Below are 56,513 nucleotides of genomic sequence, written 5' to 3'. Positions count from 1 at the left end.
GCTGGCACTGCTGTGAAAACCTGGGCCGCGGTGCGTTTCCGCTGCCGAAGCGCACCGTGGCCCGCGTGACGACGAGAGGAGTTCGATCTCGTGGAGGACGTACTACGGCCGCTGATCGTCCTGTTCGGCACGGTCGCCATCACCGTGTCGGCGGGGCTGCTGGTCGACGGGATGTTGCGCTACAGCGCGCGACATCGTCCCGATACGCACCTGCCGATGCTGTTGCGCCGGGTGCAGTCGCCTGTGCAGGCCCTGCTCGGCGCGATCGCGCTGCATGCCGCCTATCCCTTGGCGGAGTTGAACTTACGACAAGACGCGGTGATACGGAACATCCTGGCCGCGGCGGCGATCATGGCGGCGGTGTGGCTGGTCATCCGGGCCGCCGACGCGGTCGCCGAGAACATGCTGCGGCGCTATGCCGGACGCACGAACGAGATTTCGCGCGTGCGCCAGCTGCGCACGCAGCTCGGACTGGTGCGCCGCATCGTCACCTCGGTGCTGGTGGTCACGACCGCCGCGGTGGCGATCCTGCTGCTGTTCCCGAGTCTGCGCACGCTGGGCACCTCGCTGCTGGCTTCGGCCGGCGTGATCGGCATCATCGCGGGCGTCGCGGCGCAGTCGACGTTGAGCAATCTCATGGCCGGGTTGCAGATCGCCTTCGGCGATTCGGTGAAGATCGGCGACACGGTGGTGGTGGAAGGCGAATGGGGGACCGTGGAGGAAATCACCCTGGCCTTTCTCACCGTGCGGATCTGGGACGACCGCAGGCTGACCATGCCGGTCTCCTACTTCAACAGCAAGCCGTACGAGAACTGGTCGCGGGGCGGTTCGCAGCTCACCGGCACGGTGTTCCTGCACCTCGACCACAGCACGCCGGTGCCGTTGCTGCGCGAACACCTGCACGACTACCTTCGTGACCACCCGGAGTGGGATCGCCGCAACTGGAATCTGGTCGTCACCGACAGCACACCGACGAACATCGTGGTGCGCGCGACGATGTCGGCGGCGGACGCCGACGACGCGTGGAACCTGCGCTGCGCGGTCCGCGAGGAACTGCTGGACTGGCTCGGCCGTCACCATCCGCACGCCCTGCCGAAGATTCCCACCGCGATCACCGACGCCGACGGCGAGCGCCGCGCAATGGCCATGGCGGCCAACGGGTCCGGCGATTCGGGCAGTCGCGACGGCGAATGAGAACGAATCGCCGATGTCCGTTCGGTAGCAGCTAGCCGACGAGAACCGAAGTTGTTGGTGGGACTGGTCGTTCTATCAATCTGTCTCTCCGCACAAAGCGCGTCGGGACGTTGCTCAGCTGCCACAAACCCGCCCGAGAGCGGCGGTCGCCGAAGATTGTGCGGGTTACGGTGGCGGGACGTGAACTACCCCGCGGGAGGCTTTCATGTCCGCACAGCAGGCCGATCCGGATCTTACGGTGTCAGGTCGACCGGCATCGACACATCTCGAGGACGTTCGCGCGATCTCACAGCGAATGGTCGGGCACTTTCTGCAAACCGTCGCACCGTGTAACACCCTGCCGGGTGACGCCTTGGGCGGTGACGTGGCCGCGGTGACGCGCGTGTGCATCGAGCTGGCGATGCGCATGCTCGACGGTGGGGAGGGCATCGGTTCGGATATCGAGCGGATCGGCGCGACCGCCGCGCAATGGGCGCGCGAGGGCATCCCGATCGACACCATCCAGCACGCCATACACGAGGGTTTCAAGCTGGGCTTCGATATCGTCCTGGCGAAGGCGACGACCAGCGACCAGCAGAGGCTGGTCAATGTCGCGCGCCGGCTGATGGACATTCTGGACACCATCAGCTCGACCGTGTCGGTCGCCTACGTGCGGGAGCTGAAAGCGGTTGTCAGCGAGCACCATACCGCCGTGCATACGCTCACCTCGGCGCTGCTCGGCGGCAACAGCACCTCCACCATGGCGCGCGAGTGCGGCGTCCCGATCGCCGACGCCTATCACGTGCTGGCGGTGCACATTCCGCCCCACCGTGACGAATCGAACCCCAAGCTCGATCCGAAAGTGGTGGCGCGGCGCAAACTACGTCGCGTGCAGGCGGAGCTGGCCACCCGGTGCGGGGAGAGCGCGCTGTCGCTGTTGAGCGTCGACGGCGGAACGATTCTGCTGCCCGCCGCCGAGTTCGACGACGCCGCACTGGAATTCCTGGTGAAGTGGTTGACGGACGCCGCGCAGACTCCGGTCAGGGCGACCGTGGTGGAGGCGGGACTGCGGCGGATTCCCGAGGCCGCTGACGAGGCGCACGAGCAACTGGACATGGTGCAGCGGTTGCAGTTCGACTCCGGGTTGTACCGGTTCAACGACATGGCGTTGGAGTATCAGCTGACCCGGCCCGGCCCGGCCCGCGACTTCCTGGGCTCGCTGCTGGATCCATTGGAGGAGTATCCGGAGTTCCTCGAGACGCTGAAGACCTATATCGCCACCAATCTGAACCGGCAGCGTACGGCGCGGCTGCTGTATGTGCACACCAACACCGTCGACTACCGCCTCAAACGGATCGGTCAGCTCATCGATTTCGACCCGACCCAGGCGTCCGGGCTGTGGTATCTGCGCTCGGCGATGGTGGCCCGCAGTCACCGTGACGCCGACGTCATTCCGCGGCGGGCCGCGCGGTAGCGGATCATGCGTCGATGCTCAGACGATGCAGCGTTCCATTCCAGGCGAACGGCGGCTGGTATCGATCGCCGACGTGGAGTCCGCAGTCGTAGCCCACGGACAGAATCGTGGGCTCGCGCGGGTTCGTCAGCGGGAGCCGGTGGTTGCCGTGGGCGCCTCCGGCCACCGTGCCGTCCACCATCGCGCCGACGTGCAGGTTCTCGCCCATGGGGCGCAGTACGCAGCCGACGCGGTGCAGACCCGGGGGCAGTATCCGGTCGGCTCGCACGTGCAGTGTTCCGGCTGCGGTCGTGACGGCGACTCGGGGTGTCGAGTCGATGACATAGACGGCCACGCCGCCGCCCCGGTTGCCCAGGGCGAACAGGAGTCCGCGGGATGCGGCTTCCGGCACGTCGATGTCGGCGATGATGCTGCCGCCACCGAACAGTGTGGGCAGTGTTCTCTCGACGACATGTGCTCCGCCGGAGGAGAACACGGTGAATTCGGCGATTGCGAAGGATTGTCGCGCGAAGGCGTCGCCCGGTGACTCGTGGCCGAAATCGGCACTTCGCCAGCGGCACTCGAATCCCTGCGGCAATCTTTGCGTCCGCCACAGTCCGTGGACGGGTGTGTCGTCCACTCTTGTCGCCGAAGGATTGGCAGCCGCCGTCTCGGAGTGCCTTTGCGAACCAGGAAGATCGAATCCATGGAGCGCCTTTTTCGCCTGCACGTCTCGACGATAAGGTGCGTCCGCCGGTATCGATCGCCGAAATCGGCCATTCGTGGAAAACACATGGACGCGCCGGATGCGTTGTCTCCGAGCATATGTCGCTGACGACAAGAATTCGCCAACGGCATTGGCGCAGCCCGGCGTCGATTCGCCGGTGGTTCGCTTCGTCCGGCGAAAACCGTTGTCGGCCGTGAGCCGGGGCGGTCTGGGGCTATTCGGGGCGGACGGCCAGTAGAGCCGGTGTGCCTTGTGGTGCGGTGGAATCCATTTCGTCGATCTGGGCCGCCAGTTCGTCTGTCGGCGCCACCGAGCTCGTTCTGACGAACACCGGCAGCCGGGTGGCCGTCCACAGCAGTGCGGCGATCACGACGATGGGCAGGCGGCCGAGAATGCCGATCGGGCTGGGGGTGAGGGTGTTTCCCAGTTGGCGCACGAGGCTCAATCCCTCGCGCAGGGCGCGGGCCAGTGCGGTCGCTTCGCGTCGGCCGAGACCGTGGCCGGTGCGATGCGCACTTTGCCCCGCCAGCAGCACCGGCACGACGAATGCCGCGTGGGTCCGCAGCCAACCCTGCATATCAGGGTGCACGGTCGAGGGGATCCCGGCGTCGGAAAAGACTGTCGCCCAACGCTCGTCCGAAACGGTCGACGGCGTGCCACGGCGCAGAACGGTGAACTCCAGTTCGCCGTCTCGAATGACTGCCACCACCGCCGGAAAGCCGAATACCGTGCGCTCCGGTCCCACCGCGTCGCGGAAGCGGTCGAGGGATTCGAAGATGTTGAACATGAACATGACAGTGCGCGCGGCGCAGTCGGCCAGGCGCTGTAGCAGTACGTCGACCTCCGACCCGAGGACCGTGACCAGCACGAGATCCCATGGCGTCGTCGTGTCCAACTCGGCGGCGACGCGCACGGCGGCCTGTTCGCCGGTGGCGGTGACGATCGCCTGATCGCGGCGCAGGCGCTCCAGCCGAGATCCGCGTGCGACGACGGTGACATCGTGACCCGCGCGGGAGAGCTGAAAGGCGAAAGTGCTGCCGTGTGCGCAGCGGGTCACCGTTTCGGGAGGGATTCGTTAGTCCGAACCGGACGCCATAGGCGAGAAAAACTCTCTGCCACTTTCAACATATAGCGCACTGGGGGTCTTGCGGCAAGACCCCGGTCGTGCCGCAGAATGTCCGGCCGAAGCCAGTACCTGCTGAAAATCAGGGATCTGTGACGTGCGTGTGCGTCGCGGAGCTGCGCGAAGCAGCTGGCCGAAAACGCAGACCTCGAGGGAATGGGCGGTTCATGTTCGATGTGATCGTTGCCGGGGGCGGACCGACCGGCTTGATGCTGGCCAGTGAGTTGCGGCTGCACGGGGTCCGAGTTCTCGTGCTGGAGAAGGAGGCGGAGCAGACTCCGTTCGTTCGCGCGCTCGGTCTGCACGCGCGCAGTGTCGAGGTGTTGGACCAGCGTGGTCTGCTGGAGCGGTTCCTCGCGCACGGCCAGCAGTTCGCGGTGGGTGGTTTCTTCGCCGGTATCGAGAAGCCGTGGCCCACGCGGCTGGACACCGCGCATCCCTACGTGCTCGGCATCCGGCAGCCCATCACCGATCGCCTGCTGGCCGAACGCGCCGCCGAGCTGGACGCCGAGATCCGGCGCGGCTGCGAGCTGGTCGGCCTGACCCAGAACGAGCACGGGGTGACCGTCGAGCTGGCCGACGGCACGGAGTTGCGCTCGCGCTACCTCGTCGGCTGTGACGGCGGACGCAGCACGGTGCGCAAGCTGATCGGCGTCGGCTTCCCCGGCGAGCCGAGCCGGGTCGAGACGCTGCTGGGCGAGATGGTGGTGGACGCGCCGCCGGAGACGCTGGCCGCCGTGATGGCCGAAGTCCGCAAGACCGAGAAGCGGTTCGGCGCCATGCCGCTCGGGGACGGGGTGCATCGCGTGATCGTGCCCGCCGCGGGGGTGGCCGAGGACCGTACCGTCTCGCCGACACTCGAGGAGTTCAAGCAGCAGCTGCGGGCGGTCGCGGGCACCGACTTCGGCGTGCACTCACCGCGCTGGCTGTCCCGTTTCGGCGACGCGACCCGGCAGGCCGAGCGCTACCGGGTCGGCCGGGTGCTGCTGGCGGGCGACGCGGCGCACATCCACCCGCCGACCGGCGGGCAGGGGCTCAACCTCGGTATCCAGGACGCGTTCAACCTCGGGTGGAAGCTGGCCGCCGAGGTCGACGGATGGGCCCCGGAGGGGCTGCTGGACAGCTACCACGCCGAACGGCATCCGGTGGCCGCCGACGTGCTGGACAACACCCGCGCGATGATGCAGCTGATGTCCCTCGAGCCGGGACCGCAGGCTGTGCGAAAACTGGTGGCGGAACTGATGGATTTCGAGGAGGTCAACCGGTACTTGATCGAGAAGATCACCGCGATCGGGGTCCGCTACGACTTCGGCGAGGGGCATGAGCTGCTCGGACGGCGGATGCGGGACGTGGGGTTGAAGCGGGGGCGCCTCTACGGGCTGATGCACAGCGGCCGCGGACTGCTGCTCGACCAGACCGGCTTGCTGTCGGTTGCCGGGTGGGCGGATCGGGTCGACCACGTCGTCGACGTCAGCGAGGAACTGGACGTGCCCGCCGTGCTGCTGCGGCCGGACGGCCACGTGGCATGGGTCGGTGACGATCAGCGGGATCTGCTCGACAAGTTGCCTCGCTGGTTCGGCGCCGCGAGCTGAATTCGCCAGGGCTGGAAGGGATGTGACGCGGCCGGTGCGGATATCGCACCGGCCCGCTCCACGGACCCGGTCATCCTCCTTCAGTGTGCGGCGTTGGCATCCATCGAGGGCCGGTCGGCGGCAGCGCTCGGTGGCCGATCGTCTGCGCCGGCCCCGATGAATCCGGTGACGACCGCGATCACCAAGACGAATGCGACCAGCGCGCACCCGGTCCGGGTGATATGGAACAGCTCCCAGCGCCGCAGGATGTCGGCATAATCGTCGGGTGGCGTCCCCACCGCCCAGCGCTTGATCTGCTGGTTGATCGGCACGTTCCCGAGGCGGGTCACCAGGAACGACAGGAGCGTCAGCGCGGACGCGCTCCCCGCGACCCATCGCGGCCATGACCTCGATCGCGCTGCCAGCAGCAGCGTGCTCAGGATGGCCAAGCCCATCAGCGACTGCATCACCACGCCGTTGACTCGCATCAGCGCGGTATGAAACGTGAACCGAACCTCGAGGGGCACCTCACGAAACGCGTACAGCACGTTCACCGCGCCGTATCCGAACGCCCCTGCGAGCAGCCCGGGAAACAACAGCGCCGCCGCACGGACGGATTTCGACAGCATCGCAACTCCCATCGCACGATCGCAACACCGAGTTGCGATATCGTCAGCATGCCCGGTTGCCGTCGATATCGCAACAAGGAGTTGCAATGAGTTCTGCCGCGCCCCTCGGACGCGGGCCGAAGGTCCGTGCCGCCGTGCTCGCCGCGACCGTCGACGAGCTGAGCGAACACGGCTACACCGCGTTCACCGTCGACAACGTCGCCCAGCGCGCCGGTGTGCACAAGACGACCGTCTACCGGCGGTGGCCCGACCGTGACGCCCTGATCGCCGATGCGCTGGCCGAGAGCGTCGCCGCGGAGATAGCGATCCCCGACACGGGTTCGATCGAGGGCGATCTTCGCGCGCTCGCGCGGAGTCTGGTCGCGTGGATCAACAGCCCGTCCGGCCAGGCTGTCCTCACGGTCATGGTGTCCAACGCCGCCGGGCTGCCGTCGCCGCCCGACAGCATTCGGCACGTCTTCCGTGATCGAATCCGCCGGGCGCTGCCGGTCGTGCCGCGCGCGATCGCGCGCGGCGAGCTTCCCTCCGGCGCCGATCCCGCGGAACTGATCAAAAGCCTTGCGGCGCCGATCTATTTCCGAGTCCTGATCACCGGCGAGCGGGTGACCGACAGCACGGCGGACGCCGCCGCGGCACTGACGTTGACGGCCGCACGCGCCGGCCTCTTCGGCTGACCGAACATCAGTTCCGTGCGCTGACGCCGCCATCTCCGGCGGAATCACAACAACTCGAAGATGGCAAGCACGCCACGCTATCGAGATCGACTCGGTTGCCTACCGGTCGCGTCCGATTTGTCCCGCGGGGGTCCAGAGCCGCTTCACAATGATCGAAAACACTTCTAGGTCAGCTCGGACTCTCGTGTCGCCCATGCGTATTCCCTCGCCCCGCGGTCGGCACGTCCCCACGACGGGGTGAGGGGAAGGCAGGTCTGATCCATGAAGTGCCAGAGTCGACTGCGCCCAGTGGCGCGACTCGCGTTGTTGATCGGCACGGCGGTGGCCGGACTCGCCGTCGCGCTCCCGGCGCAGGCCGAACCGCTGTGGCCCGGCGGACCGGACATCCCCGGCGTGCCTCCGCTGATCGCGCCCCCACTGATTCCGCCCGCGCCGGTGGTGGCGCCGTGCTCCGCCCAGGCGCGCGGGTGTATGCGCCTGTCGACCAACGAGGCGTGGCTGATGGACAACGGCCGGGTCACCTACGGCCCGACCCCGATCTCGCACGGCAGGCCCGGCTACCTGACCCGGGCGGGCGTCTTCGACGTCGACTTCAAGCGCGAGGACCACTGGAGCACGATGCACCACGTCTGGATGAAGTACGCGGTGTTCTTCGACGGTGACATCGCCACCCACATCGGCCCGATCGAAGAGCAGTCACACGGGTGCATCCGCATGACCCCCGACGGTGCGCGCGAGTTCTTCTACTACCTGGAGCCCGGCGACATCATCGAAGTCGTGCCGTAACGACGTTCCGCTGGATCTTGCGGTCCGATCGGTCACCCATAGGCGCCCGATCGTTTTTAGGTCGGTTGACCTATATTGGGTACGTGAGCGATGAACTCGAATTCGATGCGAATGGCCCGGTCCTGCTCGTGGGCGGATACGGAACCGTCGGCGCCGAGCTGGCGCGGTTGGCGGCCCCGTCGTTGCCGCTGCTGCTCACCGGGCGATCGGTGGAACGAGGGCGCGACCTCGCCGCGGCGACCGGAGCGGCGTTGCGGGTCTGGGATCTGTCCGATCCCGCGCCGTTCCGTGCTCGGGTGCGGGCGGTGGTGAGTGCGGTCAACGACCCCGACGATCGGGTGTTGCGGGCGGCGATCGTCGGCGGGGCGCCGCTGGTCGACATCACCCGCTGGACCGCGCGTCTACAGCGCGCCGCGACGGTGGCGGCGATGCTGAATCCGGTTGCGCCGGTGCTGCTGTCGTCCGCGTGGATGGGCGGGGTCACCAGTCTCGTGGCCGCACATCTGGCCGAGGAGCTCGGCGGCGCCGACACCGTGGAGGTGGCGATCCGCTGGGACCTGCGCGACCGTGCGGGCGCCGACTCGGTGGAGTTCATGGACCGTCTCGGACTGGACTACGAGGTGGTCCAGGACGGGCAGCGGCACACCATCATGCCGCTCACCGACTCCCGCCGCGTCCGCATCGGCGACACCCTGACCCGGGTCGCCCGTATCGATACCCCCGAACAGTTCACCCTGCCGCTGACGCTGGGCGCCGTCACCGCGGCTACCAGGATCGGATTCAGTTCCGCCGCTTCGACTTCGGCGTTGCTGGCGGTCAAACGGCTCGGATTCTTCCGATGGGGACGCGGGGACTGCTTCACCGGCGCCCGCCGGGCCCTGCTGTACGCGCCCGGTGCGGGCGGCACCGCTCAGGTGCGCGTCGACGTCACCCGCGACGGCCTGACCCGCCGCGCGGTGGTGACCGATCCCGCCGGGCAGGCGCATCTCACCGCGGTCGGTGCGTTCCTCGGAGTGCGACGAGTACTCGGCCTCGACGGTGCGCCCGCAGCGAACGGCGTGCGCTTCCCCGAGCAGACTCCGGTGCCGTCGCACGTCCCGGACGCACTCGCCGCCTACGGTGTCGAGACGCGAATCGACACCGTCATCGCGACCGGTAGGGCCGCATGACCCACCCCGGCGGCGAGGCCCGGCGCGCGGGAGCCACCACCAAAGGCGAGCAGCGCCGGGCCGATCTGCTCGACATCGCCGAACGGATCCTCGTCGACTCCGGCTACGGTGAGCTGACCATGCGCGCCGTCGCCGCGAAAGCCGAAGTGCGCCTCGGCCATCTCCAGTACTACTTCCCCACCCGTACCGACCTGGTCGGCGCGGTCCTGCGCCGGACCTTGGAATCGTCGCTCCGGCGCCTCGAACCGCTGCTGGCGCGGCCGGTCGCCGAACAATCCGCCGAAGACCTCGTCCGCACCCTGCTCGCCGAACACGACGATCCCCGGCTGACGCGGATCTACACCGAGCTGTGGGCGCTGGCCGGACGCGACGAGACTGTCGCCTCCGAGATCCAGAAGTTCTACAGCAGCTACCAATCCCATGTCATCGAGGTCATCGTCGCGCGCAATCCCGACCTCGCCCCCGAGATCTGCCGAGCTCGCGCCCGAGTGTTCGCCATCATCGTCGAAGGAGCCGCACTGTTCCGCTCGGGCATAGCCGCTCACCGCGACGAAACCGCAGACCGAGTGCTGATTGCCACCGCAGCAGCACTTCTCGATGGGCGTTAGGTGCCGGACCCGGCCGGATCAGCCTGGCGTGTGCTGGGTGCGGGATGACCGGGCAGAGAGCTCTGGACCCGAGCCTGCCGAAGGTTGCCGCAGCTGCTGTGCGGGAAGACGCGCAGAATCGTTGCGGTGGTGCGAGATTCGGCGACGTCATTGCGGCTCAAGCTGCGAGTAGTGCACCGGCCAGCGCCAGCGCGGTGATCCAGATGGTGGCCGCGGTGGCGAGCACAAGGGGGCGGATGCCGATCCGGCTCAGGGTGCTGCGGTGGACGCCGGTGCCGAGTGCGAACATCGCGGCGGTGAGCAGCGTGATCTGAAGTGTGCGTGCGGCTTCCACGGCGACGGTGGGCACCGCGCCGGTGGTGCGGAGCGCCGCGAAGGCAAGGAAGGCGAGGACGAACAGCGGAACCAACGGTGTGGTGCGGTGTTTCGCGGAGTCTGGGGTGTGGCGGCGGACTTGCCAGCCGATGACTGCGAGGACGGGGGCGAGCAGGACGACGCGGGCGAGTTTCACTACGACGGCGATGGTGAGCGCGCCGCCGCCGAGCGCGCCGCCCGCGGCGACGACTTGCGCGACCTCGTGGATCGCGGCTCCGGCCCAGATACCGCTGGCCGAGTCGCCGAGTTCCATGGCGTGGGCGGTCGCCGGGATGATCGCGATGAGCGCCGTTCCGAACACGACCACCAGCGCGATGGTGGTCAGCAGTTCTTCTTCTTTCGCGTCGACCACGCTGTCCACCGCGGCGACGGCGGCGGCTCCGCAGATGGAGAAGCCGCAGGCGATCAACAGTCGCTGGGTCCAGTTCAGGCCGAGCATCTTGCCGAGCATCATGGTCCCGCCGATACCGAAGACGACGACCGTGACGACCACCGCCAGCGCCGCGGGTCCGAGCCCGAGGATGTCGGTGAACGTCACTTGCAGGCCCAACAGTGCGACGCCGATACGGAGCAGGCGTTTCGAGCAGAACTGCAATCCGGGCTGGACTCGCTGCGGGAGGGAGACCGTGTTCGCGGCGACCGCGCCGACGACGATCGCCGCCAGCAGCGGGCTCAGACCGGGCAGCAACCGCCCCAACATCGAGACGGCAGTGACGGCGACGGCGGCGAGCGCGAGCCCGGGCCAGTACTCCTGTACCCAACTCGTGGTACGGCCGGTGACTCCGTGCGGTCGCGCCGATGCGCCGGCGTCTTCAAGAATGATTGGCGGAGAGAATGTTTCGGAGTGAACCATGATCCTCGGCTGATGTTGTCGCGGGTCGGTGGCGGTCGGCGATGGCGCTCGGGCCGCGCGCCCGGATGCGGGTACCCCCGAGGCGTCGGCCGCCGAAGTGAAGACCTTGCTCACCCGGCGACCTCTGCTCCGGTCGCGGCCCGTGCGGACGTGTCGAGCAGCTCCCGCAGGAGCTCCTCCGCGCGCGGCCAGTAGCCGTAACCGGAGGCGGGATCGAGGTGGCCGACATCACCGAGGCCGACCAGCCGGCTGCCCCATGCCTCGGCCATCGCCGCCGCGCGGCGGAAGGCGGCGAGCGGGTCGGTGGTGCTTGCGGCCACGATGCTCGGGAACGGCAGCCGCCGCCACGGGATCGGCGTCCAGCCGTGCGAGTCGAGCTCCTCGATCGACGGATATCTCTGCGGCAGAGGCGTTTCGAAGTCAGGCGGGGCGGCGAGCAACGCTCCTCGCACCCGCCGGGTGGCCTGCTGGGCCCAGTGCACGGTGGTCATGACGCCCGCGCTGTGTGCGACGAGCACCACGGGGCCGTCGATGTCGCCGAGCACGGCATCGAGTGCGGCGACCTGTGCGGTCCGGCTGAGCCGGTGGTGTTCGAGCGGCGGTACCGTGCGCACCCGATCGAGCCGGTCGGCGAGCAGGGTCTGCCAGTGTTCGGCCACGTGGTCGCGCATTCCGGGGACGATGACGACGGTCGGTTCGACGATGCTGCTCATGGCGTGTGGCGCATCCTTTCGATGATCACAGCGAGGCGGTGGAATTCAGTACGGCGAGCCTGCGCAACCCGGCCGGGTAGGCGCGTTTGCCGAGAATCAGCGCGGCGATGGCGACCAGGTACGTCAGCGGCGCCAGCCGCAGCGCACCGGCGAGCCCGAGGTGGTCGGCGAGCACGCCGACGACGAACGGGCCGAGGGCCAGGCCGAGCAGGCTGTTGGCCAGGGTGAGGGCGCCGAAGGCCGAGGCACGCACGGAGTGGTGGGTGAGAGTGGCGACCATGGCCGCGGCAGGCCCGGACGATCCGCCGGAGAAGAACGCGCCGATGCCGATCAGAAGCAGTTGCGGCGCACCGGTGTCCAGGCTGAAGCCGAGGGTGAGGCACACGAGCGAGATCAGGCAGAACACGATCGCGGCGGTCCATTTGCGGGATATGTCGGCGCGGCCGACGCGGTCGGTGATCATCCCGCAGCCCACCATGCCCGCGCCGACGAGCAGCACGAATATCGAGGCGGTCGCGCCCGCTCTGTCCGGCGCCAGACCGTAGTAGCGGTGGAAGAAACTCGGCATCCACGACAGCAGCACCGCGGCGGTGAAGATTTGCAGGGCGCTGCCGAGGTAGGCGCACAGCACTGCGGGATCGGTGAACAGTGTCGAGACCGGCGCGCGGAACCCTCTGGCGTTCGCGCGCGGCGTCGGCACGGCGGCGTGGCCGGCCAGCTTCGCATCGCTGATCAGGGTCCGGAACAGCGCGGCAAGAATCAGGCCGAAGACGGCCATCGCGGCGAAGGCCCACCGCCAGCCGAACTGGACGGCAATGACGCCGCCCGCGGCCACGCCGAGGACCGATCCGAACGAGCCGCCTGCCATGAACGCCCCGCTCAGCGCGGCGTGCACGTGGGGCGCGAACACGCTGAGCACCACCGCGATGCCGACGCTGCCTTAGGCGGCCTCACCGACCCCGACCAGGAAGCGAGCGCCGAGCATCTGTTCGTAATCGGTGGCGGTCGCGCACACCAAGGTGGCCGCGCTCCACAGGACAGCCATCAGAACCAGGCTGCGCACCCGGCCCCACCGGTCGGCCAGGAGCGAGAGCGGCAACGTCAGCAGGCCGACCATGAGCGCGACAATGCTGCTCAGCGAGGCCAGCTTCGAATCGGACAGTGCCCATTCGGTTTTCAGGAAGGGGAAGACCGCGCTGAGAACCTGTCGCGACATGTAGTCGGCCAGCAGCAGGCCGAAGGCCAGGGCGAAGACGACCCACGGATAGACCCGGCGGATTGCTGGGGCGCGGGTGGCCGCCATGGCCGGGACGGCGGCAGGGGAGCCTGCCGTCCCGGTGGCGGTAGTGTGCAACTCCATTGGTGCTCCTACGAATCCGGTGCGCGGAGACGGTGCGCGCGCACCGGAGCTGTGAAAGGAATCGAGAGCCCGGGGCTCACCTGGGCCGTTGGCCCCGAGGCGGGCGACGCCCGGCGTGGCATCGCCCGGAATGCTCAGGCGTGGTGGGTGAATCCGACCTGGCCGGGCTTGCGATTGGGAGCGAATCCGATCTTGGCCAACGTCTCGTCCGCGTTGGCGTAGCGCTCGTCGAGCTTGTAGATCTCGCGCGCTTCCTTGCCGGTCGCGACTTCGCGGCCGAGTTCACCCGCGAGGCGGACCAGCTGCTCGATCTGCTGCACCGAGGTCATCTTCTGGCCCTTGCGGCCCCACAGGGTGTCCTCGTTACCGCAGCGCGCGTGCAGGCCCATGGCGATGGCCATGGTGTTGACGGGCAGCACGCTGCGCATGAGCGTCTCCAGCGTCAGCACCGCGCCGTCGGGAACACGGCGGATGAACTCCATCATGTTGTAGGGGTTGGGTCCGTCGAAGCCGCCGCCGATGCCGACCCAGGTCACCAAGAGCGGACCGGTGTACGCGCCGCGCCGGATCAACCGCTCCACCGTCTCGAGCTGCGGGATGTTGGCCAGCTGGAAGTGCGGCTGAATCCCGTTGGCCTGCAACCGCTTCAGGTGCTCTTCGACCCAAGCGGGGCCGGCGGGGACGTACATCTCCCGGTAGGCCTCGTATACCTCCGGTCGCGTGAACGACGTGCCCGCGATGTCGTCGCCGGTCATCAGCTCGACGATGTTCATCTGGTTGGTGTTGATGGCGATGGTGACCTGATCCGGTCGCGGGTCGAGTTCGGCGAGCAGGTGCCGGGTGTCGTCGGAAAGCCACTTGGCTTCCGCGCCTTCGCCTTCCGGTGCGAAGGAGATGGAGCCGCCGACCTGGAGGATCATGTCCGGCACCGCCTCGCGCAGGCGGCCGAGCAGCTCGTTGAACTTCGACAGCCGCTTGGAACCCTTGCCGTCGAGTTCACGCACGTGGATGTGCAGTACGGTGGCGCCCGCGTTGTAGCAGTCCACCGCGGCTTGGACGTGCTCGTCCACGGTCAGCGGCAGGTCCTCGCGGAAGTCGTCGATTTCCCACTCCGGGCCGTACGGGGCGGCGGTGATGACCAGCTTCTCTTGGTTCTCCGGGAACAGCGAGTCGTCGTGGAAATACATGAGAGTGCTCCGATCGGGATCGAATCGTGGGATCGCGTGCGAGATGTCGGCAGAAGACCGTGCCGGGTGCGCTCACCGAACACGGCGTCTTCCGTTTCGCTGATCAACTCGCTGTGATGTAACCCACGGTAATCCAGATCACTCACCGATGCTTATCCTCGCGGGACGCGAATTTATTCATTTCGGGACATGCGCATGGCTGCCGCATCCAGGTGCAATGGCCGGCCGGATGCTCTTCGCGCACGAGGCCAGGGATGCGACCGCGCGCCGTTGCGGACACAGGAGCGCTGCAAGTCGGCCGGCGTTCATTCGGTCGGGTGCAAAGGCACTTGCGACAGCCCACCCCAGCACAATCTGATCACGGCATCGATGGCGTCGGATTTCGGGATCGCCCGGCCGGTGTCGAGCCAGTACTGCGCCGCGACCTGGCTCGCGCCCACCAGCCCAGCGGCCAGCAGGCGGGCCTGTTGTGGGTTCAGCCCGGAGTCGTGTGTCACCGCCTCGCAGACCGTGTCCACGCAAGCGTCGGTGGCGCGGCCGATACGCAACTGCACCGAGGGTTCGCTGGCCGCGCTGAATTCGAACACCAACCGGAAACCGTGCGTCTCGTGGTCGACGAAGTCGAAGTATGTCTGCACCGCGGCGCGCACACGCTGCTTGTTGATCGATGTCGAGGCCAGTGCTTGTCGCAGGCTTTCGGTCAGGGTGTCGATATGGTCCTGCAGGACGGCGAGATACAGGTCCAGTTTTCCCGAGAACTGTTTGTACAGTATGGGTTTGGTGTAGCCGGCGCGCTGCGCGATTTCGTCCATGGTGGTCGCGTGATAGCCGCGCGAGACGAAGACCTCGGTGGCGGCGGCGAGGGCGTATCGACGTCGGAAGTCCCGCTGGGCGGCACGGTCCGGCCTCTGCGGTGATGTGGACAGTGGGTATTCGTGGGGTATGGGGTCTGCGGTCATCGCTATGGCCTCCCGGGCGATTGCTCTAGGTCGGCCAGTGCCTTGTGCAGGTGATCGGCGAGGTCCCAGACATCGGGGAAATCGTCGGGGCAGGCGACGATGCCGAAGTCGAGGTGCCCGTCGTAGGACATGACGGTGATGTTGAGGCTGCCTGCCAGTTCGGTGAGCAGGGAGACCGGGTAGCTGTGCTGGACGCGGATTCCGCGGAGGTACAACGGAATTTGCGGGCCGGGGACATTCGAGATGACGAGGTCGACCAGGGGAAGGCTCGGTGCCGCTGCTCGGAGGAGGGCGCGGGTGGGTCGGCCGTGGAGCAGCGGTGTGAGCAGGGAGGTGGCTTTGTGCAGCAGGGTGGGCGGTTGGGTCTGGAATCGCTTCTTGGCTTCGAGCAGGTTGCTGTGCAGCTGTTCGAGCCGATGTTCGGGGTCGGGTTCGGCGATCGGTAGCGCAGTGAGCATGAGGGAGAACTGGTTTCCGGCGGTGCCGAATTGCTCGGGGGTGCGTACGGATACTGGAATCGCGGCCACCAGGGGATGGTCGGCGGGCTGGTCGTGGTCGAGCAGCCAGCGTCGTAGCGCCGAGGTGCACAGCTCCATCACCACGTCGTTGACGGTGCCGTCGACGCGGTCCTTGATGTTTTTGACCGCGTCGAGGGGGAGCGAGGTGTAGGCGAGACTGCGTGTGGGGGTGGTGGGTGCCTTGATCGGAACGTCGGGGTGTTTCGCGCGGAGGTCGTCGCGGGCTTGGAGCAGGGCGGGACCCGCGTGCAGAAGGGACTGAACGCGGATTGCCTGGCGGCCGATCATGTTCGGCAGACTGCGGGCGAGCAGTTCGGCGGTGGACGGGTTGCGGTCGCGGGAGATGCCGTCCGCGGGTGGCGGTGTGGGCAGACTCTCGGGGTGGAGGTCGAGGATGACCGCCATGATCTCGGCGCCGGAGATGCCGTCGATCACCGAGTGGTGGATCTTGGTGTAGACGGCCTGCCGTCCGTCGGCGAGCCCGGAGATCAGATCGCATTCCCACAGTGGTCTGGTGCGGTCCAGCGGTGCGGCGTGCCGTCGTGCCACGTAGTCGGCGAGGTGTTCGTCGCCGGCGTCGTCGGGTAGTCGTATGTGCCGTATGTGGTAGCCGAGATCGATGTAGTCGCAGTCCTCCCAGTACGGCAGATCGAGCCCGAACGGGACCGTGCGCAGGCGACGGCGCAATGGCGCGATCAGGTGGAGGCGGTCGGCGAACAGCTGCCGCAGGGAGGTGACATCCAGCGGCGTTTCGGGGGCCGCGGCGGAGTCCAGCACGGTGACCGTGCCGACATGCATTGGCGCCGAGTCGGTTTCGAGGTCGAGCAGTTGCAGATCCAGCGAACTCAACTGGCGTGGCCTGCCCGGCTCGGGTGCGGCGGGAATGGTGACCGTAGACGTCCGCGCGGGTGTCGGGGTATCTCGGGCGGCGTACAACGACTCGCCGGGTGTGGTGATTCGGAGGCCGACGTCGCGCGGAGCACGTGTATCGGGCGCTGAGGAATGCATGCTTCCCTCTCAGGAGTCACGGTGAGTTTTCGTGCATCGCGGCACGGCGGCGGAAAGCCGTTCGAATGGAGCTGTCGGCGGGCGTAATTCGACCTTGCTCCGAGAACGTGAGCGCAAGTCTAGTTTCGATCGGCAGCACTCGCTGCCCGATCCCACGCCGCGAATTGTGTATTTCGCGTTAACAGTTGGTGCGTGTAACGCTCTGTTAATAGCTAGTGCTGAAGCGTGGTTTCGGGTCGGTAGCAGCGAGAACGTGCTGTATCACACTGGCGGGGCACGGTGCCAGGGTTTGATAGTTGACATATCTCACAGCTGCATTCTGTTCATCTGTCCAAATGTGCTGAGACCAGCGATATCGCCGAATGGGCGCGGGAAAATCAAGGTGGTCGCCTGCGGAGTGGGTGGCCGGATGGGCCTCCGGCTGATATCAAAAGAATTGGCACCGCTGCCTCGTCGGCCGAATTCTGTTGCGTCGTAGACGTATTTCCTGTGTCGAAGTCGACGCTGCTTCCGGACGATGCGACGCCCGGTCGAGTCGCACTCGAGGCGCTGGAATCGGAGTTCGCCGAGCGTCCGGGGCGGATGGTGACCAGCGTCTGCGCATGATCATTCCGGTGGTGCGTAACGACTACCGTGCGGTCGAGGCGTATCCGGCGAAGCGGGAGACCGCGGCACCCACGGTCTCCGCACCCACAATCCTCGCGGTGTGTTCACACGCAGCCGGTCGCACCGCTGTTCCCGCCGGGCATCACCGCGTCGGCTCTGTTGTCCGCGCCGGGTGACAGGGTGCCCCGGCTGTTGTCCGTGATGGAGGCGAGCAGCTGCCAGCGTTCGCCCGTCCAGTTGTACACCCCCACGGTCTGGCCGGTGCGGTTCCAGTAGGAGGTCAAGCGGTCGCCGACGCCGCCGTTGCCGATATCGTGCAGAAAACAATTGGCATCGACCTGAATGATCATGCTGCCCTTGCCATCGGCTCCGTCCCAGCCGCAGAACATCCCGCCCGGGCAGCTGTAGCCCGGCGCCGCGGATGCCGGGGCGGGCGAGATCGTCGTGACGCCTGCGCCCGCGAGCGCGCCGAGCGTCAGAGCGACCGCGGCGAGTGGGACCGTACGCGTGGCGTTTCTGTAGAACATGGGTTCCTCCCTCTGGCAAATCACCCCCTGCGGGTGATGTTGCGAGCGTACGAACCGCCGATGCCCGCGACGTCCGCCGAAATACTCACCGCCCGTACTCATTCGGAGCGGTGGTGGCCGGCCGGCGGCCAGCCCGCTACCGGACTTGTTCAACCGGTTTGAATGCGGCGAGGGCTCGAGGAATGGCCCCATGCTCGTGCTGCCGAGGTCGACAGCCGCCTGTGGATCATGAGGGTTGGCTAGAGCTCGAGTATGTCTCCCTGCGTTGTCCGACACGCATTCGACAAGGCAGGGGGTTTCGTCCGGTTCGGGCGAAGTTTCGGCTACCGGAACCGGTTGCGGAAAGCCCCCTTACGCACCGGCATTCGGCCGATTCTGTGACCCGGAACACGTCCTAGCTGCATGGTTGCCGCTGCGTGGAAGCCAGGTGGAAGCAAGTCGCCGCAGAGGGAACGCAATATTGCGTTTTCTGTTGTGTTCTTGCATCTGTAAGAGCATGATCCAGCTAGCCTAGGTGTGAACAACCGATCCGATGACCGGGATTACCGAATCGAGAGCCAATGATGTTGGTACATAAAGGGTTGGTGTCGGGTGAATCAGGGGTGTGGCGATGAGCGAACACAGTGAGCGAATCCTGTGCCAGCGCGCATCGCACATGCCGGAGCCGAGCGTCAGTGAGGCGAAGGCATGAGCGCGCCGACGGTGGGGGTGCTGCCGACGGCTCCGCAAATTCTGTGTGCGTTTCAGGGACGGCGTTTCCAGGATCGCGAGCTGTTACGGTCCGCGCACGCGCTCGCCGAGCTGCACGCTCGGCGCGCGGAAGTGCGTGACGCCTACCTGGTCGCCGAAATCGATTGTCGACGTAGCGAACTCGTCGACGACATCAACGACTGGATCGCGCAGGAGGTGCCGCAGCACCGCAACGGCGCCTCGCTGCACACCGAGAGCCTCGGCGCCGTGGTCGACCGCATGGCGCGCAGCTGGGTGAACGCGAACCAGGCGATCGACGCCGACGGGCCGCGCAGTGACAACACCCATAAACACTGGTACCACTTGGCAGAACTCGTCGACGGCTACACTGATCTGGTAACCGACGTGGCCGGAGGCCGCCGTCGACTGCCAGGGCAGTAGCTGCTCCCGGCGGCCCGGCGGGGTACCGCGCCACCGCCACGACGGCGACGTCCCCGGGCGGAATGTCATCCGACCAGTGCGTCCGCCCGGACGCGAACGTCGCCGCCCGTAGTGACGGCGGGCGCAACGGGGCGCCCCGCCCGGCGTGCCGCGTGGTCGACTGGCGCGGCACGCCCGATGGTTGCTCGGCCGAGCCGGGCCTGGCACGAATTCGCAAAGCCAGTGCGGCTCATCCGGATTGCCCGATCGAGTGGGGCCGGGCGGGAATTCGCGAAGCTCGCGCGGCTCAGCCAGTTACCGACCGAGTAGAACTCGGTACGAGTTCGCACAGCTTGCTCGGCTCAGCCAGGTTGCGCGGCCGGCAGGCGGGCTCGGCGCCGTTCCCGCCGACGACGTCGAAAGCGGCGAATCCGGCCGGCCAGCACAACGATCAGGGTCAGGCCGATCAGCAGGAACGTTCCCGCGATCATGGCCGCGGCCATCGGATGGAAGATCGCGAGCGTGATGACGCCCGCAACACCGAGATCCTCCAGCGTGCTGGTCACGATATTGCTGGCAGGTTCCGGCGAGGTGTTGATCGCCATCCGGAGGCCGGCCTTGACGAGGTGACTGACCAGCGCGGCGGTGCCGCCCACCGCCGCCGCGGCCAGCTGCGGCAGCGAATCATCGGAACCCGCGAGGAGCGCCGCCACCACGGCGCCCGCGGCCGGACGCACCACGGTGTGCAGCGTGTCCCAGAACGTGTCGAGGTAGGGGATTTTGTCGGCCACCGCCTCGACGAGGAACAGCACCGCCGCGGCGACGAGCACGTCGGTGCGTTGCAGACCCTCCGGCACGTCGTCGGAAAGTCCGGTGATGCCGAACAACCCGAGCAGCAGCACCACGGCGTAGGCGTTGATACCGCTGGCCCAGCCCGCGGTGAAGATCAAGGGGAGCAGCGACACCCTGTGATCCTATGCGGCAGTGCGCTCGTCGCACCGTCCCGAGCGCCCTCACCACAGCGGTCGAGACCTCGCCCAGCTGCTTCCAATACAGCGCAGCTGCTTTCAGTACGGCACCGAGCCTCGAGCACGGACCGCCGCGCCTAGAGCACGCACCGCCGCGCCTAGAGCAGGCTAAGCGCAGGGCCCCGTGCACAGTCAGCACAGCGCCCAGGCGCGCTCGACACAGCGCTCCGAACGCATCAACGCAGCGCCGCACGGCCTTTCAGCCTGCCGAGCAGCACCAGCGCCACCAAGGTGACCAGCACCAGCAGCGTGGTACCGGCCGCCGCGTCGAACACGTCCCCGCGATCGGTCTGCCCGAAGATGGTGACCGGCAGCGTGCGCCAGGTGGCCGGATAGACCATGATGGTCGCGCCGACTTCACCCATCGACAGCGCGATCGCCAACCCCGCCGCCGCGCCGAGCGCGGGCAGCAGCAACGGCAGCGTCACCCGGCAGAGCACCCGGACAGGTCCCGCGCCAAGAGATTCGGCGGCCTGCCGGTAGGCAGGATCGAGCCGGTCGAGGGCGGCCGATACCGCGCTGAAGGCATAGGCGAGCACCAGTACCGCGTGCGCCAGGATGACGATCCACCGGGAACCGCCGAGCAGCAGCGGGCGTTCGTTGAAGGCGACGAGCACGCCGAGGCCGATGGCGACCGAGGGCACCGCGACGGGCAGGTGGAACACGGCGTCGGTCAGCCTGCGGCACCAGGTCGGCGTCTCCCTGGCGGCCAGCGCGGCCCAGGTGCCGACGACGAGCGCGCCCGCGCCCGCCAGCAGCGCCGTCTGCAAGCTCACCGACAGGCTGGCCGCCTCGTCGCCCGACAGCGCCTCCCGGAAGTTGGCCAGGCCGAGATCCGAAGGGAGCGGACCGGTCCAGCTACCGGCCAGCGATGCCGCGACGACGGTGGCGATCGGGGCGACGAAAACGATCGTGACGACCAGACCGAACACCGCCAGTACCGCGGCGCGGCCGGTTCGGGTCCACACCAGCATGGTCACTGTCCTTTCCGCGCGGTCACGCGCGCGAAGACGAAGCGGTAGGCGGCGTAGAGCGTGAGCGACAGCGCGACCTGCACCGAGGCGAGCACCGCGGCGCCGGGCAGGTCGAAGGTCACGATGCCGCGGGTGTAGATCAGCGCGGGCAGCGTGAGGACGCCCTTGGCGCCGGTGAACAGCACGATGCCGAATTCGTTGAGCGTCAGCAACAGAACGAGACTGCCGCCGGCGACCATGGCGGGCCACGCCTCCGGGAGCACGATCTGGCGCAGTACCCGCCACGGCGAGGCGCCGAGACTGGCCGCCACGTCGAGCTGTTCGCGGGGTAGCTGGGCGAAGGCGGCGAGCAGTGGCCGCACCACGAACGGCGTGAAGAAGGTGATCTCCGCGGCGATCACGCCGAGCGGGGTGTGCAGGAAGTTCAGCGCGGGAGTGTCACGGCCGGTGAGGTCGGCGAGCAGCGCGTTGACCGCGCCCGCCGTGCCGTACAGGAACGTGAACGCGAGCGTCACGAGGAACGACGGCAGGGTCAGCACGGTGTCGATCAGCCTGCCGACCAGCGCCGAGCCCGGGAACGGGACGAACGCCAGCACGACGGCGAGGAACGCGCCGAGCACGAGACACCCGGCTGTCGAGGTGAATGCGATGGAAACGGTGCGCCACAACGCGTTTCGGAACGAGTCCGAACCCAGGACCGAGGACCACACCTCGGTCCCGCGCCCGTCCGGGGTGACCGTCGACTCGGTGAGCACCCGCAGGATCGGGTATCCGGCGACGAGGAGCACCACGAGCACCGGCGGCAGCGTCCAGAGTACCGCGCGCCGGGTCCGCCGCCGGGCGTCCGGTGCGGCGGGTTCGGCACTGGCCGCGGGGCGATCCAGCAGCATCGCGCTCATCGCGTTCCTCCTCGTGCGACCGTTCGGCGGGGCGCGACCACGAGACCTCTCATGTGCGCGCTCCGTTTCCATCGGAAGGCGCTGCGGCGGTAGGTGACTCGATACCGACCCGGCGCGGGACGAGCACGCCCGCCGGATCGGGGAATCGCACGCCGACCACCGATCCGGGTGTCGCGGTCGCATGTCCGGGTACGTCCACGGCGAGCGGATCGGGCAATCCGTCCACGTCGACCTCCAGCCGCGTCGACGCGCCGCGCCATATGCTCGTGATCACCGTGCCGCGCAATGCGTTTCGCTCCGCCGCCGTCGTGAGTGTGACCGTGTGCGGCCGGATGCACAGCAGCGCGGCCGAATCCGGGTCCCAAGGGAGGCTGCCGATGCCCGGCTCCGGCGCATGGGCGCGCAGCGTGTGCGTGCCCGCGGTGACCAGCGCGGTGCCCCCGGATACCCGATTCACGATGCACGCCAACAGATTCGCTCCGCCGAGGAAAGCGGCGGTGAAATCGCTGGGAGGCCGCTGCCAGAGGTTCTCGACAGTGTCCACGTCGACCAGCCGGGCGTCGCGCATGACGGCGATCCGATCGGCGAGGGCCAACGCCTCGGTCTGATCGTGCGTGACGTACAGCATGGCGGTGTCCGGCAACGCCTCTCGCAGCTGCCGCAACTCGCCGAGCATGGACTGGCGCAGCTGGGCGTCGAGCGCGGCCAGCGGTTCGTCGAGCAACAGCACCGGGGGCCGGATGGCGAGCGCCCTGGCGATCGCCACGCGCTGCTGCTGGCCGCCGGACAGTTCGCGCGGCAGCCGCTTGGCGTAGTCGGCCATGCCCACCATGGTCAGTGCCTCGCTCACCCGGTCCGCGAGGGCGTTGCGTGGCACGCGATGCGCCTTCAGCCCGAAGGCCACATTGCCGTACACGGTCATGTGCGGGAACAGCGCGTAGGACTGCACCACGACGCCGATGCCGCGTTTGGCCGGGGACAGCTGCGTGACGTCGCGCCCGGCCAGCCGGACCGCGCCCGAGGTCGGCCGGACGAATCCGGCCAACACCTCGAGCGCGGTCGACTTGCCCGACCCGCTCGGGCCGAGCAGCGCGACGGTCTCGCCCGCGGCGACGCGCAAGCTGAAATCGGCCAGTGCGACGGTGGTCTTGCGGCCGGAGCCGTACCGCACGCCGACTCGGTCGAACACGATGGCGGGTTCGCCGTCGGTGGCGGTCCGTGCCGTCCCGGTGGCGGTGGACGATTCGGTGAGCGTGTCGCCGGGGGTCATGTCAGCCTCCGATGGCCTTCTCGTAGGCGGCCACGTCGTCGTTCAGGCCGACGAGGACCTGGGTCCAGTCGGGACGCACGACCTGGACGCCGTGCAGCAGTGCGGCCGGGGTCGTGCCGGAGCCGGTGGCGGGCGCGCCGGTCAGATCGGTGCGGGCCGAGACCGCGAACGCGTCCGGGCCGAGCGTCTGCTGCACCTCCTTGCTCAGCAGGTAGTCCATCAGCTTCCTGGCGGCGTCGGCGTGCGGGGCGCCCTTGGCCAATCCCATGAAATAGGGCAGCGCGACGGTGTGCCTGGCACCGTCGGCCGAAGCGGGGAAGAAGATGCCGAACTTGGAGCCCTTCGAGGTGATCGACTCCGTGTTCATCTGGACGTCGCCGTTGGCGATCAGCAGCTCGCCCTTGTCGACCTTGGGCTGCAGCTTGCCGGTGGAGGCCGAAGGGCCGACGTTGTTGACCTGCAACCGCTTCAGGTAGTCGAGCGCGCCGTCCTTGCCGCGCAGCTGTTGCAGCAGGATCAGCACGGCGGTGCCGTCACCTGCCTGGCCCGGCGTCGAATACTGGAGCTTGCCTCGGTATTCCGGCTTCAGCAGGTCTTCCCAGGTGAGCTTCGAGGCGTCGACGGAGTTGTTCGCGATGAAGTTCAGATAGTTGCCCGCGAGGCTGACGAACCTGCCGTTCGGGTCTTTCTCGGTGGCGGGAAAGGCCGAGGTGTCCACGCCCAGTGGCTGCAAAAGCCCTGCGGCGTCGGCCTTCTGGATGAACGGAGGCAGGGTGACCACGATGTCGGCCTGCGGATTGGACTGCTCCTTCTCGAGGCGGTTGACCACCTCGCCGGAGCCCGCCGCGACGACGTCGACCGCGATGCCGGTCTCGGCGCGGAACTTGTCGAATCGAGTCCTGTACCAGGCGTCGAGGCCGTCGGCGGAGTAGACGGTGACCGTCTGCCCGCCGGAGCCGCCGGAGCCCGTGCCGCCGCAGGCCGCGGTGGCGGCGACCGCGGTGGCGGCGACGACGAGCACGGCGGTCCTGGTCAGGATGCGGGACAGGCGCGTGGGGGAAGTACGCACGATGGGAGCAACTTTCGCTTGGGGTGTCGAATTGTCGGAGGGACGGGACTCAGGCGCGCTCGGCGCGGATCAGCTCGGCGAATTCGGCCACCGAGGGCAGCACGTGGGTGGCGCCCGCGGCGCGCAGCCGCGGTTCGTCGTGCGTGCCGGTCAACGCGCCCGCGACGATGCGCGAGCCCGCGGCTAGGCCCGCGGCGATATCGCTGGTGGTGTCGCCGAGTACAGCGACGCGATCGACGGCGTCGATGCGCAGGCGCAGCAGCGCGGTGAGGACCAGGTCGGGGTAAGGGCGGCCGCGACCGGCGTCGGAGGGCGCCAGCGTGAGGTCGGCGATGTCACGCCAGCCGAGCGCGTCGAGCAGCCGGTCCTGGGTCTCCCGGCTGAAGCCCGTGGTGAGCGCCACCCGTACGCCCGTCGCCCGCAACGCCGAGATGGCCTCGGCCGCACCGGGAATCGGCGCGATGTCGACCTCGTCGATCAGGTCGTCGTAGGCGGCCTCGAAGGCGTGGTTGGCGGTCTGCGCGCGGTCCTCGTCGCCGAGCAGCGCGCGGAACACGGCGATCTTGGACTGGCCCATGGTGTCCAGCACGTACTGCCGGGCCCGTTCTCGCTGCGGCCCTTCGGTTTCCAGTCCCGCGGCGGTCGCGGCCACGTCGAAGGCGCGCAGCACCAGACCGCCGTCGGCCACGGTGGTGCCTGCCATGTCCAGGACGGCGAGGTCGATCGGGTTGTGCGGCATGATGGCTCCTCTCAGAGTCCGAGCAGGTCGGCGGTGTCCTCGCCGAGTACGGGGCCGAGCGTCATGCCGCGGCCGCCGGGGCCGGTGATCACCCAGACGTGCTCGTCGGCCTTGGCGCGGGTGACGATCGCGGCCGGGTCGACGCTTTGGCTGTACACCCCGGCCCAGCGGCGCACGATCGGCGGCAGTTTGCGGCCGAGCAGTTCCTCGGTGACGGAGGTGAGGTGTTCGTAGGGCGCCTCGTCCACGTCGAAGGCGAACGGTTCGGTGTATTCGTGGGTGTCGCCGATGGTGAGGCCGCCGTGCAGGCGCTGCACGCACAGCAGCTGCATCTTGTGCTCGGCCGCGGTGGCGGTCTGGGACTGCTCGCGTTCGAGCGCGTCCACCTCGGGTCCCGCGAAGCCGGGGTAGTAGCGGAAGCTGTCGCCGTCGGCGATCGCCGTGGTCAGCGGCTCGCCCAGCGGCGCGGTCTGCATCATCTGGAGCCGAACCCGGCGCACGGGGATCGTGCCGACCAGCTCCCTGGTCAGCCCGGTGTGCGCGGCGCCGGGGCAGACCAGCGCCAGGTCGGCGGTGAAGGCGCGGCCTCGGTCGTCGAGAACCGTTGTGCCGGAGCCGGTGTCGGTGACCGACCGGGCTTCGGTGGCGTCGTGGAAGGTGTAGCGGCCGGTCGCCGTGAGGTAGGCGCGCAGCGCGGGCAGCGCCTGGCGCGACTCGACCGCGGCGTCGGTCGCGCAGTGCAGACCGGCGAGGTACTTGCCACGCAGCGCCGGGTTGATCGCGCGCACCCGCTCGGGCTCCAGCAGGTCGAAGCCGCGCGCCTCGGCGCTGTCGCTCGCCGCCGCGGCGGCCGCCACCGCCAGTTCCTCGGGGGTGCGCACCAGCGTGATGGATCCGGCCGGGCGGAAGCCGACGCCGGGGACCTTGCCGCCGATCTCCTCCCAGAGCTCGCGCGAACGCAAGGTCAGGTCGAGCTCCGCCGCCGACCGCCCGGACACCCACACCAGGCCGAAATTGCGCACCGTCGCGCCGCGTGCCTCGGGCTCGCGCTCCAGCTGTACGACCTCGTGCCCGCGACGGATCGCGGCCCAGGCGTGGGCGGTGCCGAGAATTCCACCTCCGATGATGACCACTCGCATGGGACCCATGGTGAGCAATGGTCTAGACCGATGGGTGTTCCCCGCGCGAACGTCGGGTTAACAATTGGTATAGACCAATTGCGGGTAGGCTGTCGGGCATGGAAGCAACGGAGGTGACGCGCGGCAGGCGCGGCGAGACGTTCGGCAGGAGCGCCGAATTGGCCATCCCGGAGCGCTTGCCGAAGTCGTATCGGGTGCGCACCGAGCTGGAGGGGATGATCGGCGAGCTGGACGAGGGCGATCCCGTGCCCTCGGAGCGCGAACTGGCCGTGCGGTTCGAAGTCGCCCGCGAGACCGTCCGGCAGGCGTTGCGAGATCTCTTGGTGGAGGGCCGGATTCGGCGGCAGGGCCGGGGGACGGTGGTCTCGCGGCCGAAGATGGTGCAGCCGTTGTCGCTGCGCTCCTACACCGAGGGCGCGCTGAGCCTGGGCCGGGTGCCCGGCCGCATCCTGGTCACCTGGGAGGACGTCCCCGCCGACGCGGACACCGCCCGCGATCTCGGGCTGACCGCAGGCATGCCCGTCATGCACCTGGAGCGGGTGCTGCTCGCCGACGGCGAGCGCATCGGACTGGAGAGCACCTTCCTGCCGCTGACGCGCTTCGCCGGCCTTCGCGACCACTACGACCCGACGACCTCGCTCTACGCCGCGGTGCGCGCCTCGGGCGTGGAATTCGGCGCCGCCACCGAACGCATCGAGACGGTGCTGGCCTCTCCGCGCGAGGCTGCGCTGCTCGAATGCACCACGGCGCTGCCGCTGCTGTTGCTGCACCGGCGCAGCGTCGACGACGACGGAGCTCCGATCGAACGGGTGCGCGCCCTGTACCGTGGCGACCGGATCGCGTTCGAGGCGCGACTGTCGGAGTAGCTCACCGGATCTGCGGGGCCACCTTCGCGCCGAGCAAATCGATGTTGTGCAGCACTTTTTCGTGCGGCAGTGTGCCGACGCTGGTATGCAGCATGAACCGGTCCAGGCCGAGCGTGTCGCGCACCGCGGCGATCTTCTCGGCGACATAGTCCGGCGTGCCGACGAACAACGAGCCGCTCTGCGAGCGCGAGGCGTCGAAGTGTTCGCGGGTCATCGGGCCCCAGCCGCGCTCGCGGCCGATGGTGCTCATGGCCAGCGCGTACGGCTGGTAGAAGTCGGCGACGGCCTGCTCGTCGGTGTCGGCCACGTAGCCGTGCGCGTGCACCGCGACCGGCTGCCGCTCGTGCCCGCCCTCCGTCAGCGCGCGGTGATACAGGTCGACCAGCGGCCGGAAGCGCGCGGGCTGGCCGCCGATGATCGCCAGCGCCAGCGGTAGGCCGAGCAGCCCGGCGCGGATCACCGACTCCGGGCTGCCGCCGACGGCGATCCATACCGGAAGTGGACCGTCGTCGGTGCGCGGATAGGCCACCGCGTCGCGCAGCGGTGCGCGGAACTTCCCGGACCAGGTGACCGGCGCGTCCTCGCGCAGCCGCAGCAGCAGCGCCAGCTTCTCCTCGAACAGCTCGTCGTAATCGCCCAGGTCGTAGCCGAACAGCGGGAACGACTCGGTGAACGAACCGCGCCCGGCCATCAGCTCGGCGCGCCCGCTCGACAGGCCGTCCAGCGTCGCGAAGTCCTGGTACACGCGGACCGGGTCGTCGGAGCTGAGCACGGTGACCGCGCTGGTCAGCTGGATGCGCTCGGTGCGCGCCGCGATCGCCGCCAGCACCACGGCGGGCGCCGACGCGGCGAAGTCCGCGCGGTGGTGTTCGCCGACGCCGTACACGTCCAGGCCCGCGCGCTCGGTCGTCACTGCCTCCTCGACCACCTCGCGCAGGCGCTGCCCGGCGCTCGGCGCGGGCCGGTCGCCGACCGGATACAGCTCGGCGAACGTCGTCAGTCCCAGTTCCACAGTTCGAGTCCCGTCGGTGCGTAGTTACTGTGCCAGGGTAAACGGACTGCGGTCCGGCTCTATTCCGCCCCGGCGCGGGCGGGCGGGTGCCACCGGCCGGGTCCAGATACTCTTGTCCCATGTCCGTGCGTACCCGTAAGCCACTCGTTCCCGGCACGCTCTCGCCCACCCGCGAGGTGCCGCGCTCTATCGAGCGACCGGAGTACGCGTGGAAGAAGACCGTCAACGAGGGGCGCGAGCCCTGGGTGCAGACACCGGAGACCATCGAGAAGATGCGCATCGCGGGCAAGATCGCGGCGCAGGCGCTCGAAGAGGCCGGTAAGGCTGTCGCGCCCGGCGTCACCACCGACGAACTGGACCGCATCGCCCACGAGTTCCTCTGCGACCACGGCGCCTACCCGTCGACGCTGGGCTACAAGGGCTTTCCGAAGTCCTGCTGCACCTCGCTGAACGAGGTGATCTGCCACGGCATTCCGGACTCCACCGTCATCGAGGACGGCGACATCGTCAATATCGACGTCACCGCCTACATCGACGGCGTGCACGGCGACACCAACAAGACCTTCCTCGCGGGCGACGTGGCCGAGGAGGTCCGGCTGCTGGTGGAGCGGACCGAGGAGGCCACCATGCGGGCCATCAAGGCGGTCCGCCCCGGCCGGGCGCTCAATGTGATCGGCCGCGTCATCGAGTCCTACGCCAACCGGTTCGGTTACGGTGTGGTGCGCGACTTCACCGGCCACGGCGTCGGCCCCACCTTCCACAGCGGCCTGGTGATCCTGCACTACGACCAGCCCGCCGTGGAATCGATCATCGAGCCGGGCATGACCTTCACCATCGAGCCGATGATCAACCTCGGCGGCATCGACTACGAGATCTGGGACGACGGCTGGACCGTGGTCACCACGGACCGCAAGTGGACCGCCCAGTTCGAGCACACCCTGGTCGTCACCGAGACCGGCGCGGACATCCTCACCCTGCCGTGAGCGCCGCGCGCGGCGGCGCCCGATCCGGCCGAGCTTCGGAGCGGTCGCGATGAGGGGCGCGCTGCTGATCGCGGGCACCACCTCCGACGCCGGGAAAAGCGTTGTGGTGGCTGGCATCTGCCGCATGCTGGCCAGGAAGGGCGTGCGGGTGGCGCCGTTCAAGGCGCAGAACATGTCCAACAACTCCGTCGTCACGCTGGACGGCGGCGAGATCGGGCGCGCTCAGGCCTTGCAGGCGCGCGCCTGCGGTCTGGAGCCGAGCGTGCGCTTCAACCCGGTCCTGCTGAAGCCGGGCAGCGACCGCCGCTCGCAGCTCGTGGTGCGCGGCAAGGCCGTCGGCACCGTCGGCGCCGCGGACTATTTCCGACACCGGCAGGAGCTCCGCGCGGTCGTCGCCGCCGAACTCGCCGCGCTGCGAGCCGAATTCGACGTGGTCATCTGCGAAGGCGCCGGATCGCCCGCCGAGATCAACCTGCGCGCCACCGATCTGGCCAATATGGGTCTGGCCGAGGCCGCGCGGCTGCCGGTGCTCGTCGTCGGCGACATCGATCGCGGTGGGGTGCTCGCGCATCTGTTCGGCACCCTCGCCGTCCTGGAACCCGCTGACCAGCAGCTCGTTTCGGGATTCGTGATCAACAAGTTTCGCGGCGACGTCGAGCTGCTGCGGCCGGGCCTTGATCGGCTCACCGAGCTGACCGGGCGGCCCACCCTCGGCGTCGTGCCGTTCGCCGAGGATCTGTGGATCGACGCCGAGGATTCGCTCGGCACGATCGCCGACGCCCCGGTCGGTCGCCCGGCCGCACCCGCGGGAACGGAATGGCTGACGGTCGCGGCCGTCCGGCTGCCGCGCATCTCGAACTCCACCGACGTCGAGGCGCTGGCCTGCGAGCCCGGCATCGCGGTGCGCTGGGTGCGCGATCCCTCCCGGCTGGCCGACGCCGACCTGGTGGTGCTGCCGGGCAGCAAGTCGACGGTGTCGGATCTGGAATGGTTGCGCCGCAGCGGAATCGCCGCCGCGCTGGCCGACCGCGCCGCGGCTGGCAAGCCCATCCTCGGCATCTGCGGCGGCTATCAGATGCTGGGCCGCCGCATCGTCGACGACCTGGAATCGGCGGCGGGCGCGATCGACGGACTCGGTCTGCTCGACTTGGACGTCGAGTTCGCCGAGCCGAAGGTGCTGCGCCGCACTGATGGTCGCGGCGCGCCGGGGCCGGACCCAGCCGAGCCGCTCGGCACCGCGGGTATCCCGTTGCACGGCTACGAAATCCACCACGGACGTGTGACGCGCAGCGGTGACCCGGCCTGGCTCGACGCGGCGGGCGAGCCGGAAGGCAGCGTGCGCGGCGCTGTCTGGGGAACGCACCTGCACGGGCTGATGGAGTCCGACGACTTCCGGCGCGCCTGGTTGCGCGAGGTCGCGCGGGACGCGCGGCGCACGGGTTTCCACGTCGCCGAAGGTACTTCGGTCTCCGCCGTGCGCGCCGCCCAACTCGACCTGCTCGCGGATCTGATGGAGCGCCACCTCGACACGAACCTGCTGGCAACGCTCATCACCGAGGGCGTGCCGGAGGGCATGCCGACGCTCCGTTCGGATCTCCTCGCGCCGGACGTCCAGTACCAGCCCTAGGTGGCTCCTCCTCCGCCTTGCCAGGCGACGATCCGATCCACGGAGGCATCCCGCCGGACCTCGAGACAGGGCCTAGCGACGGCCGCTAACGGTGCGGATGGGTGACCTCCTCCGGCAGCGGCTCGCTCATGGCGACCCCCGAGCCGGTCCATGTGTAGGTAATCGACACGGGACCGCCCTGCGGCGCGGCGAACGGCTCGTCGGCGACCAGCCACTTGTACTGCACGGTGACCGAGTCGCCGTTCGAGCCTGCCACGTGCGTGAACGCGTAGGGCTCGAAAGTGGCTGTGCCCAGGTACTTTCCGTCGTGGAAGAACAGCACGTGGATGGGCGCGCCGGCGGATACCCCGCCCACGGCGCGCACCCAGAGCAGCTGTCCGCAGCTGCCCGGCTGGTCGGTCGAGGCGCGGTCCGCCACCCAGCCCTCGCCCAGTCCGGCCAGCGCGCTGCGCACGCCCGGCGACGCGGGGTCGACGCAGCGGCCGGGGCCGCCGATGCCGTTGTCCGGCGCGGTGACGGTGCCAGGGGTGGACGGGCTGGGCTGCGGCGCCGTAGGGGTCACGGGCTGCGGCTGGTTCGTCCCCGGCGCGGCGACGGAGGGCGGGGCCGCATCGTCTGGGGCGGGTTGCCGGGGCCCCGCGGGCGCCGACGTCCCCCCGGGCGCGGATGTCGGCGCGGCCACCGCAGTCGTCCGCTGCGAAGTCGGTGTCGGCTGCGTCGAATCGTCGCTCCCGCAGCCTGCTGTCAGCGCTGCCGCCGCGGCAACCAGCGCGGCCAGTCGAACCCTGTGGTTCATTGTCCCCTCGATTCTGTCGCGACCGTGCCATCACACGCTCGTATGGTCCATCGCGGCCGCACCGGACATCGCTACGCTGGGCAGGGTGAATGCGCCTGCTGGCTTGTTGGTGACGGTTGCCGCCGATCTGGATTCGGTGACGACCGCCGGGCCCGAAGACGATCCGGCCGATGCCGGGGTGAGCCGCGCCGCGATCGCCGCGGTGTGGGAATCGGTGCGCGACTGGTATCGGCTGGGGACCACGCCGGCGATTCAGGTGTGCCTGCGACGGAACGGGAAGATCGTCCTGAACCGGGCGATCGGGCACGGGTGGGGCAACCGGCCGGGCGACGGGCCGGAGGTCGCGCGGGTGCTCGCCACGCCGGACCTGCCGTTCTGCGGGTTCTCCACCGCCAAGGGCGTCTCGGCGGCACTGCTGGCCATGCTGGTCGAGCAGGGCGCGTTCGCGCTGAACGACCCGGTGTGCGAATACATTCCGGAATTCGCCGCCAATGGCAAACAGCGGATCACGATCGGTGACGTGCTGTCGCATTCGGCGGGCGTGCCGTTCGTGACGCCGCCGTATCGGGGGTACCAGCTGGTGGTCGACGAGGAGCTGGCGGTGCGGGCGCTGGCCGATCTGCGACCCAGCTGGCCGCCCGGTCGTTTCCGCGTCTACCACGCGCTGACCAGCGGGTTGATCCAGCGACTGCTGGTGCAGCGGGCGACGGGGAAGCGGATGCGGGAGCATCTGCACGAGCAGGTGCTCGCGCCGCTCGGCTTCCGCTGGACCAACTTCGGCGTGCGACCCGACGAGGTCGATCGAGTGGTGCCGAGCGTGCCGGTCGGTCCTGGTCCGTCGCGGGCGTGGAAGTTTCTGGCGCGCAAGGCGCTCGGCGGCGGCATGGGCGCGGCGATGACCGACGAGGCGACCCGCGCCTTCCTCACCGCGGAACTGCCGTCGGGCAATCTCGTCACCACCGCCTACGAACTGTCCCGCTTCTACGAAATCCTCGCGCGCGGAGGAGAACTCGACGGCGTGCGGATCATGCGGCCGGAAACCCTGAACGCGGCGGTGCGGCCCGCGAAGCGGATACCCGGCATCGCGGGCCGGGTCAGCGTGGCGGGCTACGAACTCGGCGGGAGCCGCTCGAAGTTCGGCCGCCACACCGAAACCCATTTCGGCCGCAGCGGGCTGACCACCCAGTACGGCTGGGCCGATCCCGCCCGCGGCCTTTCCGGCGCCATCCTGACCAACGGCAAGGCGATAGCAGACGCCGACCGCCCCTGGCAGCTGGTCGCCCAGATCTCGGCGGCCATCGCCCGCAAGGAGTCCTGAACCGTACAGCTCTCCCACCGGTGCTCGATGGCCGGTCGGTGCCGCTGATTTCGGGCATTGACCGTAATTCTCGCCTGCCTTACCTTCATGTAAGGAATTCGGTTGCGGGTAAGGCGATTCGGAGGGATCGCGGCCCGAGCCGATGGCCCAGCGGGATGAGGTGCAGGGTATGGCGATCGACAGCAGACCCATCGGTGAGCGGGGAAAGGTCGTGTCCGCGACCGTGACGAGCAAGGGGCAGATCACCATTCCGGTCGACGTGCGCGTGGCGCTCGGGCTGCGCACCGGCGTGGTCGTCGCCTTCGTGCCGACCGATTCGGGCAGCTACGAACTGGTGCCGGAGAACCGGACTGTCAAGTCGCTCAAGGGAATCGTCGGCTGGACCGGTGCGCCGGTGCCGCTCGGCCGAGACGAGACCGGGGGAGTCGCGTCGTGATCGGACTGCACGCCGACATCCTGATCCGCTACCTCGCGCAGGACGACCCCGATCAGGCGGAGCGGGCCGGTCAGGTCATCGAAGGGCTGAGCAAGAACCGCCCCGGCTACGTCACCGTGCTCGTGCTGGCCGAGATCCACCGGGTGCTGCGCCGCCGCTACGGGCTGGACGCCGAGACCGTCACCGAGATCGTGCTCGGCCTGCTCGCCTCCGCCGAGATCGTGATCGAGCGGGCCGACACCGTCCGGCAAGCCCTGCGCCGCTGCGCTGAGGGCGCCGACTTCGAGGACGCGCTCGTCGAACAACTGGGGCGGGAGGCGGGATGCGATCTCACCGTCACCCTGAACCCGGCGGCCGCGACGACCACCGGGATGCGATTGATGGTGTGAGCGGTGCGGCGGACACGCCGCGGGGGTGAGTAGCGGCGGTGTAGCGTACTCGGACATGGAGTCTCGGCGGATCACGGTCGGTGACCGGGCCTGGACCGTGCGGGTCGACGGCCCGGAAACACGGCACACGGTATTGCTCTTGCCCGACGCGGGCGATCCGGTGGACGTATACGACCAGGTCGCCGCGCGGTTGCACACCTCCGACCTGCGCACCCTCGCCGTGGAGTCCGTCGAAGGACTCGACTCGGCCGGGGTGCACGCGATTCTCGACCAGCTCGGCGTCCCCTACGCGCACGTCGCGGCGCGCGGCGCGGGCGCCACGGTGGCCTGGCAGACCTGCTCCGGCCCGTTCGGGCGGTTCATCAGCCTGGTGGTCGCCGACCGCGGCCATCCCGCGTCGCCCGCGGCCGACGGCACCGTCGACGACCCCGGCTGCCGTCCGCTGGAACTCCCAGTGACCGTGCTGGTCACCAAGCGGTTGCCGCGGACGGTCGCCGACGGCTCCGGTCGCTTCGTCTACGGCGAATTCCGCGTGGTGCAGGTCGACGTCGACAACGTGGCCACCGAAGCCGACCACGAAATGGCCACCGAGATCGTGCTACGCACCAGCCTCTGGTGATTCGGCCTTGCGCCGGTACACCGCCAGCCAGTCCAGCCAGTTGTCCATCTCGTCGAAGGCCTTGGCGCGCGGCTCGGGGGCGGAAAGGAACACGTCGTGGCGGGCGCCCTCGATCGGGACGATGTTGGTGCGATCGCCGAGGCAGCCGGACCAGCGCTGGATCTGCCTGACGTCGAGCACCGTGTCGGCCACGTCGGCGGCCGGACCGTACGCGCGCAGGAACTTGGTCAGCCGGGAACGCAGGATCAGCGCGGGCACCCCGATGTCGAGGCCCTGATGCAGCCGGAAGTGACCGCGGCGGATCGCGCGCAGCCAGCCGAAGCGCACCGGCGCACCCGCCAGCGGCTTCCAGTCCAGGTTGTAATCCCACTCGCCCGCCGCGCTCTTGTGCAGGCTGTCGCCGTAGGTGCTGATCGCGCCGCCGGGCATCTCCAGCATGGAACGGAACCGGCCGAGCATGCCGATGATCGGCGTGCCGATCGTCCGGTAGTAGGACGGACCCTGCAGGTCGAACCACGGGCTGTTGAGCACGAGCCCGACGATGCCCGAAGCGGCGACGCCCGCCGTCCGGTTCAGCCGGTCCAGCCACAGCGGCAGGATCAGGCCGCCGGTGGAGTGCGCGACCAGCAGTACCTGCTCACCGGCCTCCGCCTTGACGATGCGCAGCGCCTCGTTCAACTCCTCGTCGTAGAAGGCCAGGTCGGTGACGTAGTGCGGGCTCTGGCCGTCGCGCAGCGAGCGGCCGCACTTGCGCAGATCGAGGGCGTAGAAGCGGTGACCGCGCGCGGCGAAGTGCTCGGCGAGATGCTGCTGGAAGAAGTAGTCGGTGAAGCCGTGCACGTAGATCACGGCGGCCTCGGTGGCGGCCGCGCCGGAATCCGGGAGGTAGCGCACCAGGGTTGCCGAGATGTCGCCCTCGCCGTCGGGGTCGGCGCCCAGCGGGATGGACCGCTGCTCGTACCCTGCTCCGAGGACATCCGGCCGCCACTTGCCTCCGGTCCGCTCCGTGATATCGGACACGTCTAGCGAGGTTTCGTTCGTCACGAGACCCAATGTAGGCGAGGTCCGGCCCGGAAAGAAGATCGCTCGCGACCTGGAGCGGGGGAGGTATCTATGTCACATTCACCGGGTTCGTTGCTGGAATGCGACGTCGCGAGGTGCACAATTGGCGATAGGTGAACGGCGGGTAACCTTATCGACCGCCGAGTCACGCCAGGCTCGAAACGAATACCTGCGCCCGTCGCAACAACCGCATAGCGCCCGTGCCCAGGCAGACCACCGTGCCGGTGGCCGCGCCAGAAGTGACAAGGAAGTCGATCTACCCGTGCCGAACGCTGCCATGACTGAAAAGACCGATGTAGTACTCATCGGTGCCGGGATCATGAGTGCCACCCTCGGTGCGCTGCTTCGCCAGCTGCAGCCGGAATGGTCGATCTCGTTGTTCGAGCGGCTGGACGCCGCGGCGGCGGAGAGCAGCGATCCCTGGAACAACGCGGGCACCGGACACTCGGCCCTGTGCGAGCTGAACTACAGCCCGCAGAACGCCGACGGCTCGGTCGACGTGACCAAGGCCATCGACATCAACGAGCGCTTCCAGGTGTCGCGCCAGTTCTGGGCCTACGCGGTGGAGAACGGTGTCCTCGGCGACCCGTCGCGCTTCATCAACCCGATCCCGCACGTCAGCTTCGTGCACGGCGCCGACGACGTGCAGTACCTGCGCAAGCGCTACGAGGCGCTGGCGCCGCACCCGCTGTTCGAGGGCATGGAGTACATCGACAGCCCCGACGAGTTCGCGCGCAGGCTGCCGCTGATGGCCAAGGGCCGCGACTTCTCCGACCCGATCGCGCTGAACTGGACCGACGGCGGCACCGACATCGACTTCGGTTCGCTCACCAAGGAACTGCTCGCCTACCTCGGCGCCACCGGCGCCAACCTGGCCTTCGGCCACGAGGTGCGCGACCTGAGCAAGCAGTCCGACGGCAGCTGGAAGATCCGGGTCCGCAACCTGCGCACCCGCCAGACCCGCACGGTCGAGGCCAAGTTCGTCTTCGTCGGCGCGGGCGGCGGCGCACTGCCGCTGCTGCAGAAGTCCGGCATCAAGGAGATCGCGGGCTTCGCGGGCTTCCCGGTCAGCGGCCAGTTCCTGCGCTGCACCAACCCGGACCTGATCAACAAGCACGAGGCCAAGGTGTACGGCAAGGCCGCCGTCGGCGCCCCGCCGATGTCCGTGCCGCACTTGGACACTCGCGTCATCAACGGCAAGCCCGGCCTGCTGTTCGGCCCGTACGCGGGCTGGACCCCGAAGTTCCTCAAGGACGGCAGCAACACCGACCTGTTCAAGTCCATCCGTGCCGGTAACCTCGCGCCCATGCTCGGCGTCGGCGTCACCGAGCTGTCGCTGGTCAAGTACCTGGTCTCCGAGCTGCTCAAGTCGCAGTCCGGCAAGGTCTACACCATGGAGGAGTTCATCCCGCGGGCCGACGGCCGCGACTGGGAGCTCATCACCGCGGGCCAGCGCGTGCAGATCATCCGCCGCAAGGGCATCGGCGGCGTGCTGGAACTCGGCACCGCCGTGATCGCCGCCGAGGACGGCTCCATCGCGGGTCTGCTCGGCGCCTCGCCGGGCGCCTCCACCTGCGTCACCGCCATGCTCGACGTGCTGCAGCGCTGCTTCCCGGGCCAGTACGCCGACTGGACCCCGCGCCTGCGCGAGATGATCCCGTCGCTCGGCGTGAAGCTCTCCGAGGACAAAGCCCTGTTCCACGAGATCTGGGACTGGACGAACAAGTCGCTGAACCTCGCGAACGCGAACACGCCGAGGCATGCAGGGGTCGCGCTGACGCCGTAGGTGTGATAGCAAGGCGCGATGATGTCAACGGTTGCTCTCAAACGGTCATGGGCGCAGGATCTCGATACGGCGACCCTGTATCAGCTGTTGAAACTTCGCGTCGAAGTCTTTGTCGTCGAGCAGAAGTGCGCCTACCCGGAGTTGGACGGACTCGACCTGCTGCCGGAGACCCGGCACTTCTGGCTCGACGACGAGGGGGAGGTCATCTGCACCCTGCGCCTGCTGGAAGAGCACGAGAACGGCGTCAAGTCGTTCCGCATCGGACGGTTGTGTACCGCCGTGGCCGCTCGTGGGCACGGGTACACGACCCGGTTGCTACAGGCGGCGCTGGCCGAGGTCGGCTCGGCGACGGTGCGGTTGAACGCGCAGACCTATCTCGTCGACATGTACTCCAAGCACGGCTTCGTGGCCGACGGTGAGGAGTTCGAGGACGACGGGATCATGCACGTGCCCATGCGGCGGGGGTAGGTAGGTTCGCGGGCTGTGTTTTCGGCGCGCTGGCGCGCGCGTGTTCGCGGCCCCCTGGTGTCTCGCGTCCGAGCGTTCGCGTCTCGCGCCTGCGGCGCATGCGTCGCGAACGCTCGGACGCGAGACGGGCCGCGAACGGGCTCGTAAGACTCGCCCCGGGGGTGGTCGGTGGTGCGTGGGGGTTGTGTTCTGGCTGGTGGAGGTGCTGGGCGCGGTCGGGGCTTTTCGGCTGTGTCGTGTGCCACCTTTCGAGCACGGGAGGCAGGCTGCGGACGGGGTCATATGACGCGCTCCGGGCGTGGTGGGGAGTCTGCGAGGGGCTCGTTCAGGTTCGACCGTCTGGCAAGCGCTCGGTCGGGGTGGTTCGTGGACAAGGCATGCGCGCCGCTTAGGGTGGGGGACGTGTCCTTGTCCCGGGTAGAAACCGCGCCGTCGTCTCGCTCGTCTCGTGTGGATACCGAGGCGGGGTTTCCGTTCTCGGCGGTGGTCGGGCAGGAGCGGTTGCAGCTGGCGTTGATCTTGTGCGCGGTGCATCCCGGTATCGGCGGCGTGCTGGTGCGCGGCGAGAAGGGGACCGCGAAGTCGACCGTGGTGCGGGCGCTCGCGCAGCTCCTGCCGCCGGTGGTGGACGAGACGGGTGCGCGGCCGGCGCGGCTGGTGGAGCTGCCGGTCGGCGCCACCGAGGATCGCGTGGTCGGATCGCTGGATCTGGAGCGGGTGCTGCGCGACGGCGAGCAGGCGTTCCGGCCCGGTCTGCTGGCGGCCGCGCACCACGGTGTGCTGTACGTCGACGAGGTGAATCTGCTGCACGACCATCTGGTGGACGTGCTGCTCGACGCCGCGGCCATGGGCCGCGTGCACATCGAACGCGACGGCGTCTCGCATTCGCATCCCGCGCGCTTCGTGCTGGTCGGCACCATGAATCCGGAAGAGGGCGAACTGCGTCCGCAGCTGCTCGACCGGTTCGGGCTCACCGTCGACGTGGCCGCCTCGCGCGACGTGGACGTGCGGATGGCGGTGGTGCGCCGCAGGCTCGACTACGAGGCCGACCCGGCGGGGTTCGCCGCCCGCTACGCCGCCGCCGACCGGGAGATCGCCGGGCGCATCCTGGCGGCCCGCGACCGGTTGCCCGAGGTCGCGCTCGACGACGTGGAGCTGCGGCGGATCGCGGCCCTGTGCGCGTCCTTCGACGTCGACGGCATGCGCGCCGACCTCGTGGTCGCCCGCACCGCGACCGCGCACGCGGCCTGGCGCGGCGGTGACGCCGTCACCGAGGACGACGTGCGGATCGCCGCGGAACTCGCACTGCCGCACCGGCGTCGGCGCGACCCGTTCGACGAACCCGGCATCAGCGAAGAGCAACTCGACGAAGCCATGAAAGAGGCCGCCGCGCAGGCCGATCGCGCGGAGGAGCCGACGCCGCCAACCGAATTCGACGGTGATCGCCCTGAGGCCGAAGGCTCCGACGGAGATCGCGGTCCCGAGGACCCCGACGACGGACCCGACGCGCCGCCCGAAGGCCCCGGCGGCGGTCCCGCCCCGCGCGAAGGACGCACCGGCGCACCGAATCCCAGCGCCGCGAAGCCGCCGCGATGGGAGGTGCCCGGCGTCGGCGAAGGCGCGCCGGGCCGCAGGTCCCGCGCCCAGACGAGGCACGGCCGGGTCGTCCGCTCCACCACCGAGACCACCGCGGGCCTGCATCTGCTCGGCACCGTCTTCGCCGCCGCGCCGCACCAGCACGGCAGGGGGCGCGTCGCGGGCCCCCTCGCCCTCGAAGCCGAGGACCTACGCGGCGCGTATCGCGAAGGGCGCGAAGGCAATCTGGTGGTCTTCGTGGTCGACGCGTCCGGCTCCATGGCGGCCAGGGACCGGCTGTCGGCCGTCACGGGCGCGGTGGTGAGCCTGCTACGCGACGCATACCAGCGCCGCGACAAGGTCGCCGTGATCACCGTGCGCGGCCAGGACGCCGAACTCGTGTTGCCCCCGACTTCCTCGGTCGACATCGCGGTCCGACGCCTCGCGGGTCTGCGCACCGGCGGTAAGACGCCGCTCGCGGCGGGCCTGCTGAAGGCGCGCGAGGTGATCCACCGGGAACGCGTGCGCGACCCGCGCCGCCGCCCGATGCTGGTGCTGCTCACCGACGGTCGCGCCACCGGCGGCGTCGACCCGGTGCCGCGCGCCCGCGCCGCCGCCGCCCTGCTCGCCAAGGACGCGGTCACGGCGATGGTGGTGGACTGCGAGCGGGGCATGGTGCGGCTCGGGCTGGCGGCGGAGTTGGCGGGCGCGCTGCGCGGCGGATATCTGCGGCTCGCGGAGTTGACCGGCGCCGCGGTCGCGGACATCGTCCGAGCGGGCTCCGTGGACGGTCCGGCGGCGAGGTCTGCCCGCGCGGCCTGACCGGCGCGGGCCAGGTGGTAGTGACGCACAAGGAGATTCGATGCCCAAGGGCGTGCCGGAGACGGTTCCGGACGATGGACTGACCACGCGGCAGCGGCGCAACCAGCCGGTGCTCGCGGTGCACACGGGTCCGGGTAAGGGAAAGTCGACCGCGGCGTTCGGGATGGCGCTGCGGGCCTGGAACCAGGGATTCGACGTCGCGGTCTTCCAGTTCGTGAAGAGCGCGAAGTGGAAGGTGGGCGAGGAGGCGGCGTTCCGCGCCCTCGGGCGGCTGCACGAGGAGACCGGAGCGGGCGGCGCCGTGGAGTGGCACAAGATGGGCGAGGGCTGGTCCTGGACCCGCAAGCACGGCACCGAGGAGGACCACGCGTCCGCCGCCCTCGCCGGCTGGCAGGAGATCGCGCGCAGGCTCGCCGCCGAACAGCATCGCTTCTACGTGCTCGACGAATTCACCTACCCGCTCAAATGGGGCTGGGTCGACGTGGACGAGGTGGTCGAGACGCTGGTCGGCAGGCCGGGCAACCAGCACGTCGTCATCACCGGTCGCGACGCGCCGCAGGCGTTGCTCGACGCCGCCGACCTGGTGACCGAGATGACCAAGGTCAAGCACCCGATGGACGCGGGTCGCAAGGGGCAGCGGGGGATCGAATGGTGAACCGGCGCGGTGTGGTCGCGCGCCGTCCGGTGGCGTGATGGGCGGTGTGCCTGCGGTCGTCGTCGCCGCGCCCGCCTCGGGGAGTGGGAAGACCACGCTCGCAACGGGTTTGATCGGCGCGCTGCGGCGGGCCGGGCACCGTGTCGCGCCGTTCAAGGTCGGGCCGGACTACATCGACCCGGGATACCACGGGCTCGCGGCGGGACGGCCCGGCCGCAACCTCGACCCGGTGCTCGTCGGCGCCGATCGGGTGCTGCCGCTGTACCACCATGGCGCCGCTGGCTGTGATCTCGCGGTGGTCGAAGGCGTCATGGGACTGTTCGACGGCCGCATCGACGAGCACGAAACCGGCCCCGTCGCCGAGGGATCCACCGCCCAGGTGGCCAGCCTGCTCGGCGCGCCCGTGGTACTGGTGGTGGACGCCCGCGGGCACAGCCAGAGCCTGGCCGCGCTGTTGCACGGCTTCGCCACCTTCGACAGCGGCGTGCGGCTCGGCGGCGTCATCCTCAATCGCGTCGGCAGCGAACGCCACGACCAGGTGCTGCGCGCGGCGTGCGCGCGGGTCGGGCTGCCCGTTCTCGGCTCGCTGCCCCGCATGGACGCCCTCGAGGTGCCCTCCCGCCACCTGGGTCTGATTCCCGCCGTCGAGCACGGTGCGGCGGCTGCGGCGGCCGTGGCGGCGATGACGGAACTCGTTGCCGCCCACGTGGATCTGGCGGCCATTGCGGCGCTGGCGCGACCGACGTTCGGCGGGGTCGCCTGGGATCCGGTCGCGGCGGTGCGGGAAGTCGCGGGCGACGCGGCCCTGCGTTCCGGTTCGAATGGCACGGTCTCCACCGACCAAATGAGCTCTTCGGACCTAGCGGGCGGGCGTGCGGAGGGCGAGGAAAGTGGCCGCGAGCCTGCCGGGTCGACGTCAGCGTCGTCGATCGGGGACGGCCGGGAGCTTTCTGACGAGGATGCGGTCGATGCCACCCAGACGAGCCGCGCCGGTCGGTGGGGCGGCGATGCACCGAGTCCGGGACGGTCGACCACGGGACGCGGCAGGCCGACCGGTGCCGAGGGCGATTCCGATAGTGATGCGGCGATTCGGGCAGACCGCGGGCCCGTGATCGCCATGGCGGGCGGTCCCGCCTTCACCTTCGGCTATGCCGAGCATCGCGAACTGCTGACCGCGGCCGGGGCGCGGGTGGTCGTCTTCGATCCGCTGCGCGACGAACTACCCACCGGCACAGCGGGTCTGGTGCTGCCCGGTGGATTCCCCGAGGAGCACGCCGCCGATCTCGCGGCCAACACGGCCCTGCTCGCCGCCGTTCGCGAGCACGCAGGCGCCGGGTTGCCGATCCACGCCGAATGCGCGGGCCTGCTCTACCTCACCCGATCCCTCGACGGCCACGCCATGGCGGGCGTCGTCGACGCCGACGCCGAATTCGGCCCGCGCCTGACCCTCGGCTACCGGGACGCCGTCGCATTGGCCGATTCCGCGCTGTGGCGGGCGGGGGAGCGGGTGCGCGGCCACGAGTTCCACCGCACCAGGCTCGTCGTCGCCACCACCGACGCCCCGGCCTGGGGCTGGCACGACGGCGCGGGCGCCCGTGTCCGCGAGGGCGCGCTCGTCGGCCACGTCCACGCCTCCTACCTGCACACCCACCCCGCCGGAAACCCCACTGCGACAGCCCGTTTCGTCGCCGCGGCGGCCGACTACGCCCGTGTGCCGCACTGAGCTCCGCGCGCCTGTCGCGTCCGCCCACGCGGGGCAGGTTGCACCGCGGACCGCCGCCGTGTCGACGCCGCTGCCCGCGGCCCGTCTGTTAGGTGGTCGCCGATGACCGGCCGATCCGGGGCCCGGCCACCGGACCTTCCCGGCGCATCGCACCGATCAGGAGTTGTGCCGGTCGCGATCGGCGTCGGTATGCGACCGGGCGCGGCCTCCGCGGCGATTCTGGCCGCCGTCCGGCACGTGCTCGACGACGCACCCCTCGTTTGCCTCGCCACCATCGACCGGCGCGGCGACGAACCGGGCCTTCGGACAGCCGCCGAAGAACTGGGAGTCCGCGTGCGCACCTTCACCGCAGCCGAATTGGATGCCGTCACGGTGCCCACACCGGCGGCCCGCACCAAGGCGGCGGTGGGTGCAGCCGGTGTCGCCGAGGCCGCGGCCGTTCTCGGATCGAATGGAGGAGTTCTGATGCGCGCCAAAGAGATTCACGGCGATGTCACCGTGGCGGTGGCGCGCATCGGCTGAACAGGGCTGCACTGGGACTGTCGCCGCGCCCAGGCACACGCCAGGACCCGGCCCCTGGTGCGACGGCCGCGCGCTGCGATGGCCGCCGCGACAGGCGTCGCCGAGGCTGGGGCCGTCTTCGGGTCGAACGGGGGAGTTCGGATGCGTGACCAAGAGATTCACGGCGATATCGCGCTGCCGTGGCGCGCCTGCGCTGAACGGGCTCACAGGGGCCCGTCGCCGCGCCCTGGTCCACGCCGAGGCGCGGCGCGCAGATCAGGGCGCCACGGACGACCAATCGGCGAACCCGGTGGGATCGTGGCGTCCGAGGGAGGCGTGTTCGAACAGACCCCAGCCCTCGGCGGAACCGCAGCGGGCGTGCGCCACGTGATCGATGACGCCGAAGGGGACGCGGGCGGCGATCGCGGGGTCGGTGAGGTCGTAGCGGCGGGACTCGGACCAGTCGCGGCCCTTCCACTGACCGTGCAACCAGTCGGGGTCGCCGCCGTAGCCGCAGCCGACGTGCAGCGGGACGCCGGCGCTCGGGGTGATCTCGACCTCCAGCGACTTGCCGTCCGGTGTGGTGAGATCGAGCCGCGCGGCGACGGGAATCCTGGTGCCCGAACGGTATCGGATGCTGACGCGCGGCCAGCCGAGCTGTTCGGTGCGGCCGTCCGGCCAGACGCGCACCGCGTCGTTGAGGGTGCGCCTGCCGTCCGGTTCCTCCTGCACGATCACCACGATCGCGAAATCGTCGAAACGCAGCGGCACGTACAACCACCAGAAACCGCCGGAGGGCTCGGCGGCGGCGCGTCCGGGCGGCTCCGTCTCACCGATCGGCCGGATGCCCCAGGAGCGGTCGCGGGTCCCGGTCCACACCGCGGGGTCGACCGTGATGTCCGTGCCGTCCACGCTCAGTGTCCCCGCCCACGAACCGACCTGCGCGAAGCGGGACGCCTCGATGATGGGCCTGCTGCCGTTGAGGATCAGATGCGGTTGTTCCTGCACGGCGGGGAAGGCTCCGGTCCAGGTGAGATCGCAGCTCAGTTCGTCGTGTTCGCAGACGACGCGCACCCGCTGCAGCGGTTCGAGCACCTCGACGCGGTACCCGCCCACCTTCATGTCCAGACTGCGATCACCGAGCGCGTCGGAGAAGCGCACCGAGCGCACCTCGTCACCGCGGCGGACGGCGACGTAGGCGTCGGTCACCCCCAGGTTCGGGTAGACGCCGAGCCCGCTGATCAGCAGGGTGCCGCCGTCGCGGTCGTGGGCGTTGAAATAGCTGCGGTCGTAGAAGTTCCGGTCGCTGGTGCCGACCCTGGTCATCGGGAGCGGGGTCTGGTGGATCGGGTATTCGTCGAGCGGCGCGGGTGTGGTCACGGTGTTCCTCATGTCCAGTCGTAGGTTCCGTCGAGCAGCGCCTCCAGGCTTGCCCGGTGCATCACGTAGTCGTCCCGGTCGGGAGTGTCGGTGTCCTCGCCGAAGTGGATCATTCTGCGCTTGACCCTGGCCATCACGATCGCGTGCCGCAGCGCGGCGTAGACCAGGTAGAAATCCAGGTCGCGCACCGTATAGCCGGTCAGCTCTTGGTATTTCGCCACCACCTCGGAGCGGCGCAGGAAGTCGGGCAGGCCCGGCTGGTCGAAGCGGGTGGCGAGATCCTGGAAGAACCGGTGGATGAAGACGATCCAGGCGATGTCCAGCTCACGCGGACCCAAACCGGCCATCTCCCAGTCCAATACGGCGACCGGCTCGAACCCGTCGTAGATGATGTTGCCCGGCCGGGAGTCGCCCCAGGACAGCACGTCCGGACCGGGGTCCTCCGGCCAGTGCGCGTCCAGCCAGTCGAAGGCGCGCTCGATCAACGGGACCGGATACCCGTCGTCGGCCAGCGCCCAGCGGTACCAGGCGCGATGCCAGTCCACGTGCCTGCGCAACGCCTGCCCCGGCCCGTCCAGCATCGGGAAACGGCTCGCCGGGTCCGGGATGGCGTGGATCTTCGCCATTACGGCGAGCGTCTTGGCGGTGAGCAGCGCGCGTTCGGCGGGTTCGGCGTCGAACAGCCAGCCGTAGAAGACATACGGCGGGTTGTCGGCGGGAACCCGTCCTTCGATTCGGCGCATCACGAAAAACGGTGTGCCGAGCACGCTTTCGTCGGTCTCCAGCCAGCACAGCGGCGGCACCGGCACGTCGGTGGCGGCCGCGACCCCGGCCATCACGTGGTACTGCTTGGCCAGATCGTAGGTCTCGAAGACCGGGAAATCGGCGGCGCTCGGGGCCAGCCGCGCGACGAACGAGCCGCCCTCGTCGCGGCCGTTCACCCGCCATTCGGCATCGAAGAGCACCGAGGCGCTCGACATCCCGGAGCCCTGCGGCAGCGTCAGCTCGTGGACGCGCGGCGGCTCGTCGGCCGAGACCTTGCCCGCGAGCCAGCGCGACAAATCCTCGGTGAGTCCCTGTAGATCGCGTTCGCTGATAGTGAGCTGGCGCCGCTCGGTCGGATCGGGCTCGTCGGCCATCATCGTCCTCCTGTAGTCGGGCGGCGGGCCGCCCACCACCCGGCAATTCCGCCCGGGATACGTGACTGTAACGCGTTCTAATTCGGTGTCGCCGGGAATCGTCGGGAATAGTTCGCTGACCGAACTCCGGGGTTGACAGGGGTCGCCCTCATCCTTCTGGAGTACCGCGGCTACCCCGTGCGACGGAGCTGGAAATCGGGATGCCGCCGGAAGCGCCGAGGCGGCCCGCGCGGCTACCTTCGCTCACGGAAAGTCACCCAGGGCAGCGAGGAGGGATTCGTGCGGCAGCGCGACGGGCGAACCAGGCGCAGCGTCTCCGAGTGTCGGCGAGGTGCTGCCGTGCGGAATCGCAGCGAGGGGACCATCAGCGCAGTGCCCCGGCGCAGCGGTGTCGAGCATCGGCGAGGGGCGGCTCTGCGGGAGCGCGACGGGCGAACCATGAACTCGGCGTCCGCGGGCACGGCGGTGCCGAGTGTCGACGAGGTGTCGCTGTGAGCGCCATCGGTACGGAGGTGCTGGAACGAGACCGCGAGGACGTGGTCGATTCGTCGCCCCGGTGGTCGCTACCGGCCCGCATCGGCTTCCGGTTCTGTTTCGCCTACCTGCTGCTGTTCTGTCTGACGTTCGCGCAGATCCTGTTCGTCTTCACCGGTGTCGCCATGCGCTGGCTGCCGGAATCGGCGATCCGATGGCAGATGGACGTGGTCGAGCCGGTGGCCCGATGGACGGGCGAGCACGTCTTCGGCGTCGACGCGGTGATTCACGAGAGCGGTAGCGGTGACCAGACCATCATCTGGGTGCTGATCTTCTGCCTGCTGGTTGTCGCCGCCGTCGTCACCGTGACCTGGTCGGTACTGGACCGTCGCCGCGCAGGCTACGGCGCCCTCGGCGGGTGGTTCGTCACCTTCCTGCGGCTCTGCCTCGGCGGGCAGATGCTCTGGTACGGCTTCGCCAAGGCGGTGCCGAACCAGATGCCCTACCCGTCGCTGACGCGACTGCTCGAGCCCTACGGCAACCTCAGCATGACCGAGGTGCTGTGGAATCAGGTCGGCGCGTCGCCGTCCTATCAGGTGCTGCTCGGCATCGCGGAAGTGCTCGGCGGCCTGCTGCTGTTCTGGCCGCGCACCGCGACCGTGGGGGCGATGCTGAGCCTGGTGAGCATGGCGCAGGTCTTCGTGCTGAACATGACCTACGACGTGCCGGTCAAGATCCTGTCCTTCCACCTGATGCTCATCGCGCTGGTGGTGCTGGCGCCGCAGGCCAGGCGGCTGGCGAATGTGCTTGTGCTGGAACGGTCTTCGGAACCGGCCACGCAGCCGTCGCTGTTCCGCTCGGCGCGCGCCAACCGGATCGCCGCCGCCTTGCAGGTGGCGCTCGGCCTGTGGACGTGCTCGGGCGCCGTGTACACCGCGGGGGACTCCTGGCACGAATATGGTTACGGCGCACCGAAGCCCGCGCTGTACGGCATCTGGAATGTCACCGAGTTCACCGTGGGCGGCCACCCGCTGCCGCCGTTGACCACCGAGCCGACCCGGTGGCAGCGCCTGGTGTTCGACAAGTTCGCCACCAGCTACCAGCGCATGGACGGCGCGTTCGTGCCCGTCCTCGCCGACGTCGACACCGCCGCGGGCACCCTCACCATGACCGCGCCGTCGACCGCACCGGATGTCGCGCCGACGCGGGTGGCGACCTTCACCTTCGAACGTCCCGAGCCCGACCGGCTCACCCTGCGTGGCGATCTGGGCGGCCGGCCGGTCACGCTCGCCCTGGAAGAGTTCGACCTGAACGACCTTCCGTTGCGCGGCGAGCGATTCCACTGGATCCAGGAGGTTCCGGACCTGAACTGAAAGGGCCGGCCCGCGGGACTGCGGGCCGGCCCAGGGTCAGCGGTGGAGCGGGTCAGCCCTTCATCAGCTCGACCGCGGGCCGTTCGCCCTCGCCTTCGTCCGAGGCTGCCTCGGGCGCGTGCTCGTCCGACGCCGCTTCCGGTGCGTGGGAGCGGCTCGGCAGCAGGACCGCCATCACGATCACGACCAGCGCCAGCACGGCGGAAACCCCGAAGGCCAGGCTCATGCCGTCGAGGTGAGCGGCGACGGGATCGGCGCCCTCGTCGATCAACTGGGTGCTGCGGGTGGACATGACGGTCACCACCAAGGCGGTGCCGAAGGCCGCGGCGACCTGCTGCAGCGTGCCGAGCATGGAGCTACCGTGCGAGTAGAGGTGCATCGGGAGCGCGCCGAGACCCAGGGTGAAGACGGGCGTGAAGGCCGCGGCCAGCGACACCATCATCAGGACGTGCAGGCCCAGCAGCTGCCAGTACGGCATGGTCATCGAGATCTGCGTGAAACCGGCCAGGGACGCGGCGACGCCGATCGAACCGGGGATCACCAGGACGCGGCCGCCGAAGCGGTCGAACAGGCGGCCGACGGTCGGGCCGAGCAGACCCATGGCGAGACCGCCGGGCATGACGAGCAGGCCGGTCTCGAGCGGGCTCAGACCGCGCAGGTTCTGCAGGTACAGCGGCAGCAGGATCATCGAGCCGAGCATCGCGAGGAACGCGATCGACATGAGGATCAGCGCCTTGGCGTAGGTGCTGATCAACAGGATGCGCAGGTCGAGCAGCGGCGTGCCGGTGCGCTGCAGGCGCAGCTGGCGCGCGGCGAACACGCCGATGAGCGCCAGTCCGGCGGCGACGATCAGCGCGGGGCCGGTGACGTTGCCGGACTCGAACCGGCTGAGGCCGTACACGAGGCTGCCGAATCCGACCGCGGCCAACGCCACGCTGGACACGTCGATCGCGCCGGACTGCGGTTCGCCGATGTTCTCGAGTCGCTTCAGCCCCAGCCAGGTGACCGCGGCGGCGATGGGCAGCACCATCACGAACAGCCAGCGCCACGAGCCTGCCTGCAGCACCAGCCCGGACAGGACCGGTCCCATGGCGGGCGCCACCGAGATGGCGAGGGTGACGTTGCCCATGACCCGGCCGCGGTCCTGCTCGGGCACGACCGTCATGAGGGTGGTCATCAGCAGCGGCATCATGACCGCGGTGCCGCCGGCCTGGATGATCCGGCCGAGTAGCAGCACCTCGAACGCCGGGGCGACGGCGGACAGCGCGGTGCCGGCGAGGAAGACGAACATCGCGATCGCGTAGGCACGGCGGGTCGTGACCCGCTGGAGGAACCAGCCGGTGGCCGGGATGACCGCGGCCATGGTGAGCATGAACGCGGTGGACACCCACTGCGCCGACCGTTCGGTGACATCCAGGTCGGTCATCAGGCGCGGGATCGCGTTGATCATGATGGTCTCGTTCAGGATCACCACGAAGGTCGCGAGCACCAACAATAGGATGACGGTCGGCGTCCGCCGCCCGGTCGGACTGGCGGATGGGACGGCGGGCATCGGGTTACCTCCGAGGTGATCGTGAGCGTGCGAAGACGTGTGGCCCGGTGCCGAGTTATCGAGCCGTGTTCCGGCCGCCACACGAGATCAGACGAGAACTGTTGGCGCAACTCATCGGGCGCGGGACAGTATTCCGCTCACCACCGACGAAAATCACTCGATTTTGCCGGGCTCCTGGTGAATCGAGCCATGGAAAAAGCCTGCCGACCAGCGGCTTTCAGCGGAGCGTCTCGGCGATGGTGACGCTGGTCACATCGCGTGGCGCCCTTCGGTCGGCGACTTCGGCCGCTCCCTCGATAGGGGGAGGACGCGAAGAGCTCGCCGTCACCCGCGCGGAAAGCGCTTGCTGCCTCGGCGTCCCCGCGCGGCCGGGTAGCCGAGCCTCGGATAGCCGAGGCCGCCCCACGGTCCCGGCTGGACGTGGGTCGCTTCGACGCCCGGGGTTCGGCGGATGAAACTGTGGATTCGCTTGTGCCGCAACGGTTGCCGGGATGAATGCGAGCACGCGCGGTGCACGAGGCGCGGTGGCGGCCGGTCGTGCGCGAGTAGTGGAGACGTTCCGGTCGGCGCTCGCCTTTCGCACCGCCAGTGGTGCGCCGCGGTGAGCTATCGCTCGGATTCGGCGCGGTTTGCGGCGCTGCGTGCCGACGCCCGCCGGGCAGGCCGTAGGCTCGAACACTGTGCCGAACACGTCTGACAACACCGAGGAACAGGTGGAATCCCACGCCGCCGCCCAGCCTGCGGGCGATCCGAACTACCTGGTGGGGCTCGATCTGAACGGCCGCCGCGTCGTCGTGATCGGCGGCGGAACGGTGGCCCAGCGCAGGCTCGGCCTGCTCATCGCCTCGGGCGCGGACGTGCACGTCATCAGCCGTGAGGTCACCCCGGCGGTCGAGGGGATGGCCACCTCCGGGCAACTCACCGTCACGTTGCGCGCCTATTCCGACGGCGATCTGGAGGGCGCCTGGTACGCGATCGCCTGCACCGACGAACCCGAGACCAACGCCGCCGTCGTCGAGGAAGCCAACCGGCGCTGCGTCTTCTGCGTGCGCGCCGATGTCGCCCGGCTCGGCACCGCGGTCACCCCGGCCACGGCCCGCTACGACGGCCTCACCCTCGGTGTGCTGGCCAGCGGGCAGCACCGCCGCTCGGCTGCGGTGCGCAACGCGCTGCTGGAAGCGCTGCAATCCGGTGTGGTGAGCGATGATTCGTCGCCGATGACCCCCGGTGTCGCGCTGGTCGGCGGCGGACCCGGCGATCCCGATCTGATCACCGTGCGCGGGCGCCGACTGCTGGCTCGGGCGAACCTGGTGGTCGCCGACCGTCTCGCGCCCCCGGAACTGCTGGCCGAGCTGGGACCAGACGTCGAGGTGGTCGACGCGGCCAAGATCCCGTACGGCCGCGCGATGGCGCAGGAGGCGATCAACGCCGCGCTCATCGAGGGCGCGAAGGCGGGCAAGTTCGTGGTGCGGCTCAAGGGCGGTGACCCGTACGTATTCGGTCGCGGCTACGAGGAGCTGGAGGCCTGCGTCGAGGCGGGTATTCCGGTGACCGTCGTCCCCGGCGTCACCAGTCCCATCTCGGTGCCTGCCGCCGCCGGCATCCCGGTGACCCACCGCGGCGTCACGCACGAGTTCGTCGTGGTCAGCGGGCACGTCGCGCCGGATCACCCGGATTCGCTGGTGGACTGGCCCGCGCTGGCCCGGCTGCGCGGCACGCTCGTGCTGATGATGGCGGTGGAGCGGATCGAGCAGTTCGCCACCGCACTGCTGGACGGCGGACGTCCCGCCGACACCCCGGCGACCGTCATCCAAGAGGGCACGTTGCGCACCCAGCGAGTGCTGCGCGCCGACCTCGGCACCGTGGCCGCGCGCGTCCGCGAGGAAGGCATCCGGCCGCCCGCGATCGTGGTGATCGGCCCGACCGCCGGATTCTCCGCGGAGCTCTGACAGGCCGCGAAACAGATGTACCGGGGTTGTCGACGGATCTCGTCCGGCCGCGCCCGCTGTGCGTACTCCGCGTTCGCTCCGACCGTGCGCGGGGTTGCCGACGGGCTTCGTCCGGCGAGGAAGTCGGCGGCGCGGGGCGCTGTCGGGGGCTTCATCCGGTCACGCCCGTGGGAACGGAGCACTTCGGCTATCAATTACAGTGACTCCCTGTGCTCCAGAATCCCGCTGCGACGATGCAGTACCCGGTGACGCAGCGGGCCTTCGGGCTCGCGATCCTAGTTTTGAGCGGGCTGCAACTCATGGTCGTGCTCGACGGCACGGTGGTGATCTTCGCGCTGCCGCGGCTGCAAGATCAGATGGGACTGACCAGCGCGGGCAGTGCGTGGACGGTCACCTCCTACGGCCTCACCTTCGCCGGGCTCATGCTGCTCGGCGGCAGGCTCGGCGACGCGTTCGGCCGCAAACGCATGCTGATCTACGGCGTCGCCCTCTTCACGCTGGCCTCGCTGGCGTGCGGCCTCGCCCAGGGACCCGCGATGCTGATCGCCTCCCGCGCGGTGCAGGGCGCCGGGGCCGCGGTCGCGGCGCCCGCCGCATTGGCCCTGGTGGCAACGACTTTCGCGCCGGGTAAAGCGCGGAACCAGGCGATCGCGATCGTCGGGTCCATGGTCGGCATCGGCTCGGTCGGCGGACTCGTGGTCGGCGGCGCGCTGACGCAGCTGTCCTGGCGCTGGATCTTCCTGATCAATGTGCCGATCGGCCTGCTCATCGTGCTCGGCGCGGTCTACTGCCTGGCCGACACCGGGCACCACCGCGTCGCCCTCGACGTGCGCGGCGCCGTGCTCGGCACCCTTGCCTGCGCCGCCATCGTCTTCGGGGCCACCGAAGGACCGGCGATGGGCTGGACCAGCCCGGCCATCATCGGCTCGCTGATCGGCGGCCTGGTGTTGCTCGTGGTGTTCGTGCTCGCCGAACGCAATGTCGACGACCCGCTGCTGCCGTGGTCGCTGTTCGGCAGCCGTGACCGCGTCACCACCTTCCTGCTGATCCTGCTCGCGGGCGGCGTGCTCGGCGCGATGACGTACTTCGTCGCGCAGTTCCTGCAGAACGTCATCGGCTACGGTCCGCTGGAGGCGGGTGTCGCGTCGATCCCGTTCACCGTCGGCATCGGCATCGGCGGCGCGCTGGCCTCGAAACTGGCGATGATGGTCGCGCCGCGCTGGCTGCTCGCGGGTGCGGCCGTGGTGCTCGCCCTCGGCCTGCTGTTCGGTTCGACGCTCGACCGCGACGTGACGTACCTGCCGACGCTGCTGATCCTGCTGATCGTCATCGGTTTCGGCGTCGGCATCGCGATGGTGGTGGCGCCGCTGTGCGTGCTGGTCGGCGTGCCGCCCAACGACATCGGCCCGCTCGCCGCGGTCGGGCAGATGTTCATGAACCTGGGCACGCCGCTGGCGATCGGCGTGCTGACCCCGATCGCGGTGTCGCGCACGCTGTCGCTGGGCGGCAAGACCGGCAATGTCTCGGGCATGACCTCGGCGGAGATCGACGCGCTCGGCAGCGGGTACACGCTCGTGCTCGCGGTCTGCGCGGGCGTCGCGGTGCTGATCGGGCTGATCGCCCTGACGCTGCGCTTCACGCCGCAGCAGATCGCGCAGGCCCACCACGCCCAGGAAGAGGCGCAGCGAGCCTGAGCGCCGCGCTTCAGAACCGCCCGGCGACCTTGCGCGGGGTGACCCGGACGATGACCCGGGCGGCGTCGTGCACCGAGGCCGGGTTGAAGTCGGCGTACAGCTGGCCGGTGTACTCGAGCGAGAGCTCGTTGGGCAGGGTCTTGTCCGGATCCGGCGTCAGGGTCGCGGTGCCGCGGATCTCGGCGTAGACGTAGGGGTTCTCGGGCGGGTTGATCAGCAGGGTCACCCGCGGGTCCTTGGCGAGGTTCTTGGCCTGCTGACGCTCCACCGTGGTGGAGAACAGCAGGTCGTCGCCGTCGCGCTTCAGCCAGATCACGGTGAGATGTGGTTGCCCGTTCGCGCCGACGGTGGCCACGGTGGCGAACACGTTCGACTCGTCGAGGTACTTCTTCAGGTCATCGGAGAGCACAGCTGTACCGGTCATGTCCCGGTGGAACACCTGGACGCATCCGCGCATTCCCGGCGTGTCCTCGCTCCGCGTCCGAATTTCATCCTTCGCGGTATTCGCTTGTCCAGGAACGGCTTCGGGCCGAAACATGGAAGACCCGGGGGCCTTTGCCCGCCCCCGGGTCTCGGTGTGCCGCCCATGTCGCCTACCGGTATCGGTGGGATCGGATCACTCTCACCGCGACGCGTCCTACGTTTGGACCACCTCCGCATGGGCGCGGAGAGCGGGTTTTGAACCCGCACCTCGTCGCATCGCGTCCGCTCCTCGAGACCCGGTCGTCGGCGGCGAATACTCAATCTGGAGCGATAGTCTGAGTTTGTGCCACGGCTCGCCCGCTCGGCGGCCGGTCCGTGGCTTCAGGCTGATCTTCAGGTTGAGCTTGCGCTCTTCGCGCATCCCCCGCGGCGCGGGGGAGTTCGTGGGGCATCAGCGGAACAGGTAATCGAAGACCACCTTGCCGGTCTTGCGATCGGTGACCTCGGCGGCGTTGGCCTCCTCGCGAGCGAACTTCACCGCCTGCGCCAGCTTCTCGATCCGGCCGACCACCTCGTTGACCCGCCGCGCAGGCAGCGCGCCGGAGAACTTCACCGTCGTCCAGTAGCCGACGGCGATGTCCTCGTAGTACACCTCGACCTGGGCCGGGTGCTTGTCGGTGGCCTCGGCCTTCACGTGGTTGCGCGGCACCTTCTTGGTGCGGATGGTGCGCACGTGCTCGGTGCGCCAGGTGTCGGAGGAATCGTCGAACGCCCAGGCCTCGGCGGCGTCGAGCACCGGGAGCCGCTTCACGAAGGCCAGCAGATCAGCGAGCTGCTTCTCCAGGAACAGCAGGTACGGCACCGGGACGTCGTCCAGCAGCGTCTCTCCGTCCACCACCACATCGGCCGCGGCGGTGCGGTTCGCCCAGTCCTTGGTCGCGGTCACGTCGAACAGCCGGGTCAGCGTGGCGGCGGTCTGCCGCAGCACCTCCTCCGACTTCACCTGGACGCGCGTCGACTCCGGCGGAAGCTGTTCGCCCTCTTCGTCCTTCGGCTGGTAGACGCGCGAGATGCCGGCCAGCAGCGTCGGCTTCTGCAGCAGGTTCTGGGTCTCGGCGAGCTCGCGCAGCGCGCCGCTCTTCACGCCCTTCTCCACCGCGATGATCTGATTCAGCTTGGTCATTCGTCCTCCCCGTCGCGCCGCGACTCCTGTACTCGGCCGCCGGTCGCTCGATTCGTCGTCCGCGACGCCAGATTTCGGTAACCCCCCGTCGTCGCTGCGGCAACGGTACCGGCGCCCCGGCGGGAGCCGCATCCCATTTTCCTTGCGCGCGCCACGGTGGGATTTGTCGTGCGGAGCTCAACACAGCAGATAGCACAAGCACAGCAGCTCGGCGACATGTAGCCCACACACTCTGCGCATAGCGGAAGGCCCGAGCCATCGCGACACACGAGCGGTCGCCGACACGATTCCCGCGGTGCAGTTCGCCACCGCGGTGGTGGTCAGGTGTGCCGCGGTGGCGAATTCCACTGACCGGAGGCGTTGTCGGCGGCCGCGCGGTCGAGAAGACTGGACCGATGTCCTCGAAGGTGGAGCGGGAGCTGCTGGAGCGCTGGACGGCATTGGCCGGGCCCGCGGCCGAGCCTGTCGGAGCCGACCTGGTGCGCCGCTACGGCGAGCCGCATCGGCGCTATCACACCGTCGAGCACTTGGCGGCCATGCTCCGCGTGATCGATGAGCTGGCCGACCAGGCCGATGACGCGACTGCGGTGCGGTATGCGGCGTTCTTCCACGACGCCGTCTACGCCGTCGACCGCGCCGACAACGAGGAGCGTAGCGCCGAACTGGCCGAGGCAGTCCTCGAGAAGCTCGGCGCGCCGACCGAACTCGTCCGCGAAGTGGCACGCCTGGTGCGTCTCACGACCACCCACGACCCCGCACACGACGACCGCAACGGCGGGGTGCTCTGCGACGCCGATCTCGCGGTGCTCGCCGCCGACGAACCCGGCTACGCCGCGTACACCGCCGCGGTCCGCGCCGAATACGCCCACGTACCCGACGATCTGTACCGCGCGGGCCGCACCGCCGTCCTCGAGGCCCTGGCCCGCCAGCCGCGCCTGTTCCACACCGAAATCGCCCGGCACCGCTACGAATCCACCGCCCGCGCCAACCTCCGCCGCGAACTCGCCGCATTGGCCGAGCCGCCCCGCTGAACGCACCCACGTGACGCATACCGTTTGCGCGGCTCGCAGGCGCTGTGCCTCTGTGCTGAGTGTGCGGGCTATGCATCGCCGAGCTGCTGTGCTTGTGCAACCGCGCCGTGATCGCCGTGTCGACCTCGGTCGAGCCCTCGTGCCGAGCTGTCGCGCGCTGGACTGACGCGGTGAGCAGCCTCGCTGAGCGCCCCGTGCGCACGCCTCGCAGCCCCTGTGGTCTCGGCGTGGGGTGTGGAAGGTGTGCGCGCCCAGCCTTGCCGTTCCGCTCCGCTGCGTCGGGCTCGCCATCGGCCGAGCCGCTGCGCTGAGCCTTTCGGCACACACCCTTCGCACTCCGCGCAGGCGCTACGCCTCTGTGCGGAGTGTGCGGGCTATGTGTCGCTGATCTGCGGTGTCTGCACTACCGAGCCGTGGTTGCCGTGTTGAGCTCGGCCTAGCCTCGAACCGAGCTATTTCGCGCTGGTGTCGCGCGCCGCCTCGCTGGGCGTACCCCGGATGCGCAGGCCGTTCACAATCCTCACAGACGATCTAGTCTCTGTGAGGCGTATGGAAGGTCTGCGCACTCGACCTTGCTGCGCCGCTCAGCGCTGGTGCGCTCGCCATTCGGGCCGAGCCGCTGTGCTGGGCCTCATCCTGGTGGCGCGGAGCGTCCGCACGCCTCGTAGGTGTTGCGCGGAGAGTGCGGGCCAGGTGGCGCCCGGGGTGCGGAACAGTGTTGGGGCGCAGATGGTTTCATGTCGGCATGACGACGATTGGATTGATCGGTAGCGGGCATGTCGGCGGCACTGTCGCGCGATTGGCGGTGGACGCTGGGCTGGACGTGGTGCTGAGCAACTCGCGGGGGCCGGAGACGCTGGCGGACCTGGTGGCCGAACTCGGGCCGCGGGCGCGGGCGGCCACCGCGGCGGATGCGGCCGCGGCGGGCGACATCGTGATGGTCACGATGCCGTTGAAGAACTACCGGGAGGTGCCGGTGGAGCCGTTGGCGGGCAAGGTCGTGATCGACACCAACAACTACGCCCCGGCCCGCGACGGCAATATCCCCGAACTCGATGCGGGCGAGGCGACCTCGAGCGAACTCCTGCAAAAGCATCTGCCGACGTCCAAGGTGGTCAAGGCGTTCAACAACATCTTGTTCGCGCACCTGGGCGCGCTGGCCCGCCCGGCCGGTTCCGGCGACCGCTCCGCCCTGCCGATCGCGGGCGACGACGCCGAGGCGAAAGCCGCTGTCGCGCAACTGCTCGACGCGCTCGGCTACGACACCGTCGACCCCGGTCCGTTGCGTGAAAGCTGGCGCTCGGAAGTGAACACCCCGGTGTACGGCACCCCTTACGCTGCGGGCACCCCTTTCTGGGAACACGACCCCGCGCCCGCCCCGGTAGAGACGATCCGCACGGCCCTCGCTGCCGCCCAGCGCTGACAGAGTC

At 69.2% G+C, this 56,513-nt stretch carries 52 protein-coding genes and 1 pseudogene (1 of these 53 cut by a window edge); 28 read left to right on the top strand and 25 right to left on the bottom strand.

Features of this window, described 5'->3' with window-relative positions; genetic code table 11:
* The 3 genes from AC3ERS_RS19325 to AC3ERS_RS19315 form a co-directional block, all read left to right on the top strand.
* Positions 1-16 carry the end of a hypothetical protein gene (locus AC3ERS_RS19325; RefSeq protein ID WP_357400409.1) on the top strand. The gene continues 131 nt to the left of window position 1, outside the view, so 16 of the gene's 147 nt are visible here — the last part of the coding sequence; its start codon lies off the left edge, out of view; its stop codon occupies positions 14-16.
* A 74-nt stretch (positions 17-90) separates the two neighbouring features.
* Entirely contained in the window at positions 91-1,194 is a 1,104-nt protein-coding gene (locus AC3ERS_RS19320; RefSeq protein ID WP_431969395.1) for a mechanosensitive ion channel family protein, read from the top strand.
* Positions 1,195-1,399: 205 nt separating this feature from the next.
* Positions 1,400-2,647 (top strand): PucR family transcriptional regulator, encoded by a 1,248-nt coding sequence (locus AC3ERS_RS19315; protein WP_431969393.1) that lies wholly within the window; start codon positions 1,400-1,402, stop codon positions 2,645-2,647.
* Between the two features lie 4 nt (positions 2,648-2,651).
* On the opposite strand, the gene AC3ERS_RS19310 is transcribed toward AC3ERS_RS19315, so the two are convergent.
* Positions 2,652-3,266, bottom strand: coding sequence for a hypothetical protein (locus AC3ERS_RS19310; RefSeq protein ID WP_431969391.1), 615 nt, complete (start codon positions 3,264-3,266; stop codon positions 2,652-2,654).
* Between the two features lie 301 nt (positions 3,267-3,567).
* Positions 3,568-4,410, bottom strand: coding sequence for a ketopantoate reductase family protein (locus tag AC3ERS_RS19305; RefSeq protein WP_431969389.1), 843 nt, complete (start codon positions 4,408-4,410; stop codon positions 3,568-3,570).
* Positions 4,411-4,643: 233 nt separating this feature from the next.
* Between AC3ERS_RS19305 and rox the strand changes: the two genes are divergently transcribed.
* Positions 4,644-6,068 (top strand): rifampin monooxygenase, encoded by a 1,425-nt coding sequence (gene rox / locus AC3ERS_RS19300; protein ID WP_431969387.1) that lies wholly within the window; start codon positions 4,644-4,646, stop codon positions 6,066-6,068.
* 80 nt (positions 6,069-6,148) lie between these two features.
* Here rox and AC3ERS_RS19295 read toward each other — a convergent pair whose 3' ends face one another.
* The gene (locus AC3ERS_RS19295) at positions 6,149-6,676 is read right to left on the bottom strand and encodes an anthrone oxygenase family protein (protein ID WP_431969385.1); all 528 of its coding nucleotides are present in this window, start codon (positions 6,674-6,676) and stop codon (positions 6,149-6,151) included.
* An 86-nt stretch (positions 6,677-6,762) separates the two neighbouring features.
* Between AC3ERS_RS19295 and AC3ERS_RS19290 the strand changes: the two genes are divergently transcribed.
* The 4 genes from AC3ERS_RS19290 (at position 6,763) to AC3ERS_RS19275 (ending at position 9,913) form a co-directional block, all read left to right on the top strand.
* Positions 6,763-7,350: a TetR/AcrR family transcriptional regulator gene (locus AC3ERS_RS19290; protein ID WP_431969383.1), complete on the top strand. Its 588-nt coding sequence runs from the start codon at positions 6,763-6,765 to the stop codon at positions 7,348-7,350.
* A 261-nt stretch (positions 7,351-7,611) separates the two neighbouring features.
* Positions 7,612-8,136: a L,D-transpeptidase gene (locus AC3ERS_RS19285; RefSeq protein WP_435592099.1), complete on the top strand. Its 525-nt coding sequence runs from the start codon at positions 7,612-7,614 to the stop codon at positions 8,134-8,136.
* 83 nt (positions 8,137-8,219) lie between these two features.
* Entirely contained in the window at positions 8,220-9,305 is a 1,086-nt protein-coding gene (locus AC3ERS_RS19280) for a saccharopine dehydrogenase family protein (protein ID WP_431969379.1), read from the top strand.
* Complete coding sequence (locus AC3ERS_RS19275; protein WP_431969377.1) at positions 9,302-9,913, top strand: TetR/AcrR family transcriptional regulator; 612 nt, start codon at positions 9,302-9,304, stop codon at positions 9,911-9,913. The genes AC3ERS_RS19280 and AC3ERS_RS19275 overlap by 4 nt, the downstream gene beginning before the upstream one ends.
* A gap of 157 nt (positions 9,914-10,070) precedes the next feature.
* On the opposite strand, the gene AC3ERS_RS19270 is transcribed toward AC3ERS_RS19275, so the two are convergent.
* The 7 genes and pseudogenes from AC3ERS_RS19270 to AC3ERS_RS19240 form a co-directional block, all read right to left on the bottom strand.
* Positions 10,071-10,988, bottom strand: a complete 918-nt coding sequence (locus AC3ERS_RS19270) for a YeiH family protein (protein WP_431969375.1) — start codon at positions 10,986-10,988, stop codon at positions 10,071-10,073.
* Positions 10,989-11,251: 263 nt separating this feature from the next.
* Positions 11,252-11,854: an RBBP9/YdeN family alpha/beta hydrolase gene (locus AC3ERS_RS19265; RefSeq protein WP_431969373.1), complete on the bottom strand. Its 603-nt coding sequence runs from the start codon at positions 11,852-11,854 to the stop codon at positions 11,252-11,254.
* A gap of 25 nt (positions 11,855-11,879) precedes the next feature.
* Positions 11,880-13,157, bottom strand: a pseudogene (locus tag AC3ERS_RS19260) (MFS transporter).
* Positions 13,158-13,348: 191 nt separating this feature from the next.
* On the bottom strand, positions 13,349-14,401 hold the full coding sequence (locus AC3ERS_RS19255; protein WP_431969371.1) for a beta-keto acid cleavage family enzyme: 1,053 nt from the start codon (positions 14,399-14,401) through the stop codon (positions 13,349-13,351).
* A 305-nt stretch (positions 14,402-14,706) separates the two neighbouring features.
* Positions 14,707-15,360 carry a TetR/AcrR family transcriptional regulator gene (locus AC3ERS_RS19250; protein ID WP_431969369.1) on the bottom strand — a complete coding sequence of 218 codons (654 nt, stop codon included), beginning with the start codon at positions 15,358-15,360 and terminating at the stop codon, positions 14,707-14,709.
* 2 nt (positions 15,361-15,362) lie between these two features.
* Positions 15,363-16,886: a WS/DGAT/MGAT family O-acyltransferase gene (locus AC3ERS_RS19245; RefSeq protein WP_431969367.1), complete on the bottom strand. Its 1,524-nt coding sequence runs from the start codon at positions 16,884-16,886 to the stop codon at positions 15,363-15,365.
* Positions 16,887-17,596: 710 nt separating this feature from the next.
* The gene (locus tag AC3ERS_RS19240) at positions 17,597-18,019 is read right to left on the bottom strand and encodes a peptidase inhibitor family I36 protein (protein WP_431969365.1); all 423 of its coding nucleotides are present in this window, start codon (positions 18,017-18,019) and stop codon (positions 17,597-17,599) included.
* A 771-nt stretch (positions 18,020-18,790) separates the two neighbouring features.
* Between AC3ERS_RS19240 and AC3ERS_RS19235 the strand changes: the two genes are divergently transcribed.
* Positions 18,791-19,150 carry a DUF4254 domain-containing protein gene (locus AC3ERS_RS19235; protein ID WP_068064588.1) on the top strand — a complete coding sequence of 120 codons (360 nt, stop codon included), beginning with the start codon at positions 18,791-18,793 and terminating at the stop codon, positions 19,148-19,150.
* 341 nt (positions 19,151-19,491) lie between these two features.
* Here the strand turns inward: AC3ERS_RS19235 and AC3ERS_RS19230 are convergent, their stop codons facing one another.
* The 7 genes from AC3ERS_RS19230 to AC3ERS_RS19200 form a co-directional block, all read right to left on the bottom strand.
* Positions 19,492-20,094 carry a DUF4126 domain-containing protein gene (locus AC3ERS_RS19230; protein ID WP_431969363.1) on the bottom strand — a complete coding sequence of 201 codons (603 nt, stop codon included), beginning with the start codon at positions 20,092-20,094 and terminating at the stop codon, positions 19,492-19,494.
* A gap of 239 nt (positions 20,095-20,333) precedes the next feature.
* Positions 20,334-21,131, bottom strand: coding sequence for an ABC transporter permease (locus AC3ERS_RS19225; protein WP_431969361.1), 798 nt, complete (start codon positions 21,129-21,131; stop codon positions 20,334-20,336).
* A 2-nt stretch (positions 21,132-21,133) separates the two neighbouring features.
* Positions 21,134-22,030, bottom strand: coding sequence for a 2-aminoethylphosphonate ABC transporter permease subunit (locus AC3ERS_RS19220; RefSeq protein WP_431969359.1), 897 nt, complete (start codon positions 22,028-22,030; stop codon positions 21,134-21,136).
* A gap of 49 nt (positions 22,031-22,079) precedes the next feature.
* Positions 22,080-23,300 (bottom strand): ABC transporter ATP-binding protein, encoded by a 1,221-nt coding sequence (locus tag AC3ERS_RS19215; RefSeq protein WP_431969357.1) that lies wholly within the window; start codon positions 23,298-23,300, stop codon positions 22,080-22,082.
* 1 nt (position 23,301) lies between these two features.
* Positions 23,302-24,369, bottom strand: a complete 1,068-nt coding sequence (locus AC3ERS_RS19210) for a 2-aminoethylphosphonate ABC transporter substrate-binding protein (protein WP_431969355.1) — start codon at positions 24,367-24,369, stop codon at positions 23,302-23,304.
* A gap of 49 nt (positions 24,370-24,418) precedes the next feature.
* On the bottom strand, positions 24,419-25,108 hold the full coding sequence (locus AC3ERS_RS19205; protein ID WP_431969353.1) for a phosphonatase-like hydrolase: 690 nt from the start codon (positions 25,106-25,108) through the stop codon (positions 24,419-24,421).
* Positions 25,109-25,119: 11 nt separating this feature from the next.
* Positions 25,120-26,247 carry a TIGR03364 family FAD-dependent oxidoreductase gene (locus AC3ERS_RS19200; protein WP_431969351.1) on the bottom strand — a complete coding sequence of 376 codons (1,128 nt, stop codon included), beginning with the start codon at positions 26,245-26,247 and terminating at the stop codon, positions 25,120-25,122.
* 215 nt (positions 26,248-26,462) lie between these two features.
* Here AC3ERS_RS19200 and AC3ERS_RS19195 point away from each other — a divergent pair, with 215 nt between their 5' ends.
* Entirely contained in the window at positions 26,463-27,113 is a 651-nt protein-coding gene (locus AC3ERS_RS19195; RefSeq protein WP_431969542.1) for a GntR family transcriptional regulator, read from the top strand.
* Between the two features lies 1 nt (position 27,114).
* Here AC3ERS_RS19195 and AC3ERS_RS19190 read toward each other — a convergent pair whose 3' ends face one another.
* On the bottom strand, positions 27,115-28,125 hold the full coding sequence (locus AC3ERS_RS19190; RefSeq protein ID WP_431969349.1) for an LLM class flavin-dependent oxidoreductase: 1,011 nt from the start codon (positions 28,123-28,125) through the stop codon (positions 27,115-27,117).
* Positions 28,126-28,244: 119 nt separating this feature from the next.
* Here AC3ERS_RS19190 and map point away from each other — a divergent pair, with 119 nt between their 5' ends.
* Together map and AC3ERS_RS19180 are read left to right on the top strand one after the other, a co-directional pair.
* Positions 28,245-29,108, top strand: a complete 864-nt coding sequence (map, locus tag AC3ERS_RS19185) for a type I methionyl aminopeptidase (RefSeq protein ID WP_431969347.1) — start codon at positions 28,245-28,247, stop codon at positions 29,106-29,108.
* Between the two features lie 49 nt (positions 29,109-29,157).
* On the top strand, positions 29,158-30,735 hold the full coding sequence (locus tag AC3ERS_RS19180; protein ID WP_431969345.1) for a cobyric acid synthase: 1,578 nt from the start codon (positions 29,158-29,160) through the stop codon (positions 30,733-30,735).
* An 85-nt stretch (positions 30,736-30,820) separates the two neighbouring features.
* Here the strand turns inward: AC3ERS_RS19180 and AC3ERS_RS19175 are convergent, their stop codons facing one another.
* Positions 30,821-31,297: an LppP/LprE family lipoprotein gene (locus tag AC3ERS_RS19175; protein ID WP_431969343.1), complete on the bottom strand. Its 477-nt coding sequence runs from the start codon at positions 31,295-31,297 to the stop codon at positions 30,821-30,823.
* 319 nt (positions 31,298-31,616) lie between these two features.
* On the opposite strand from AC3ERS_RS19175, the gene AC3ERS_RS19170 reads away from it, so the two are divergent.
* The 4 genes from AC3ERS_RS19170 to AC3ERS_RS19155 all read left to right on the top strand — a co-directional run bounded on the left by AC3ERS_RS19170 (position 31,617) and on the right by AC3ERS_RS19155 (position 34,293).
* Positions 31,617-32,849 (top strand): serine hydrolase, encoded by a 1,233-nt coding sequence (locus tag AC3ERS_RS19170; RefSeq protein ID WP_431969341.1) that lies wholly within the window; start codon positions 31,617-31,619, stop codon positions 32,847-32,849.
* Between the two features lie 169 nt (positions 32,850-33,018).
* Positions 33,019-33,285: an AbrB/MazE/SpoVT family DNA-binding domain-containing protein gene (locus AC3ERS_RS19165; RefSeq protein WP_431969339.1), complete on the top strand. Its 267-nt coding sequence runs from the start codon at positions 33,019-33,021 to the stop codon at positions 33,283-33,285.
* Positions 33,282-33,674 carry a type II toxin-antitoxin system VapC family toxin gene (locus tag AC3ERS_RS19160; RefSeq protein WP_431969337.1) on the top strand — a complete coding sequence of 131 codons (393 nt, stop codon included), beginning with the start codon at positions 33,282-33,284 and terminating at the stop codon, positions 33,672-33,674. Before AC3ERS_RS19165 ends, AC3ERS_RS19160 begins: the two co-directional genes overlap by 4 nt.
* Before the next feature lie 55 nt (positions 33,675-33,729).
* A complete protein-coding gene (locus AC3ERS_RS19155) occupies positions 33,730-34,293 on the top strand; it encodes an alpha/beta hydrolase (RefSeq protein ID WP_431969335.1) in 564 nt (187 codons plus the stop codon).
* On the opposite strand, the gene AC3ERS_RS19150 is transcribed toward AC3ERS_RS19155, so the two are convergent.
* A complete protein-coding gene (locus AC3ERS_RS19150) occupies positions 34,273-35,337 on the bottom strand; it encodes an alpha/beta hydrolase (RefSeq protein WP_431969333.1) in 1,065 nt (354 codons plus the stop codon). The genes AC3ERS_RS19155 and AC3ERS_RS19150 overlap by 21 nt on opposite strands.
* A gap of 295 nt (positions 35,338-35,632) precedes the next feature.
* Between AC3ERS_RS19150 and mqo the strand changes: the two genes are divergently transcribed.
* The 6 genes from mqo to AC3ERS_RS19120 all read left to right on the top strand — a co-directional run bounded on the left by mqo (position 35,633) and on the right by AC3ERS_RS19120 (position 42,906).
* Entirely contained in the window at positions 35,633-37,141 is a 1,509-nt protein-coding gene (mqo, locus tag AC3ERS_RS19145) for a malate dehydrogenase (quinone) (protein WP_431969331.1), read from the top strand.
* An 18-nt stretch (positions 37,142-37,159) separates the two neighbouring features.
* Positions 37,160-37,609: a GNAT family N-acetyltransferase gene (locus tag AC3ERS_RS19140; protein WP_431969329.1), complete on the top strand. Its 450-nt coding sequence runs from the start codon at positions 37,160-37,162 to the stop codon at positions 37,607-37,609.
* Between the two features lie 450 nt (positions 37,610-38,059).
* Positions 38,060-40,006, top strand: a complete 1,947-nt coding sequence (locus AC3ERS_RS19135; protein WP_431969327.1) for a VWA domain-containing protein — start codon at positions 38,060-38,062, stop codon at positions 40,004-40,006.
* Between the two features lie 40 nt (positions 40,007-40,046).
* A complete protein-coding gene (cobO, locus tag AC3ERS_RS19130) occupies positions 40,047-40,661 on the top strand; it encodes a cob(I)yrinic acid a,c-diamide adenosyltransferase (RefSeq protein ID WP_431969325.1) in 615 nt (204 codons plus the stop codon).
* A gap of 37 nt (positions 40,662-40,698) precedes the next feature.
* Positions 40,699-42,384, top strand: coding sequence for a cobyrinic acid a,c-diamide synthase CobB (locus AC3ERS_RS19125; RefSeq protein WP_431969323.1), 1,686 nt, complete (start codon positions 40,699-40,701; stop codon positions 42,382-42,384).
* A gap of 165 nt (positions 42,385-42,549) precedes the next feature.
* Positions 42,550-42,906 carry a cobalamin biosynthesis protein gene (locus AC3ERS_RS19120; RefSeq protein ID WP_431969321.1) on the top strand — a complete coding sequence of 119 codons (357 nt, stop codon included), beginning with the start codon at positions 42,550-42,552 and terminating at the stop codon, positions 42,904-42,906.
* A 255-nt stretch (positions 42,907-43,161) separates the two neighbouring features.
* On the opposite strand, the gene AC3ERS_RS19115 is transcribed toward AC3ERS_RS19120, so the two are convergent.
* A complete protein-coding gene (locus AC3ERS_RS19115) occupies positions 43,162-44,277 on the bottom strand; it encodes an Rv3169 family protein (protein WP_431969319.1) in 1,116 nt (371 codons plus the stop codon).
* The gene (locus AC3ERS_RS19110) at positions 44,274-45,404 is read right to left on the bottom strand and encodes a phosphotransferase family protein (protein ID WP_431969317.1); all 1,131 of its coding nucleotides are present in this window, start codon (positions 45,402-45,404) and stop codon (positions 44,274-44,276) included. The genes AC3ERS_RS19115 and AC3ERS_RS19110 overlap by 4 nt, the downstream gene beginning before the upstream one ends.
* Before the next feature lie 339 nt (positions 45,405-45,743).
* On the opposite strand from AC3ERS_RS19110, the gene AC3ERS_RS19105 reads away from it, so the two are divergent.
* Positions 45,744-45,899, top strand: coding sequence for a hypothetical protein (locus AC3ERS_RS19105; protein ID WP_431969315.1), 156 nt, complete (start codon positions 45,744-45,746; stop codon positions 45,897-45,899).
* A complete protein-coding gene (locus AC3ERS_RS19100; RefSeq protein ID WP_431969313.1) occupies positions 45,896-47,251 on the top strand; it encodes a DoxX family protein in 1,356 nt (451 codons plus the stop codon). Before AC3ERS_RS19105 ends, AC3ERS_RS19100 begins: the two co-directional genes overlap by 4 nt.
* Before the next feature lie 52 nt (positions 47,252-47,303).
* Here the strand turns inward: AC3ERS_RS19100 and AC3ERS_RS19095 are convergent, their stop codons facing one another.
* Entirely contained in the window at positions 47,304-48,803 is a 1,500-nt protein-coding gene (locus AC3ERS_RS19095; RefSeq protein ID WP_431969311.1) for an MDR family MFS transporter, read from the bottom strand.
* Between the two features lie 713 nt (positions 48,804-49,516).
* Here AC3ERS_RS19095 and cobA point away from each other — a divergent pair.
* A complete protein-coding gene (gene cobA / locus AC3ERS_RS19090) occupies positions 49,517-50,752 on the top strand; it encodes a uroporphyrinogen-III C-methyltransferase (protein ID WP_431969541.1) in 1,236 nt (411 codons plus the stop codon).
* Between the two features lie 233 nt (positions 50,753-50,985).
* Positions 50,986-52,446, top strand: coding sequence for an MFS transporter (locus tag AC3ERS_RS19085; RefSeq protein ID WP_431969540.1), 1,461 nt, complete (start codon positions 50,986-50,988; stop codon positions 52,444-52,446).
* Between the two features lie 10 nt (positions 52,447-52,456).
* On the opposite strand, the gene AC3ERS_RS19080 is transcribed toward AC3ERS_RS19085, so the two are convergent.
* Positions 52,457-52,870, bottom strand: a complete 414-nt coding sequence (locus AC3ERS_RS19080) for a PPOX class F420-dependent oxidoreductase (RefSeq protein WP_431969309.1) — start codon at positions 52,868-52,870, stop codon at positions 52,457-52,459.
* Positions 52,871-53,320: 450 nt separating this feature from the next.
* Complete coding sequence (locus AC3ERS_RS19075) at positions 53,321-54,052, bottom strand: DUF7873 family protein (RefSeq protein WP_431969307.1); 732 nt, start codon at positions 54,050-54,052, stop codon at positions 53,321-53,323.
* Between the two features lie 395 nt (positions 54,053-54,447).
* Here AC3ERS_RS19075 and AC3ERS_RS19070 point away from each other — a divergent pair, with 395 nt between their 5' ends.
* Both AC3ERS_RS19070 and AC3ERS_RS19065 read left to right on the top strand, forming a co-directional pair.
* Positions 54,448-55,083, top strand: coding sequence for an HD domain-containing protein (locus AC3ERS_RS19070; RefSeq protein WP_431969305.1), 636 nt, complete (start codon positions 54,448-54,450; stop codon positions 55,081-55,083).
* A gap of 745 nt (positions 55,084-55,828) precedes the next feature.
* Positions 55,829-56,506 (top strand): NADPH-dependent F420 reductase, encoded by a 678-nt coding sequence (locus tag AC3ERS_RS19065; protein ID WP_431969303.1) that lies wholly within the window; start codon positions 55,829-55,831, stop codon positions 56,504-56,506.
* Positions 56,507-56,513 lie beyond the last annotated feature (7 nt).

Source organism: Nocardia sp. bgisy134, from assembly GCF_057708325.1.
Note: the sequence above shows the minus strand (reverse complement) of the source record. Positions and strands in the feature narration are given on the sequence as shown.

What these genes read in the sequence shown, in the direction of transcription:
- AC3ERS_RS19315 (WP_431969393.1), top strand. Translation starts at nt 1,400, where the DNA reads ATGTCCGCACAGCAGGCCGATCCGGATCTTACGGTGTCAGGTCGACCG.
- rox (WP_431969387.1), top strand. Translation starts at nt 4,644, where the DNA reads ATGTTCGATGTGATCGTTGCCGGGGGCGGACCGACCGGCTTGATGCTG.
- AC3ERS_RS19295 (WP_431969385.1), bottom strand. Translation starts at nt 6,676, where the DNA reads ATGCTGTCGAAATCCGTCCGTGCGGCGGCGCTGTTGTTTCCCGGGCTG.
- AC3ERS_RS19290 (WP_431969383.1), top strand. Translation starts at nt 6,763, where the DNA reads ATGAGTTCTGCCGCGCCCCTCGGACGCGGGCCGAAGGTCCGTGCCGCC.
- AC3ERS_RS19285 (WP_435592099.1), top strand. Translation starts at nt 7,612, where the DNA reads ATGAAGTGCCAGAGTCGACTGCGCCCAGTGGCGCGACTCGCGTTGTTG.
- AC3ERS_RS19275 (WP_431969377.1), top strand. Translation starts at nt 9,302, where the DNA reads ATGACCCACCCCGGCGGCGAGGCCCGGCGCGCGGGAGCCACCACCAAA.
- AC3ERS_RS19270 (WP_431969375.1), bottom strand. Translation starts at nt 10,988, where the DNA reads ATGTTGGGGCGGTTGCTGCCCGGTCTGAGCCCGCTGCTGGCGGCGATC.
- AC3ERS_RS19265 (WP_431969373.1), bottom strand. Translation starts at nt 11,854, where the DNA reads ATGAGCAGCATCGTCGAACCGACCGTCGTCATCGTCCCCGGAATGCGC.
- AC3ERS_RS19255 (WP_431969371.1), bottom strand. Translation starts at nt 14,401, where the DNA reads ATGTATTTCCACGACGACTCGCTGTTCCCGGAGAACCAAGAGAAGCTG.
- AC3ERS_RS19250 (WP_431969369.1), bottom strand. Translation starts at nt 15,360, where the DNA reads ATGACCGCAGACCCCATACCCCACGAATACCCACTGTCCACATCACCG.
- AC3ERS_RS19245 (WP_431969367.1), bottom strand. Translation starts at nt 16,886, where the DNA reads ATGCATTCCTCAGCGCCCGATACACGTGCTCCGCGCGACGTCGGCCTC.
- AC3ERS_RS19240 (WP_431969365.1), bottom strand. Translation starts at nt 18,019, where the DNA reads ATGTTCTACAGAAACGCCACGCGTACGGTCCCACTCGCCGCGGTCGCT.
- AC3ERS_RS19225 (WP_431969361.1), bottom strand. Translation starts at nt 21,131, where the DNA reads ATGCTGGTGTGGACCCGAACCGGCCGCGCCGCGGTACTGGCGGTGTTC.
- AC3ERS_RS19220 (WP_431969359.1), bottom strand. Translation starts at nt 22,030, where the DNA reads ATGAGCGCGATGCTGCTGGATCGCCCCGCGGCCAGTGCCGAACCCGCC.
- AC3ERS_RS19215 (WP_431969357.1), bottom strand. Translation starts at nt 23,300, where the DNA reads ATGACCCCCGGCGACACGCTCACCGAATCGTCCACCGCCACCGGGACG.
- AC3ERS_RS19205 (WP_431969353.1), bottom strand. Translation starts at nt 25,108, where the DNA reads ATGCCGCACAACCCGATCGACCTCGCCGTCCTGGACATGGCAGGCACC.
- AC3ERS_RS19200 (WP_431969351.1), bottom strand. Translation starts at nt 26,247, where the DNA reads ATGCGAGTGGTCATCATCGGAGGTGGAATTCTCGGCACCGCCCACGCC.
- AC3ERS_RS19195 (WP_431969542.1), top strand. Translation starts at nt 26,463, where the DNA reads ATGATCGGCGAGCTGGACGAGGGCGATCCCGTGCCCTCGGAGCGCGAA.
- map (WP_431969347.1), top strand. Translation starts at nt 28,245, where the DNA reads ATGTCCGTGCGTACCCGTAAGCCACTCGTTCCCGGCACGCTCTCGCCC.
- AC3ERS_RS19180 (WP_431969345.1), top strand. Translation starts at nt 29,158, where the DNA reads ATGAGGGGCGCGCTGCTGATCGCGGGCACCACCTCCGACGCCGGGAAA.
- AC3ERS_RS19165 (WP_431969339.1), top strand. Translation starts at nt 33,019, where the DNA reads ATGGCGATCGACAGCAGACCCATCGGTGAGCGGGGAAAGGTCGTGTCC.
- AC3ERS_RS19155 (WP_431969335.1), top strand. Translation starts at nt 33,730, where the DNA reads ATGGAGTCTCGGCGGATCACGGTCGGTGACCGGGCCTGGACCGTGCGG.
- mqo (WP_431969331.1), top strand. Translation starts at nt 35,633, where the DNA reads ATGACTGAAAAGACCGATGTAGTACTCATCGGTGCCGGGATCATGAGT.
- AC3ERS_RS19140 (WP_431969329.1), top strand. Translation starts at nt 37,160, where the DNA reads ATGATGTCAACGGTTGCTCTCAAACGGTCATGGGCGCAGGATCTCGAT.
- cobO (WP_431969325.1), top strand. Translation starts at nt 40,047, where the DNA reads ATGCCCAAGGGCGTGCCGGAGACGGTTCCGGACGATGGACTGACCACG.
- AC3ERS_RS19125 (WP_431969323.1), top strand. Translation starts at nt 40,699, where the DNA reads ATGGGCGGTGTGCCTGCGGTCGTCGTCGCCGCGCCCGCCTCGGGGAGT.
- AC3ERS_RS19115 (WP_431969319.1), bottom strand. Translation starts at nt 44,277, where the DNA reads ATGAGGAACACCGTGACCACACCCGCGCCGCTCGACGAATACCCGATC.
- AC3ERS_RS19110 (WP_431969317.1), bottom strand. Translation starts at nt 45,404, where the DNA reads ATGGCCGACGAGCCCGATCCGACCGAGCGGCGCCAGCTCACTATCAGC.
- AC3ERS_RS19095 (WP_431969311.1), bottom strand. Translation starts at nt 48,803, where the DNA reads ATGCCCGCCGTCCCATCCGCCAGTCCGACCGGGCGGCGGACGCCGACC.
- AC3ERS_RS19085 (WP_431969540.1), top strand. Translation starts at nt 50,986, where the DNA reads ATGCAGTACCCGGTGACGCAGCGGGCCTTCGGGCTCGCGATCCTAGTT.
- AC3ERS_RS19080 (WP_431969309.1), bottom strand. Translation starts at nt 52,870, where the DNA reads ATGACCGGTACAGCTGTGCTCTCCGATGACCTGAAGAAGTACCTCGAC.
- AC3ERS_RS19075 (WP_431969307.1), bottom strand. Translation starts at nt 54,052, where the DNA reads ATGACCAAGCTGAATCAGATCATCGCGGTGGAGAAGGGCGTGAAGAGC.
- AC3ERS_RS19070 (WP_431969305.1), top strand. Translation starts at nt 54,448, where the DNA reads ATGTCCTCGAAGGTGGAGCGGGAGCTGCTGGAGCGCTGGACGGCATTG.
- AC3ERS_RS19065 (WP_431969303.1), top strand. Translation starts at nt 55,829, where the DNA reads ATGACGACGATTGGATTGATCGGTAGCGGGCATGTCGGCGGCACTGTC.